Here is a 54692-nt window from a genome sequence, read left to right as displayed (position 1 = left end):
CGGCCGCCACTCCAAGGCCGAAATCGACGCGCGCGTGCGCGAATGCCTGGCCCTGGTGGGCCTGGCCGAGAAGATCGACACCTACCCGGCGCAGCTGTCCGGCGGCCAGAAGCAGCGCGTGGCCATCGCCCGCGCGCTGGCGCCGCGCCCGCAGGTGCTGCTGTGCGACGAGCCCACCTCGGCGCTCGACTCCGAGACCACGCGCTCGCTGCTGGAGACGCTGCGCGACATCAACCAGAAGATCGGCGTGACCATCGTCATCGTGACGCACGAGCTGTCGGTGGTCGAGGTGCTGTGCCGCAACGTGGCTATCCTCGAAAAGGGCCGCCTGATCGAGCAGTTCGCCGTCGAAGAGGCGCCGAACGAAGAGCGCAAGACCGCGCTGGGCCGCGAAATCGACGACCTGGTGCGCCGGCGCGAACGCGACGTGCGCGAACAGCAACAGGCGCAGCAGCAGCAACAAGACCGCGCCGCGACGGCCGTGGCCGCCAAGGAGCCCGCCTGTGTTTGAGAACATCGCCCCCATCCTCCCCGAGCTGTGGGTCGCCACCGGCCAGACTTTCATGATGCTGGCCATCGGCCTCACGGCGGCGGTGCTCATCGGCGGCCCGCTGGGCATCCTGCTGTTCCTGCTGGGCCCGGGCCAGTCGCTCGAGAACAAGCCTGCGTTCCTGGTGCTCAACTGGCTGGTGAACACGGTGCGCTCGTTCCCTTTCATCATCCTGCTGGTGGCGCTGGTGCCGTTCACGCGAGTGATCGCGGGCACGTCCATCGGCCCGCTGGCGGCGGCGGTGCCGCTGTCGTTCGCGGCCATTCCCTACCTGGCGCGGCTGGTCGACCAGTGCCTGCGCGAAGTGCCGCGCGGCGTGATCGAGGCGGCCCATGCCATGGGCGCGACCGAGCTGCAGATCGTCTGGCGCGTGCTGCTGGTGGAGGCTCGTTCGGGCCTGGTGCTGGCGCTGACCGTGCTGGCCGTGAGCTTCCTGTCTTACTCGGCGGTGGCCGGCGTGGTGGGCGGCGGCGGCATCGGCGACCTGGCCATCCGCTACGGCTACTACCGTTTCCAGACCGACGTGATGGTGCTCACCGTGGCGCTGCTCGTGGTGCTGGTACAGATCCTGCAGTTCGTGGGCAACACCACGGCAAGCAGGCTCGACAAGCGTTGAGTTGATTCTTTCTTTTCCCTAGCTAGCTTTCTCTATCTCATGAAGACCGTTTTCCTGCGCCGTTCCGTTCTCGCCCTGTCCCTGGCCGCGCTGTCGCTCGGCGGCCTCTCGCTGCAGGCTCATGCGCAAGACCCCGCCAAGAAGAACCTGGTGATCGGCGGCACCGCCGGCTCCAACGCCGACCAGCTGAAGGCCGGCATCGTGCCGATCCTCGAAAAGAAGGGCTACAAGGTCAAGCTGGTGGAGTTCAACGACTACGTGCAGCCCAACCTGGCGCTGGCCCAGGGTTCGCTCGACGCCAACTTCTTCCAGCATCAGGTCTACCTGAAGAAGTTCGCGGCCGACCAGAAGCTCGACATCACCGAGCTGGTGCAGGGCCCGATCGCCCCCATGGGCGTGTACTCGACCAAGCGCAAGACGCTGGCCGACGTGAAGGAAGGCGACCGCGTGACGCTGCCGAACGACCCGAGCAACCTGGCCCGTGCGCTGGTGCTGCTGGAGCAGAACAAGCTGATCACCATCAAGGCCGGCATCGACCCGCTGCGCGCGTCTGAAAAGGACGTGGCCGAGAACCCGAAGAAGCTGAAGTTCATTCCGCTCGAAGCCGCGCAGCTGCCGCGCTCGCTGGGCGACACCGAGTACGCGATCGTCAACGGCAACTTCGCGATTTCGTCGGGCCTGAAGCTGACCGAGGCCGTGGTGCTGGAGAAGACGCCCGACTACTACCTGAATGTGGTGGCTGTGAAGACCGCCGACAAGAACACGCAGTGGGCCAAGGACATCGCCGAAGCCTACCGCTCGAAGGAGTTCAAGGCGGTGGTCGACAGCAAGTTCCAGGGCTACGCCAAGCCCAGCTTCCTGCAGTAAGCCTTTCTTTCCTTTCATCCGACGAAGGACGCTCCCCATGCCCGTTCTGGCCGTATTCGATGCCCAAGGAAGCTGGCGCGACACGCACGTGTGCGACGGCTGGATCACCGAGCACCTGGCGGGGCAGGGCGTGAGTTGGGGGCGCGGCAAGAAGAAGGGGCAGCGGGTGCTGGACAGCGCGGGGCTGTTCTATGTGCCTACTGCTGACGGCTATCTCGGCTTGCTGCTGGAGGCCGGTGAATGGGCGGCCATGCCGGCCGGCAAGCCGCATTTCTTCGATGCGGGGGAGGCGGAGTCGCTCGACGGTCTGCCTGCTTCTTTGCCTTTGTTCGAGGCTTTCGTAGAAGAAGTCCTTTCGCTGACCGGGAACGACGCGGACGAGGAGTGAGTTCCTTGTTCTGGGCGCGTGCACAGGCCACCGGGTACTCCCCTCCGCGAATGTCCCCCGGCCTTCGGCCTCCTCCTTTATTTCGCTGCGGGGAGCACCCGGTGCCCTGTGCACAGGGCACGCTGCTGGTGTTCAGCCGAAGAATCACCGCTCTGTCCACGATCAGGCCGATGGGGTGCCTTGCGCAGCGAAATAAAGGAGGAGGGGCGCAGCCCCGGGGGACATTCGCGGAGCAAGGTACCCCGTCGGCCTGATCGCACCCCGAACAAGCGCCCGAAAGAAAAGCGCTAAGCAGCCAACCGCTGCACAGCCCGTCCACCAGGACGAGCCAACCCTAGGTGATCGCGCAATGTGCGCCCCTCGTAGTCCTTGCGGAAGATTCCGCGCTTCTGCAGGATCGGCACCACGCCGTCGACGAAGTCCTGCAACCCGTGCGGCAGCGCATCGGGCATCAGGTTGAAGCCGTCGGCCGCTCCGGCCCTGAACCAGCGTTCGATGTCGTCGGCAATCTGCTCCGGCGTGCCGACGATCACGCGGTGCCCGCCGCCGCCCGCCAGTTCGCGGATCAGCTGGCGCACCGTGTAGCCGTGCGTGCGGCCGGCCGCCACCACGGCGTTGAAAAAAGTGTGGTTGCCGTTGCCATTGGCCGGCAGCGGCAGGTCGTCGGGCAGGCGCTCGTCGAGCTTCAGGCGGTCGGGCGTGATGCCCAGCGTGCCGGCGATGCGTGTCAGGCTGTAGTCCCACGGAATCAGGTCGACCAGCTCGTCGCGGCGGCGCAGCGCTTCGGCCTCGGTGCTGCCGACGATGGTGGTCAGGCCCGCGAGCACCTTCACCGCGTCGGGGCCGCGGCCGAGTTCGGCGGAGCGCGTCTTCAATGCGCGCGCGTACGCCAGAGACTCCTCGAACGATTGCGACGCCGAGAACACCGCCTCCGCATGGCGCGACGCCAGCTCGCGGCCGTCGGCCGAGGCGCCGGCCTGCACCAGCACCGGGTGCCCCTGCGGCGGGCGCGGCAGGTTCAGCGGACCCTGCACCGCGAAATGCTCGCCGCGATGCGCGATGGCGTGTACCTTGGCCGTGTCGATGAAGCTGCCCGTGGCCTTGTTGCCGACGAAGGCGTCGTCTTCCCAGCTGTCCCACAGCGCCTTCACGATGTCGGTGAACTCCGCGGCGCGCGCATAGCGCTTCGCATGGTCGGGCACCGCGTCGAGGCCGAAGTTGCGCGCCGACGGCAGGTCGGCCGTCGTCACCACGTTCCAGCCCGCGCGGCCGCCGCTCACATGGTCGAGCGTGGCGAAGCGGCGGGCGATGTTGTAGGGCTCGTTGTAGCTGGTCGAGGCCGTGGCGATCAGGCCGATGTGCGTGGTGGCGGCGGCCACGCAGGCCAGCAGCACCGTGGGCTCCAGCGCGGTGATCGGGCGGAAGTGGATCTGGTCCACGATGGCCGCGTTGTCCGCGAGGAACACGGCGTCGAGCTTGGCCGCCTCTGCGATCTGCGCGGTGCGGATGTAGTGCTGGATGTCCGCAAAGGCCCACGGGTCGCTCTCCGGCAGGCGCCAGGCCGAAGGCACGAAGCCCGAGTGCAGGATGTTGACGTTCAGGTGCAGCTGGCGCGGCCGGGGGCCGGGGTTCGAAGCGCTCATTGGGCGAAGTAGTCGGGCAGGCGGTAGCCGGCCCAGGTCGGGTTGGCCTTGAAGAAGCGCTGGAACTCGGGCGACTGGTAGGCGGCCGCAATGTCTTTCGCGAACTTGGCGTTTTCGTTGCCGCGCTTGACGGCCACCACGTTCACGTAGGGCAGCGTCATGTCTTCGAGCTTGAGCGCCTCGGTGAGCTTCAGCCCCGAGGCCACCGCGAAGTTGCCCTGCACGGCGGCGATGTCGGCATCGGCCAGCGAGCGCGGGGCTTGCGCGGCTTCGAGCGGCACCAGCTTCAGGCGCTTGGGATTGCTCGCTATGTCGCGCTCCGACACCGCGATCGGGCTCACGCCCGGCTTGAGCGTGACCCAGCCGATGGCCGCAAGGATGTTGAGCGCGCGCGCCGCGTTCACCGGGTCCGAAGGCAGCGTGACGGTGGCACCGTCAGGCACCGCGTCGAGCGACTTGTGGCGCTGCGAATACAGGCCCATGGGCGGCGTCGGCACATGCACGACGGGCACCAGGTCAAAGCCCTGCTGCTTGTTGGTGGCGTTGAGATACAGCGTGTGCTGGAAGATGTTGGCGTCGATCTGCCCGCGCTCCACGGCGTCGTTGGGCTGCACGCCCTGGCTGAACTCGACGTACTTGACGGTGTAGCCCAGCTTCTTCAGCTGGGGCTCGATGCCGTTGGTGAAAGCGTCGCGATACGGGCCGGGCATGAAGCCCACACGCAGGTCGGCGGCCTGGGCCGACACGTGGATGAACAGGCCCAGCGCAAGGCTGCCGAGCAGCGAGGCGGACCAGCGTGCCAGCGAGGGCGCGCGCAACTGAAAACGCATGACGGGCAACTCCGGGAAGCAAACAAAGAGAGCTGGGCACTCTAGGTCGCGCCGCCGGCCGTGCGAACGAAGATTCGCGCGCTTGGTTATCCGCTGGCCAAATATCCGTCAGCCGGTCGAGCCTTCGCGCTTGAGGAAATCCACGAAGGCCCGCAGCGGCGCGGGCATGTGCGTGCGGCTCGGGTAGTACAGGAACGGTCCCGAGAAGCTCTGCCACCAGTCCTCGAGCACCGGCACCAGCGTGCCGCGGTCGATGGAGGGGCGCAGGTAGTCGTCGAAGGTGTAGATCAGGCCCAGCCCGGCTTCGGCGGCGTGCAGTTCGAGGCTGAGCATCGACGCGACCAGCGGGCCGGTCGGCGTGATCTTGACGGCCTTGCCTTTGCGCACGAAACCCCAGGCCGCGAGCACGCCGCTCTGGAAGCGGTGGGCGATGCAGGCGTGCTTCAGCAGGTCGGTCGGGTGCCTGGGCGTGCCGTGCTTCGCCAGGTAGCCGGGCGAAGCGGCGGCCACGAAGCGCTGCGTGCGCGGGCCCAGCGGCACGGCGATCATGTCGCGGGCAATGCTCTCGTCGTAGCGGATGCCGGCGTCGAAGCCTGCCGCGAGCACGTCGATGAAGGTGTCGTTGGTCGTCACTTCGAGCGTGATGCCCGGGTGCGCCGCCAGGAAGCTGCTGGCCAGTGGCGGCAGCACGCGCTGCGCCACGATGGTCGGCACGTTCAGCCGCAGCGTGCCGGTGGGGCTGTCGCGAAAACTGTTGAGCGTGTCGAGCGCGCCGGCAATGTCGTCGAGCGCGGGCGAGATGCGGTCGAGCAGGCGCTGGCCCGCTTCGGTCGGCGTGACGCTGCGCGTGGTGCGGTTCAGCAGCCGCACGCCGAGCTGCGCTTCGAGCCTGCGCATGGCCTCGCTGAGCGAGGAGGGCGACACGCCGCGCAAGGCCGCGGCACCGCGAAAGCCGCGCGCCCGCGTCACCGCCACGAAGGCGCCCAGGTCCGAAAGATCAGGTTCGTTCATGGCCTGATTGTGCTTTTTTCCGCACAACCCGTGCGGAGGCGGACGGATTATCGAACGGGGCGTTTCCTTCCAGACTACTTCCCATGCCGCTCGCAACCGCACGCGGCCCCTCTGAAAGGATCGTCACCATGAACACCCTCCAACTCGGTGCCACCGGCCCGCAAGTCTCCGCCTTCGGCCTCGGCTGCATGGGCATGTCGGGCATGTACGGCCCGTCCGACCGCGCGGAAAGCATCGCCACCATCCACGCCGCCATGGATGCGGGTATCACCCTGCTGGACACCGGCGACTTCTACGGCAGCGGCCACAACGAGATGCTGATCGGCGAAGCGCTGAAGGACCTGAAGGGCTCGCAGCGCGACGCGGCGCTGCTGAGCGTGAAGTTCGGCGCCATGCGCGACCCGGCCGGCGGCTGGATCGGCTACGACGCGCGGCCCGCGGCGGTGAAGAACTTCGCCACCTACTCGCTCCAGCGCCTGGGCGTGGACCACATCGACGTGTACCGCCCCGCGCGGCTCGATGCGAACGTGCCCATCGAAGACACCATCGGCGCCATCGCCGACCTGGTGAAGGCGGGCTACGTGCGCCACATCGGCCTCTCCGAAGTGGGCTCGCAGACGATTCGCAGGGCGGCGGCGGTGCACCCGATCTGCGACCTGCAGATCGAGTATTCGCTGATCTCGCGCGGCATCGAGGACGACATCCTCGCGACCTGCCGCGAGCTGGGCATTGCCATCACCGCCTACGGCGTGCTTTCGCGCGGGCTGATCAGCGGGCACTGGACGAAGGACAGCGCGGGCGCGAAGGATTTCCGCGCGCACAGCCCGCGCTTCCAGGGCGAGAACGCGGAACGCAACCTGGCGCTGGTCGATGCGCTGCGCAAGATCGCCGATGCCAGGGGCGTGACGGTGGCGCAGATCGCCATCGCGTGGGTGGCGGCGCAGGGCGATGACATCGTGCCGCTGATCGGCGCGCGGCAGCGCACGCGGCTCGACGAGGCGCTGGGCGCGTCGAGCGTGCGGCTCACGGCCGACGACTTGGCGGCCATCGAGCGCGCGGTGCCCAAGGGTGCTGCGGCCGGCGACCGCTATGCGGCGGCGCAGATGGCGACGCTGGACAGCGAGCCGCGCCGCGGCTGAGCAGCAGGCTCAGTCCGCCAGGAATTCCTCGATCATCCGCGCCACGCGCTGCGGCTGGTCGTGGTGCAGCATGTGGCCCGCGTCTTCCAGCCGCTCGATGCGCGCGGCGGGCACGGACTTCAGCCGCTCGTGGAATTCGTCGAGCGTGTAGCGGTTCTTCCACCAGCCGTGCAGGCTGTCGTCCGAGGCCTCGACCATCAGCAGCGGCGCGGTGATGCGGGCGTACAGCGCCAGCGTCTCGTCCACGCGGAAGATGTGCGCGTTGACGATCTTGTGCGCCGCGTCGCCCAGGATCTGCCAGCGCTCGCTGCCGTCGGGCTGCGCATGGCTCGCCGACCAGTGGCTGGCGAGCCAGTTGGCCTTGTCGGGCGTGAGCCGCGGGTTGGTCTTCATGAGGCGCCGGGCCACGCCGTCCACCGCCGAATAGCCGGCCAGCGCCATCTCGCCGCGGTGCAGGCGCTTGAGTTCGTCGATCCACTGGCCGTAGCGCGCGGGCGCTTCTTCCGGCTTGCGCGCGGGCATGCCGAAACCTTCGAGGTTGACCAGACGGCGGATGCGCTGCGGCCGCACGCCCGCGTAGTGCATGACGACGTTGCCGCCCATGCTGTGGCCGACGAGGTCGATCTGCCTGGCACTTTCTCCTTCGCCGGCGTAGTGGTCCAGCAGCCATTCGAGGTCCGCCAGGTAGTCGGCGAGCCAGTAGTTGTCGACGCCGCCGCCGTCGGTCAGGCCGAAGCCGCGCCAGTCGGGCGCGATGATGAAGCGATCTTCTTCCATCGCATCGACCACGAACTGCCAGGACGCCGCCACGTCCATCCAGCCGTGCACCAGCACCAGGGGAGGGCGCGCGTCGGAGGGCTGGCCCCAGAGGCGCACGTGGTAGCTGAGGTTGCGCACGGGCACGAATTCGCTGCGGGAGGGGCGGAGGGCTTGGTACATGGGCGTCGATGATAAAGAGGCCTTTGTGCTGACGCAGTCCGGCACAGGACAGCGCGCGGGTGCGCAACGCTCGGGTTTTGATGGGGCGGCCAGCAGGCCGTGGGTCGGGGCGGTAGCATCCCGCGCATGAAAAAGATCCAACTCGGTCAAAGCGACCTGCACGTCACCCCGATCTGCCTCGGCACGATGACTTTCGGCGAACAGGTCGACGAACCCACTTCGCATGCCATCCTGAGCCGCTCGCTCGAGCGCGGCGTCGACTTCATCGACACCGCCGAGATGTACTCGGTGCCCACGCGCAAGGAAACCTACACCATCACCGAAACCATCATCGGCAACTGGTTCGCCGCCAACCCCGGCGCGCGCGAGAAGCTGGTGGTTGCAACCAAGGTGGCGGGCCCCTCGCGCGGCATGCCCTGGGTGCGCGAAGGCAGCGGCATGACGGCGGCCGACATCGAGGCTTCGTGCAACGCCAGCCTGAAGCGCCTGAAGACCGACGTCATCGACCTGTACCAGATCCACTGGCCCGAGCGCCATGTGCCGCTGTTCGGCAACATCTACTACGACCCGGCCAAGGAAAGCTCGAAGACGCCGATCCTCGAGCAGCTCGAAGCGCTGGGCAAGCTGGTGAAGGCCGGCAAGGTTCGCGCCATCGGCCTGTCGAACGAAACGCCCTACGGCGTTCACGAATTCGTGCGGCTGGCAGAGCAGCACGGGCTGCCGCGCGTGGCGACGGTGCAGAACGTGTACAGCCTCATCAGCCGCGGCCACGAGAACGCGCTGGACGAGACCATGCACCGGCTGAACGTGTCGCTGCTGGCTTACTCGCCGCTGGCTTTCGGCTTGCTGACCGGCAAGTACGACCAGAGCGGCATCGAAGGGCCGGATGCGCCCAAGGGCGCGCGCATCTCGAGCTACGAGTCGGTGCGCAAGCAGCGCTGGGGCCGGCCCGATTCGCTGCGCGCGGCCAAGCGCTACAACCAGCTGGCTCGCGACAACGGCCTGACGCCGACGCAACTGGCGCTGGCCTTCTGCTACACCAAGTGGCAGGTCGCGAGCACGATCATCGGTGTGACGTCGGTGGCGCAGCTGGACGAGGACCTGGATGTGTACGGCACCACGCTGTCGCCCGAGATCCTGGCCGAGATCGACAAGATCCGCTGGGAGATTCGCGACCCCGCGGCTTGAAGCTGGCAGGGGTCAGCGGCCGCATTCGCCCTGGGCGGCAGCCAGTGCCAGGGCGGGCAGGCTCAACAGCCCCATGCCGCTGCCCTTGAACTGGCCCTTCATGCAGTCGCCGCGCGCCGAGCCGGCGACATCCGAGCTCAGCCGGGAATCGAAGGCGAAGCGTGGATTCCCGTTGAGCTCTTGCCCGGCGCGTTCGGCGAAGGAGCGCTCGCGGCCGATGTCGCGCAGGGCGCGGCGGGTGTTTTCCGAATGAAGGATCGGCGGCCTGGCTGGCGCGGGGCTCGCGGCTTGGGCAGGTTCATCGGACACGGCTGGCGCGGCAGGTGACGTGGTGGCGTTGCTTCGCGCGGGCGGGGGCGCGCGCCTTGTGGTTGTGCGAGCCATCTGGGCCGGGGCGCGCGGTGCGGCTTCCTTCTGCGGGGCCGGCGCTTCGGCCTTCGATACGGGTTGCACGACCTGCACTACTTCCATCACCACGCGCCGAGACGTATCGTCCATGCGCCTGTGCGGCTGCATTGCGCCCAGCAGCAGCCAGAGCACCGCTGCGTGCATCGCCACCACGGCCAGCACGAGCGTAATCAGGTTGGGGCGGAGCATCAGCGCCCGAGATGGAGCGAGGCCTTGGACACCGGGGCTGACGTATGCTGCATGGTTGGACCGGAATTCGATGTAATACGGCAAATTCTTGTCGTGGAACATCAAGTTTTCTGAAGCCATCCTGAACCCGCAACTGCCACCGAGATGGCCAAGAAAAGCACCCATACCTCCGAGACGCCCGCCACCCAGCTGCTGCGCGCGCACAAGATCGCCTTCAGCGAGCACCCTTACGAATACGTGGAGCACGGCGGCGCGCAGCGCGGCGCCGAGATGCTCGGGCTCGACCCGTTCACCGTCATCAAGACCCTGGTCATGCAGGACCAGGACGCCAAGCCGCTGATCGTGCTGATGCACGGCAACCGCACGGTGTCGACCAAGAACCTCGCGCGGCAGATCGGTGCCAAGTCGGTCGAGCCCTGCAAGCCCGAGGTGGCGCAGCGCCACAGCGGCTACCTGGTGGGCGGCACCTCGCCGTTCGGCACGCGGCGAGAGATGCCGGTGTATGTGGAGGCGGCCATCCTCGAGCTGCCGAGGATCGTGCTCAACGGCGGGCGGCGCGGCTACCTTATCGGCATCGATCCGCGGGTGTGCGTGGACCTGCTGGGCGCCAGACCCGTGCAATGTGCGCTGGCAGAATAGCCGGCGCCAGACAGAACAATAACCATCCCTCGCGGAGTGCCGTCTTGAGTTTCACCTTGCCTTCCATCATTGCCATCGTGGCGTCTTACCTGATCGGCTCGCTGTCCTTCGCGGTCATCGTGAGCAAGGCGCTCGGCATGGCCGATCCGCGCAGCTACGGCAGCAAGAACCCCGGCGCCACCAACGTGCTGCGCTCGGGCAACAAGGGCGCGGCACTGGCCACGCTGCTGCTGGACGCGCTCAAGGGCTGGGTGCCGGTGTTCCTCATTCACCAGTTCGGCGCGCAATGGGGGCTTGGGGCGGGCGTTGCCGCGCTGGCCGGCCTCGCTGCCTTCCTGGGCCATCTCTACCCGGTGTTCTTCGGCTTCCAGGGCGGCAAGGGCGTGGCCACCGCGGCCGGCGTGCTTGTGGGCATCGCGCCCTGGCTGGGGCTTGCCACCGGCGCCACCTGGCTGATCATCGCGATCTTCTTCCGCTATTCGTCGCTGTCTTCACTGGTGGCGGCATTCTTCGCGCCGGCCTACTATCTGATCGGCGGCGGCATTGCCTGGCCGCTCGACCGCACGGTGCTGGTCGCCCTCGTCGTCATGAGCCTGCTGCTGATCTGGCGGCACCGCGAAAACATCCGCCGGCTCGCGGCCGACACGGAGTCGAAGCTCGGCTCCAGGAAAAAGAAAGACTGAAAGAAAACCATGGCTTCCATCACCCGCTTCCACGTCGGCCCGCGCCTCTCCGAAACCGCCGTGCACAATGGCACCATCTACCTCGCGGGCCAGGTGCCCGACGACACCACGCAGGACATCCGCGGCCAGACCGGGCAGGTTCTGGCCATGGTCGACCGCCTGCTGGCGGAGGCCGGCAGCGACAAGTCGCGCATTCTCATGACGCAGATCTTCCTGGCCGACATCGGCGACATCACGGCCATGAACGAGGTGTGGGACGCCTGGATTCCGGCCGGCAACACGCCGCCGCGCGCGACCGTGCAGGCCAAGATGGCCAATGCGGCCTACAAGATCGAGATCGTGGTGACGGCCGCGCAGGCCTGACGCCGGGGCTTCAATAGCGTTTTTCGAGGACCATCTGGTCCGCGTCGCGCCGCATCGAAAAGCGGTTGATGAAGCTGTTGCCCAGCAGCACGAAGGGCATCGACTGCTGCGAGACCACGGCGTCGATGTCGTACACCTCGACGTCGCCCACGCGCACGGACTGCAGCCGCAGCTTGTAGCCCGAAGTCGTGCCGTTGGCGGTACCGATCTGCACCGGCTGGCCCTTGCTGTAGTCCAGCCCGATGCGTTGCGCATCGGCCGCCGACATGGCCACGCTGGTCGCGCCCGTGTCGAGCATGAAGGTCACGGCCCGCCCGTTGATGGCGCCCTGCGTCATGAAGTGCCCGCGGCTGTCGGCCGACAGCACGACGCGGCTGCCGCCGCCCGAGCCGCCTCCGCCGCCGCCGATGCTCACCGGCGTGTCCATGCGCAGGTTGACGCGCTTGCCGTCGAGCTCGACCACCGCCTGCTCGGACTGCAGCGACACGAGCTTCACGCCCTGGAAAGTTTCGCCGACCGCCACCGTCTTGGGCGGGGCGCCGTTCACGATCAGGATCGCGCGGCTGCCGATGGTGCCGGTCAGGGTGACCGAGCCGGCGGCGTGCGCCACGGCGGCCGCAGCCAGGAGCTGCGCCGCGACGACGAGCGCTTTCATGGAGCGGGGCTCAGTCGCGGAAATTATTGAACGTGAGCGGCATGTCGGGCACGTCCTTTTTGATGAGGGCCATGGCCGCCTGCAGGTCGTCGCGCTTGGCGCCGGTGATGCGCACCGCGTCGCCCTGGATCGCCGCCTGCACCTTGAGCTTGCTGTCCTTGACGATGCGGGTGATCTTCTTGGCCTGCTCGCTCTCGATGCCGCTCTTGACCTTGATGACCTGCTTGACCTTGTCGCCGCCCATCTTCTGCACGTCGCCCTTGTCGAGGAAGCGCACGTCGACGCTGCGCTTTGTGAGCTTGCTGCGAAGGATGTCTTCGACCTGCACGAGCTGGAACTCGGCGTCGCCGATCATGGTGATCTCCTTGTCCTTGAGCTCGACGGCAGCGGACGTGCCCTTGAAGTCGAAGCGCGTCGCGATCTCCTTGGCGGTGTTTTCGACCGCGTTCTTCACTTCGGGCAGATTGGGCTCGCAGACGGTATCGAAGGACGGCATTGACTCTCTCCTGAATTCACTGATGCTGGATGCGACAATTCTCCCATGATCGTGGAGTCCAACGTCCCGCTGCAGCCCTACAACAGCTTTGGCATCGTCGCACGCGCGCAGCATCTTGCGCGCATCACCGGCGAGGCCGACCTGGCCGCGCTGCGCGCCGATGCGCAGTGGCGCGACGCGCCGCGTTTCGTGCTGGGCGGCGGCAGCAACATCGTGCTCACGGGCGACGTCAAGCCGCTGGTGCTGAAGGTCGAGATCAAGGGCCTGCGGCTGGTGGAAGAAACCCCGCGCGCCTGGATCGTCGAGGCCGGTGCGGGTGAAATCTGGCACGACGCGGTCGAATGGATGGTGCGCAACGGCTACCCGGGGCTCGAGAACCTCGCGCTGATCCCGGGCACCGTGGGCGGCTCGCCGGTGCAGAACATCGGCGCCTACGGGGTCGAGCTGCAAGACCGCTTCGAGTCGCTCGATGCCTACGACCTGGAAACCGGCCGCAGTTTCACGCTCGACGCCGCCCAATGCGCCTTCGGCTACCGCGATTCCGTGTTCAAGCATGCGCGCAGCGGCCCCAACGACTTCGGGCTGGCGGGCAGGGCGGTGATCACCCGGGTGCGATTTCGGCTGCCCAAGCCGTGGAAGGCCGTGGTCGGCTACCTCGACCTGGAGCGCAAGATGGAGGAAACCGGCAACTTCACGCCGAGCGCGCTCGACATCTTCGAATGGATCTGCGCCATCCGGCGCGCCAAGCTGCCCGACTGGCGGGTGCTGGGCAACGCCGGCAGCTTCTTCAAGAACCCGACCGTCACGCCCGAGCAATGCGCTGACATCATCGCGCGCGACCCCAAGATCGTTCACTACCCGATGGACGACGGCAGCATCAAGCTGGCGGCTGGCTGGCTCATCGACGCCTGCGGCTGGAAGGGCAAGTCGGTCGGCAACGCCGGCGTGTACGAGAAACAGGCGCTGGTGCTGGTCAACCGCGGCGGCACCGAGAACCCGGTGACCGGCGGCGAGGTGATGACGCTCGCCAAGGCCATCCAGACCAGCGTGTACGAGCGTTTCGGCATCCGGCTGGAGCCGGAGCCGGTGGTGGTCTGAGCCCGCGGGCATGGATCTCGACTTTCTCCAGCTGAACTACCGGCGGCGCATTGCCGCCCTGGTATGGGCTCGCCGCGCGGTGCCGGTCGTTGCGCTGCTCGCGTTGTTCCTGGGCTCGCGCCGCTGGGGCTCGATGGTGGTGGTGATCTTGGTGGCGCTGCTGTTCGCGGCGGTGCTCAGGTTCCTCGAAACCAGCCTGCGGCGCCAGTTCATCCGCGAAGCTCGGCTGCCGGCTTTTCTCGTCGGCAAGCTGTGCCAGGCGCATCCGCAGCTCAGCCGGCGCGACGCCGAACTGGTGCTGCGCGGCCTGCGCCAGTTCTTCATGGCGCACCTTCGCAGCGACCGCAAGTTCGTGGCCATGCCCTCGAAGGTGGTCGATACGGCCTGGCACGAGTTCATCCTGCACACGCAGGGCTACCAGAACTGGTGCAAGGCGGCCTTCGGCGGCATGCTGCATCACAGCCCGGCCGAGGTGCTGGGCCGCGACCCCAAGCGCAACGACGGACTGCGCCGCACCTGGTACTGGGCCTGCAAGGAAGAGAGCATCGATCCGCGCAAGCCGGCGCGGCTGCCGCTGCTGTTTGCGCTGGACGTCAAGTTCGCGATCGACGGCGGTTTCCACTATGTGCCCGACTGCCGGGCGGTCGAGCGGCACATCGGCTCGGACGCCCATTGCGGCACGAGCTTCGGGGAGTCGTCCTCTTCGGATGGCGGCAGCTCGGGCGATGCCGGCGGCTTCGGCGGCTGCGAGTCGAGCAGCGGCGGCGGCGATGGTGGCTCCAGCGACGGCGGAGGATCGTCCGACGGCGGCGGGGGCTGTGGCGGCGGCTGCGGTGGAGGTGGCGGCGGGGATTGAACTCCGTGCCCCAACGAAAACGGGCCCCGAGGGGCCCGTCGTCGTTTCTGCCCCGCACCGAGGCAGGGACCGGCGATCAGCTCGCGTCGCCGTCGTTGGCCAGCTTCGGCAGCGATGCGCCTTCATTCGGCGACAGCAGGCCGACCTGCGTGTAGATGCCGAGCTTCTCGCGCGTGTCGGCGATGTCGAGGTTGCGCATCGTCAGCTGGCCGATGCGGTCCAGCGGCGTGAATGCGCCCTCGACCTTTTCCATGCTCAGGCGCTCGGGCTTGTACGTCAGGTTGGCCGACTCGGTGTTCATGATCGAGTAGTCGTTGCCGCGGCGCAGCTCGACGGTCACCTCGCCGGTGATGGCGCGAGCCACCCAGCGCTGCGCGGTCTCGCGCAGCATGATGGCCTGCGGGTCGAACCAGCGGCCCTGGTAGAGCAGCCGGCCGAGCTTGCGGCCGTTGTCGCGGTACTGCTCGATGGTGTCCTCGTTGTGGATGCCGGTGACGAGGCGCTCGTAGGCGATGAACAGCAGCGCGAGGCCGGGAGCCTCGTAGATGCCGCGGCTCTTGGCCTCGATGATGCGGTTCTCGATCTGGTCGCTCATGCCCAGGCCGTGGCGGCCGCCGATGCGGTTGGCTTCGAGGATCAGCTCGACCAGGCTCGAATAGCGCACGCCGTTCAGCGCAACGGGCACGCCTTCTTCGAAGCGCACCGAAACGGTCTCGCGCTTGACTTCGACTTCGTCCTTCCAGAAGGCCACGCCCATGATGGGCTGAACGATCTGGATGCCGCTGTTCAGGTGCTCGAGGTCCTTGGCCTCGTGCGTGGCGCCGAGCATGTTGGAGTCGGTCGAGTAGGCCTTCTCGGCCGACATCTTGTAGGCGAAGCCGGCCTTCTGCATGAACGCCGACATTTCGGCGCGGCCGCCCAGCTCGTCGATGAAGACCTGGTCGAGCCAGGGCTTGTAGATCTTGAGGTTGGGGTTGGTCAGCAGGCCGTAGCGGTAGAAGCGCTCGATGTCGTTGCCCTTGTAGGTGCTGCCGTCGCCCCAGATGTTGACGTCGTCTTCCTTCATGGCCGACACCAGCATCGTGCCCGTGACGGCGCGGCCCAGCGGCGTGGTGTTGAAGTAGGTCACGCCGGCCGTGGTCACGTGGAAGGCGCCGGCCTGCAGGGCGGCGATGCCTTCGTTGGCCAGCTGCACGCGGCAGTCGATCAGGCGCGCGTTCTCGGCGCCGTAGAGCATCGCCTTGCGCGGGATCTCGTCGTAGTCGGGCTCGTCGGGTTGGCCGAGGTTGGCGGTGTAGGCGTAGGGAATGGCGCCCTTGTTGCGCATCCAGTGCAGCGCCGCGCTGGTGTCCAGGCCGCCCGAGAAGGCGATGCCGACCTTCTGGCCGGCGGGTACGTTTTGGAGGATGGTCGACATGTCGGGTCCCGGTTCAGCCGAAGTGGCAGATGTAGCTGTAGGGCTCGCCAGTTACGCGGATCTGGAAGCTGGAGTTGCCGGGCACGCTGAACTTCTGGCCGGGGCCCGAGGCAATCCATTCGCTGGTGCCCGCGAGCTGGTATTCGCAGCTGCCGCCGGTGCCTTCCATGATTTCAGGCGCGCCGGTATTGAAGGTGAGGGTGGACGGCAGGATCACGCCGACCGACTTCTTGGTGCCGTCCGCCAGCGTGAGGTTGTGGCTCACGCATTTGCCGTCGAAGTACACATTGGCCTTGGTGGCCACTGCGGCGCTGTTGATTGTGTCGGTAGTCGTCGTCATTGGGTGGCGCCGGCGCGCAAGCGGTCGGCGAATCGAGGACGCACCGCACCAGCGGCGCACCCGTCAAGGGTTGGAAAAGTCCTCGATTTTAGGGGCTCGACGGGCCCCCGCCCGCTCAGCGGTGCCAGCCGCCGCGGAAACCGCCCCAGCCGCCGCGGTGGTAGCCGCCGCCCCAGCCGCGCGAATAGCCGAGGTTCAGCGAGATGCCGACCGGCGGATAGGCGTATGGATAGCCGTAGCCATAGAAGGGGTCCACATACACCGGTGCCGCGTAGACGGGCGCCGGCTGCACGTACACGGGCGCGGGAGCGCTGGCGCCGACCACCACGCCGGGCTCGGGCACGACGTTGTCCCAAGGGGAACCGCCGCTGCCGCTGGCTTCGACCGGATAGGTCTGGACCTGTCCCTGCGGGGCCACCGGCGAGGTCACGACGCCATACGAAGACGCCTGGACCGCGATGGTCGCGCCGGGCCGGGTGTTCGTGCGGGTGGTGTACTGCTGGCCGTTGTACTCGTAGGTAACGTTGTAGCTGACATCGCTACCAGTCGTTTCGCGGATCGGCGTGGCGGAAATCACCCGTGCCTGGACGACCTGGCCTTGCTGTTGCTGCGCGTGCACGAGGCCCGTGCCAGCCGCCAGCGCGCCGGCCATCGAGATGCCGGCAAGGGTGCGAAAAACGTGTCTGTTCATGTTGGTCTCTCCTGCGGATGCCGGTTGGACGCCCCGCCGCAAGGCGGGTTCCGGCATTTACACGGCCTTCACAGCGGCCCAGGCCTCGGCGTCGAAGCCCGTGGTGACCGGCTTTTTCGGGCCCCAGTCGACCACCGGCCGCTTGATCAGGCTGGGGTTGGCCAGCAGCACCGGGCGGGCGGAGGCGGCGTCGGTCACGCCTTCGCGCGTGGCGTCGTCCAGCTTGCGCCAGGTGGTGCCCTTGCGGTTGACCAGGGCCTCCCAGCCCGGTTTCTTCAGCCACTGGTCGAGTTCGGCTTCGGGCACGCCCTGTTTCTTGAAATCGTGGAAGGTGTAGGCCACGCCATGTTCGTCGAGCCAGGCGCGGGCGCGCTTGACGGTGTCGCAGTTCGGAATGCCGTATAGGGTTGTCATGGCCGCGATGATGCCCCGGCGCGCGGGTCGGCGACAATCCCGGCCTCCATGGAAACCCTTAACGACTGGCTCGCCCGCGCCGAGCAACTGCATCCCAAGAACATCGAGCTCGGGCTCGATCGCGCCAAAGAAATGGCGCAGCGCCTCGGCCTGCGCTTCGGCTGCCCCGTCATCACCGTGGCCGGCACCAACGGCAAGGGGTCGACCTGCGCGATGCTCGAGTCGATCCTCACGCACGCGGGCTACCGCACGGCGGTCTTCACGTCGCCGCACCTGGTGCGCTTCGAAGAGCGGCTGCGGCTCAAGGGCGAGGCCGTCGATGCTTCCAAACTGATAGCAAGCTTCGATGTGGTCGAAAAGGTGCGCGGTGACATGCCGCTGACCTACTTCGAGTTCACCACCCTCGGCATCCTGCATTGCATGATCGAGGAAAAGCCCGACGTGGCAATTCTCGAAGTCGGCCTGGGCGGGCGGCTCGATGCAGTGAACATCATCGACACAGATTGCGCGGTCATCACCAGCATCGACCTCGACCACATGGAATACCTCGGCCCCGACCGCGAAAGCATCGGCTTCGAGAAGGCCGGCATCATGCGTGCGGGCAAGCCCGTCATCGTGAGCGACCCGATGCCGCCGCAGAGCGTGATCGACCATGCCAATGCCATCGGTGCGGACCTCTGGCGCTTCGGCACCGACTTCAACGTGTCCGGCGACAAGCAGCAGTGGGGCTGGTCGGGCCGCGGCCGGCGCTACAGCGGGCTGGCCTACCCGGCGCTGCGCGGCGCCAACCAGCTCATCAATGCCGCGGGCGTGCTCGCGGCGCTGGAGGCTCTGCGGCCCCAGTTGCCGATCACGGCGCAGGCGGTGCGCAACGGGCTGGCCATGGTCGAGCTGCCGGGCCGTTTCCAGATCGTGCCGGGCGAGCCCGCGCTGGTGCTCGACGTGGCGCACAACGCCCACGCCGTGGCCGCGCTGGCCGAGAACCTCGACGCGATGGGCTTCTATCCCACCACGCACGGCGTGTTCGGCGTCATGGCCGACAAGGACCTGGCCCCCATCCTCGCGCGCATCGGCCCGCTGATCGACCGCTGGTACTTCACCGACCTGCCCACGCCGCGCGCCGCCAAGGCGGCCGATCTTCTCGCTGCCTGGCAGGCCCAGAACAGCCGTGCCGACGCCTCGGGCAGCGTGCACGCGGGCCCGATGGACGCGTTGCGCGCAGCCATCGAGCAGGCAGGGCCCGCTGATAGAATCGTCGTCTTCGGATCGTTCTTCACCGTGGGTGGCGTGCTCGAAAACGGCACCCCCCGGCTGCAAGCCAAACACCTGCTGCCAGGCGGCTGATCGCCGGGCTGTACACACACCCATCGGCACCACCGGGCATCACCTCGCTGCACTCCTCCAGGGATCGAACTTCATGGCGTTTTTCAAGTTCCGCACGCGCGGCCCGCAAGGCAACGAAGGACGCAGCGCCCCCGCCGCCGCGCCGGCGGAAAGTGTCGAAACCATGCGTCGGCGTGCGCGCCACCGGCTGCTCGGCGCGGCCGTGCTGGTGCTGCTGGGCGTCATCGGTTTCCCGCTGCTGTTCGACACGCAGCCACGGCCGGTGTCGGTAGACATCCCCATCGAGATTCCCGACCGCAACAAGGTCAAGCCGCTGCCCGTGCCCGCCACGCCGGCACCGGCCGTCAGCACGGCCCCGGCCGCGCCCGACAGCGGGTCGTCGCGTGTCGCTTCGGCTTCGTCGGCCGGCGGCATGATCACCGAGACCGCCGACGGCACCGAAATCGACCCCGGCAAGCCGGCCGCCAGCACGCCGCCGGCCGCAGCGGTTCCGGAGCGCAAGCCCGAACCCAAACCCGAACCCAAGCCGGAGCCCAAACCCGAACCCAAGCCGGCAGAGCACAAGCCGGAACCCAAGCCCGAGCCGAAGCCGAAGCCGGAACCCAAGCCCGAAGCCAAGCCCAAGCCGGCAGCCGCCGTCGACGACGGCGCCCGTGCCCGCGCGCTGCTCGAGGGCAAGCCGATCACGGCCGCCGCTGCCGCCACGTCCAAGCCCGCCGCCGCCGACGAGGCCGGTGGCCGCTTCGTGGTGCAGGTGGGTGCGTTCGCCGATGCCGACAAGGCGCGCGAAGTGCGCCAGAAGCTCGAGCGGGCCGGTCTCAAGACCTATGTGCACGTGGCGAAGACGGCCGACGGCGAACGCACGCGTGTGCGTGTCGGCCCCTTCGCCTCGCGTGCCGAGGCCGACCGCGCCGCCGAGAAGGTCAAGGGCTTGTCTTTGTCGGCCGCCATCCTCACGTTGTAAGAATCTTTTTCGCTTGCCGTGGCCCTGTTCGACTGGATCGCCGTTGCGCTCATCGGTGTGTCGATGCTGCTTGGCCTGATGCGCGGGCTGGTGTTCGAGGTGATATCGCTGATCGGCTGGGTGGCCGCCTTCATTGCCGCCCAGTGGCTGGCTTCAGGCGTGGCGGCATGGTTTCCGTTCGGAGACCCGCAGGGCGCCTGGCGCTATCCGCTGGCCTTCGTGCTGGTGTTCGTGGCGGTGGCGTTCGGCGTGGGCCTGGTGGCCTCGCTCACGCGCAAGCTGATCACGGTCGTGGGACTGCGGCCGGTGGATCGTATTTTGGGAGCGGCGTTCGGTGCGGCACGGGGGGCGGTGGCCCTGCTCGTGCTGGCGGTCGTTGTTCATTTGCTGGTGTTGAGCGACAGTGCCTGGTGGCACGAATCGCGCAGCGCCATTGTTCTCGATGCGGCATTGCAGGGCCTCAAGCCCTCGCTGCCTGAAAAGTTGGCAAGCTACCTGCCCTGAGAGGAATCGTTCATGTGTGGAATCGTCGGCGTTGTCAGCAACGCACCCGTCAACCAGCTGCTCTATGACGCACTGCTGCTCCTGCAGCATCGCGGCCAGGACGCGGCAGGCATCGTGACCTTGCTCGAGCGCAAGTTCTTCATGCACAAGGCCAAGGGCATGGTGCGCGACGTGTTCCGCACGCGCAACATGCGCGCATTGCCAGGCAACGTCGGCCTGGGCCAGGTGCGCTACCCGACCGCCGGCAACGCCTACAGCGAGGAAGAGGCGCAGCCCTTCTACGTGAACGCGCCGTTCGGCATCGTGCTGGTGCACAACGGCAACCTGACCAACGCGCATGCGCTGCGCGCGGAGCTGTTCTCCACCGACCACCGCCACACCAACACCGAGAGCGACTCCGAAGTGCTGCTCAACGTTCTCGCCCACGAGATCGAGCGTTCGTCGCGTGGCGTGCCGCTGCATCCGGCTGAAGTGTTCGCCGCGGTCAAGAACATGCACAAGCGCCTGCGCGGCTCGTACGCCGTGGTGTCGCTGATTGCCGGCCACGGCCTGCTCGCCTTCCGCGACCCGTACGGCATTCGCCCGCTGTGCATGGGCCGCAGTGCCGACGGCGCGGTGATGGTGGCCAGCGAATCGGTTGCGCTGGAAGGCTCGGGCCATGTGTTCGAGCGCGACATCGCCCCCGGCGAGGCCGTGTTCATCGACCTCGAAGGCAACGTGCATTCGATGCAGTGCGCCGAAGCGCCCACGCTCAACCCCTGCATCTTCGAATTCGTGTACCTCGCGCGACCCGACTCGGTGCTCGACGGCATCTCGGTATACCAGGCTCGCCTGAACCTCGGCGAGACGCTGGCCAAGCGCGTGGTCTCGACCGTGCCGCCGAACCAGATCGACGTGATCATCCCGATCCCCGAATCGAGCCGCCCGAGCGCCACGCAACTGGCGCACCTGCTGGGCGTGCCGTACCGCGAAGGCTTCGTGAAGAACCGCTACGTGGGCCGCACCTTCATCATGCCGGGGCAGGGCGTTCGCAAGAAGTCGGTGCGCCAGAAGCTCAACGTGATCGCCAGCGAGTTCAAGGGCCGCAACGTGCTGCTGGTCGACGACTCGATCGTGCGCGGCACCACCAGCCGCGAGATCGTGCAGATGGCCCGCGACGCCGGCGCCCGCAAGGTGTACCTTGCCAGCGCCGCGCCGCCGGTGCGCTACCCCAACGTGTACGGCATCGACATGCCGACCAAGGGCGAGCTGGTGGCGCACGACCGCACCGTCGAGGAGATCCGCGAACTCATCGGCTGCGACGCGCTGATCTACCAGGACGTCGATGCCATGAAGCGCGCCATCGGTTCGCTCAACGGCAAGCTCGACGGCTTCGACGCCTCCTGCTTCGACGGCGTGTACGTGACCGGCGACATCGACACCGAAGCCATTTCGCGCATGAACGGCAACCGGCCGCGCATCGAGGAGACCGAAGAAGATTCTTCGCGCCTCGCGCTCCCCAATCACAGCGAATAAGAGCCGACGAAGTGACCGACGAAAGACCCCTGCCGCCCGGCCTGCATCCCGACACGCTCGCGCTGCGCACCGGCCTCGCGCCGAGCCAGTACGGCGAGCATTCCGACGCGCTGTTCCTGACCAGCGGCTTCGTGCAGCCCGACGCCGAAACCTCGATGCGCCGCTTCGCGGGCACCGAGCCGGGCTTCACCTACTCGCGCACCTCCAACCCCACGGTGACCAGTTTCGAGCAGCGCATCGCGGCGCTCGAGGGCACCGAGGCGGCCATCGGCGCATCGACCGGCATGGGGGCGATCCTCATGATGTGCATGGGCCTGCTGAAGGCCGGCGACCACGTGATCTGCTCGCGCTCGGTGTTCGGCTCCACGCTGAACCTTTTCGGCAAGGAGTTCGCCAAGTTCGGCGTGGAGACCACCTTCGTCTCCCAGACCGACGTGGCCGAGTGGCGCGCGGCGGTCAAGCCCAGCACGAAGCTGCTGTTCGCCGAAACGCCGACCAATCCGCTGACCGAGGTCTGCGACATCCGCGCGCTGGCCGACGTGGCGCACGCGGCAGGCGCGCTGCTGGCGGTCGACAACTGCTTCTGCACGCCGATCCTGCAGCGCCCGGCGGCACTGGGCGCCGACCTCGTCATCCACTCGGGCACCAAGCACCTCGACGGCCAGGGCCGCGTGATGGCGGGCGCGATCTGCGGTCCTTCGAAGCTCATCGTCGACGTGTTCGGCCCGGTGGTGCGTACCGCCGGCATGGCGCTGGCGCCGTTCAATGCGTGGGTCGTGCTCAAGGGCATCGAAACGCTGGGCGTGCGCATGAAGGCGCACTGCGCCAACGCTCTGGACATCGCGCAGTGGCTCGAGAGGCAGCCGGGCATCGCTCGCGTCTATTACCCGGGCCTGCCTTCGCACGCGCAGCATGAACTGGCCATGCGGCAGCAGTCGGGGCAGGGTGGCGCGGTGGTGTCGTTCGACGTGGTCGGCGACACGCCCGAGACCGCGCGCGCCAATGCGTTCCATGTCATCAACAGCACGCGCGTGGTGAGCGTCGCCACCAACCTCGGCGACGTGAAGACCATCATCACACACCCCGGCACCACCTCGCACGGACGCCTCACCGAGGTCCAGCGCCAGGCTGCCGGCATCGGCCAGGGACTGATCCGCCTCGCGGTCGGCCTCGAGCATGCCGAAGACATCAAGGCCGACCTCGCGCGCGGCCTGAGCACACTGAATCAACCATAACGAAATGACCGGCAAAGTACGCACCCGCATCGCACCGTCCCCCACGGGTTTTCTTCACCTGGGCACGGCCCGCACGGCGCTCTATTCGTGGGCCTATGCACGCCATTACGGCGGCGAGTTCGTGCTGCGCATCGAAGACACCGACGTGGCCCGCTCCACGCAGGACTCGACCGACCAGATCCTCGCGTCCATGCACTGGCTCGGCCTCGAATACGATGAAGGCCCGATCTACCAGATGCAGCGCCTGGAGCGCTATCGCGAAGTGATCGCGCAGATGCTTGCCGCCGGCACGGCCTACCACTGCTATTGCACGCCCGCCGAACTCGACGAAATGCGCGAGGCGCAGCGCGCACGCGGCGAGAAGACGCTGTACGACCGCCGCTGGCGCCCCGAGCCGGGCAAGGTGCTGCCGCCCGTGCCCGAAGGCGTGCCGCCCGTGGTGCGCTTCTGCAACCCGCCCGAAGGCGACGTGACGTGGAATGACCTCGTCAAGGGCGAGATCACCATCAACAACCGCGAGATCGACGACCTCATCATCCTGCGGCCCGACGGTGTGCCCACCTACAACTTCGCGGTGGTGGTCGACGACTGGGACATGAACATCACGCACGTGTTCCGCGGTGACGAGCACATCAACAACACGCCGTGGCAGATCAACATCTTCCGTGCGCTCGGTGCGCCGTTGCCGCAGTTCGGTCACGTGCCGGTGATTCTTGGCGACGATGGGCAGAAGCTTTCCAAGCGCCGCGGCGCAGTGAGCGTCACTGCCTACGAAGACAACGGCTACCTGCCCGAGGCAATGCTCAACTACCTCGCGCGCCTCGGCTGGAGCCACGGCGACGACGAGCTTTTCACGCGCGAGCAGATGGTGAGCTGGTTCGATGGCTCGCACCTGTCGAAGAGCCCCGCGCAGTGGGATGCGGCCAAGCTCGCCTGGGTCAACGCTCAATACATCAAGGCGAAGACCGGCGAAGAGCTTGCACCGCTCGTCGAGGCACAACTGCAGAAGAAGGGCATCGTTGCGGACGAACGCCTGCCTGCGATCTGCGCGCTATTCAAAGATCGTTGCGACACCACGGTGGCACTCGCCAACTGGGCTGCGGCTTTCTACACGGACATTTCGGTAACCGAAGAGGACCGTGCGCAGCACATCACCGAGGCCGTTAAACCCGCGATTGCAGCACTCGCAGAAAAATTGATAACTGCGACCTGGGATAAGGCCTCAATCTCGGCTATGATCAAGGAAGTGCTCGCAGCGCACAGCATGAAAATGCCAGTGTTAGCGATGCCTGTACGTGTGCTTGTGATGGGAACGTCGCAAACACCGTCCCTCGATTCAGTCCTAGAGATTTTTTCCAGAGAAAAAGTTATCGAAAGATTGAGAAAGGCCTGAAAAACGGGCTATAATTCGAGGCTCGACACCCACACGGGGGTATAGCTCAGCTGGGAGAGCGCTTGCATGGCATGCAAGAGGTCATCGGTTCGATCCCGTTTACCTCCACCATTAAGTGTCGAGAGAGTTGAAGATAAGTGCTGATCGCAGCACGGTTCCTAAGGTTTTGACCCTATCGTCTAGAGGCCTAGGACACCACCCTTTCACGGTGGCTACCGGGGTTCGAATCCCCGTAGGGTCGCCAGTTTCACGCAAGTGAAGCAGGCACAAGTGGCAACACTTGGCTCGGTAAAACGAGTGAACGTTGTCTACCAGGAGTGGTAGTTCAGTTGGTTAGAATACCGGCCTGTCACGCCGGGGGTCGCGGGTTCGAGTCCCGTCCACTCCGCCAGTTCCGACGAGGGTTAGCAGATGAAAGTCTGCTAACCCTTTTGTCTTTTTCGGAACCTGCACTTCGTTGATCCATGCGATCGGCGACCGGTGCCTCCTTCCATTGCCCAGCAACCTGCCAGTGCTCAAGCACCTTGGCCGATCGCATCAGTGAGCGGCAGCCCATTGGCGTTCTTCCCAACTTTGACTCACACCTTAACTCGGCCACGAGCTCGATGGCCAAGTTGCGATGCCCATGATGCTCTGTCGAGGAGAAAGCTCCTCGTGTACGAGGGATCTTTTCGTCTGCGATGCGCCCCTCGACACCACTTTATGCGGCCGAGTTACATAGGCCCTCTCGCAGTCGAATAAACTCCGCCCCGCTTGCAGCTTGTATTCGTTGCTGCGCCGCCATAGGCAACATGGCGAAATTAACCTAATAGGAACTCACTTGAACCGCATCGAACTCGTCGAAAAAATCGCTACCGCCCACAACCTCAGCAAGGCGGAAGCCGCGCGCGTCCTCGAGACCATCACCAGCACGATCGTTGCTGCCGTGAAGAAGGATGACGCAGTGCAGATCGTCGGCTTCGGCACTTTCAAGCAAGTGGCGCGCGCCGCACGCTCGGGCTTCAACCCCAGCGCCGGCACCAAGATCAAGATCGCCGCACAGAAGGTGCCGAAGTTCGTGCCGGGCGCCGCCTTCAAGGCCGCCGTGGACCCGAAGGCTGCAAAGCGCAAGGCCGACAGCAAGGCCGTGGCCGCCAAGCCGGCAGCGAAGGCTGCCAAGCCTGCTGCGAAGCCCGCAGCAAAGAAGGCTGCCGCCCCCGCCAAGAAGGCCGTGGCCGCCAAGAAGAAGTAATTGACGCATTGCCGCGGCTTCGCGCCGCGGATGCCAGGCAAACGCCTGAACCGAAATGCCCCGCCCAGCGGGGCATTTTTCGTTGGGGCCAGAGCGAGCCGCGCGCCTGCATTTGCGGCGGTTGCCTCCTACATCGCGCCACACGTGGTGCGCTGTAGCTTGTTTTCTTCGAATTCAAGACAAGGGGATCAGAATGCAAAGCACCAAGAACCTCGGTAGCGTCCTCCATGGCCGGCAATCCTTCTATCAAGGCGGCTGCCATGGATGAGATGCTCGAATTTCCCCATGCGGGCTGGACCTTCCTTTGCAGCGCGGAGAAGCTTCCCTCCGGTTCCTTTCAGGCCGTGCTCCGCTACAGGGCGCCGCCGAACGACGATATCCGCATGCTCAAGATCGATCCGGCCGCGGGGCACAGCGTGCGCGAGGCGCTCGAGCGCGCGAAGGCCATGGCTGTGGAGTGGGCCGCGAAGCGAGCCGATGGCGGCAAAGGCGGCGGCTGAGGCGCCGCACGCACGCTGCCGCACGTTAGAGTCGGGCTGATGCCAACTCGCGGCCGCTCGATCGAGGCAGCCTAACAACGATGACGATCATCAAACCAGGCCGGCTTGCCATTCAGGCGCTATTGCTCACGACAGCGGGCGCATGCGCTGCGGGAACGATCACATGCGTTCCCGGGCCTGCCGCCGCATCGGCGCCTTCGCACTGGATCCGCAGGATCGCCATCGACGAGCACTCACGAACCGTCAACATGGACATCGTGCGTTCCAGGACAAAGGACACGGAGACGATGGGGAAGATGAGGGCCGAACTCCTCAGCATGGAGGAGACCCAGTCCGGCGAGCCGGTCTATGTGTTCAACGCCATCCCCAGTGCCGGTAGTGAGGTTACCCATCTCTTCAGGCTGTTCAAAGCCGGGGAGTGGCGTCTGATTGGCGCCGGTGTGACCTTCATGGGCAAGGTGCCTGCGCTGAGAGCGATCGAGCCGGGAATGGTGCTCGATTGCAAGCGCTCCGACCTGGGTTAGCGTTCGTTCCTTATCGCCAGCATGAGCTAGGCACAATCGCGCTATGCCAAACATTGCATCCATTCTCAAAGCCGAAATCTCGCGCGTGGCCCGCAAAGAGGTTCGAGCGGAAATCGAGACGCTGAAGAAGGCCTCCGTACACCACAGGGCGTTGATCGCCGCTCTGCGTCGCCAGGTGAATGCGTTGGAGAAGGAACTGCGCAACGTTGCCAGCAGTGCCGGCAAGCGTGCAGTGGCTAGCGATGTCGACGAGGCTGCCGAGGCGGGGCCCAAGCGGCGCTTCAGCCCGGCTCGACTGGCTTCGCACCGCAGCAAGCTGGGACTGTCTGCAGCCTCGTACGGCAAGCTCGTCGGTGTGTCGGGCCAGACGATCTACCACTGGGAGCAAGGCAAGGCGCGGCCGCGTGCTGCTCAGCTGGAGCGCCTGGCCTCGGTGCGCGAGTTCGGCAAGCAACAGGCGGCGGAGCGCCTTCAGGCCGACTGAGGCGCCGGTCCCAGGTCGGGGATTACCCGGTCCACTGTCGACGAAAGCTCAAACTATCTTCGGATTGACGAACAGCCAGCGTTAACGCAGGCTGCGGCGAGGGGAGTGTTCATGACGCGAGGGTATTGATCAATGCTGAACAGCACTCGTCAACTGCGCTTGTTGGCGCTTTCTCGCCAGTTCGATCTCGCGGCCCTGATGACCATGCTGGCCGCTATCGGAAGCTGGCTGATGTTCTGGTTCGGCGAATGAACCGGATGGCGCCGGCCTGATCGGCGAAGTCCGTCAGTTGCACTCGAACAAGACGCCTTGTTCCGCAGGTGCCTTGCCAAGCCATCGTGGCGACTGTCCCTTGACGTCGCAGTAGTTCGAGGCCTGCACATAAGTCACGGCACGCAGCACGCCGGGGCGCACTTGCGTGACCTCGTTGGGAGGGGTCGAGCAGCCGGCGAGGACCAGGGCAAGCGGAAGCAGTGTGCGCCAATTCATCGGGCCATTCTAAGACCGGCCGGCAACTGGGCTGGTGTGCGATCGATATAGCTGTATTCGGAATGGCCGCCCGAGTGGACTGTATGTATATACAGTAAACTACGGGCTTGCCGACCACTTTCTCCTTGACGGGTAAACCGTCCCCGCCGGTCAACCTGTGCGGGGCCTTGATGCATGCCAGCAGATAGGCTTTTTCACACCCAGCCCTCCGGCTGGGTTTTTTTTGCCTGGACCCGGGGCTATAGTCGTCGGCCGCTGCCACATCACAAGAATGCTCGTGTCGGACTCCCTGACTTCCACGCTGACCCGCTACTACGACGCGGTGCCTTATGACTCGCATCCGTTTCCCCAGTCGGCCATGGAGCATCTGGAAGCGCTGGCGTTCCTGTTCGGACTCGACACCCCGCCGCCCGCCGAAGCCCGCGTGCTGGAGCTCGGCTGCGCTGCCGGCGGCAACCTGATTCCCTTCGCCGCCCGCCATCCGGGCGCTCGCGCGGTCGGCGTGGACCTGTCCACCGTGCAGGTGGCGCAGGGCGCGGCGGTCATCGCCCGGGCGGGACTGTCGAACATCGAACTCAAGGCTTTCGACATCTCGGAGATCGACGCTTCGTTCGGCCAGTTCGACTACATCGTCTGCCACGGCGTCTACAGCTGGGTGCCGGGCCCGGTGCAGGACGCGATCCTGCGCATCTGCGCCGAGAACCTCGCGCCCAAGGGCGTAGCCTACGTCAGCTACAACGTGTACCCCGGCTGGAAGGCCCGCGAGATCGTGCGCGACGCGATGATCCTGCGCGGCGGCCCGCGCGACACGCCGGACGAAAAGCTCGCCTATGCGCGCGGCATGCTCGAGTTCCTCGAAGAGTCGGCCCGTGCCGACAGCGTGCTCAAGAAGACGCTCGAAGAGACGATGCCCATCGTGCGCAGCGCCAACAGCTCTTATCTGCTGCACGAGTTCCTGGAGCCCTGCAACGCGCCGTGCTACTTCGAGGAGTTCGTGGCCCGCGCCGAGGCCCGCGGGCTGGCCTACCTGTGCGATGCCGAGCCCTCGACCATGTTCGTGCAGAACTACGGCGACAAGGTGCGCGACCCGTTGCTGCGCGAATGCGGCGGCAGCCAGGTGTTGATGGAGCAGTACCTCGATTTCCTGGTCAACCGCACCTTCAGGCAGACCCTGCTGGTGCGGCAGGCGCGCGCTGGAGACATCCGCTACCGGATGGACCCTGCGCGCATTCGCGCCCTCGAAGTCGCCGGCCTGTTCGCCGCAGAAGGCGGCGCGGAGCTGGCGCTCGATGCCAGCGAACAGCCCTGCGACGCGATCCGTGGCCTGAAGGTCACGCTGAGGCTGCCCATTCACAAGGCCGTCGCGCGCCTGCTCGAGGCGGCGTACCCGGCTTCGATGCCCGTGGAGACGCTGATCGCCGACGCAGCCCGGCTCGTCGGGCAGCCCGCCGCAGCGGTCGACCAGGCGGCCATGTCGATGCTCGAGGAACTGCTGATCCTCGGCGCGCTGCGCTTTCGCCGCACGCCAGTGCCCGCCGCGGTCTCGGTGCCCGGCCTGCCGCGGGCGTTGGCCGCCGTGCGCAGCGCGCCCGGCCTGGCTCAGGCGGCTGGCGCTAACGCCAATGCCTGCAACCAGTGGCATGAGCCCGTGGCACTCACGCTGCTCGAACGCAGCCTGCTGCCGCTGCTCGACGGCACGAACTCGCACGACGCGCTGGCCGAGCATCTCGAAGCCGAAGTGCGCGGCGACCGCCTTCGCTTCGTCAAGGACGACAAGCCGTTGACCGACCCGCAGGCAGTCAAGGCGTTCGCGCGCCAGCAGGTCGAGCTGGCGCTCGATGCCTTGCGGCGCAAGGCTTTGCTCGTGGACTGACCGGCGCGTTACCGTTTTCTTTCTTCAACACAGGACCTACAGAGGAGACTCCTACATGCAAAAAATCCACTGGACCCCGAAGCTGCGCGCCGCCGTCACGGCGGTGCTCGCGCTGGCGGCGGCCGGCGCCTCGAATGCGGCATCGGTGGCGCCCGTCGCGGCCGAGAACGGCATGGTCGTGAGTGCGCAGCACCTGGCGAGCAAGGTCGGCGTCGACGTGCTCAAGCGCGGCGGCAATGCCGTCGACGCGGCGGTGGCCGTGGGCTATGCGCTGGCCGTGGTGTACCCGGCCGCGGGCAACCTCGGTGGCGGCGGGTTCATGACCATTCAGCTGGCCGACGGCCGCAAGACCTTCCTCGACTTCCGCGAGAAAGCGCCGCTGGCCGCCACGGCCAACATGTACCTCGACAAGGACGGCAACGTCATCAAGGGCCTGAGCACCAAGGGCCACCTCGCCGTGGGCGTGCCGGGCAGCGTGTCGGGCATGGAGTACGCGCGCGAGAAGTACGGCACCATGAAGCGCGGCGAGCTGCTCGCCCCGTCGATCCAGCTGGCCGACAAGGGCTTCGCGCTGGAGCAGGGCGACATCGACCTGCTCGGCACCGCCACGGCCGACTTCAAGGAAGACCCGGCCTCGGCCGCCATCTTCCTGAACAAGGGCGAGCCCTACAAGGTGGGCGACAAGCTGGTGCAGAAGGACCTGGCCAAGACGCTGCGCGAAATCAGCGCCAAGGGCACCGACGGCTTCTACAAGGGCTGGGTCGGCAATGCCATCGTGGCGTCCAGCCAGGGCGGCAAGGGCCTGATCACGCAGGCCGACCTCGACCAGTACAAGACGCGCGAACTCGCGCCGGTGGAGTGCGACTACCGCGGCTACCGCGTCGTGTCGGCACCCCCGCCCAGTTCCGGCGGCGTGATCATCTGCGAGATGCTCAACATCCTCGAGGGCTATCCGCTCAAGGACCTGGGCTACCACTCGGCGCAGGCCGTGCACTACCAGATCGAGGCCATGCGCCACGCCTACGTGGACCGCAACAGCTACCTGGGCGACCCCGACTTCGTGAAGAACCCGCTCGACCGCCTGCTCGACAAGGGCTACGCCGAGAAGATCCGCGCCGTCATCGATCCGAAGAAGGCAGGCGTCTCCAAGGACATCAAGCCCGGCGTCGCGCCGCATGAAGGCAGCAACACCACCCATTACTCGATCGCCGACAAATGGGGCAACGCGGTTTCTGTGACCTACACGCTGAACGACTGGTTCGGCGCCAAGATCACCGCCGCCAAGACCGGCGTGCTGCTGAACGACGAGATGGACGACTTCACCTCGAAGGTCGGCGTGCCCAACCTGTACGGGCTGGTGCAAGGCGAGGCCAACAAGATCGAGCCGGGCAAGCGCCCGCTCAGCTCGATGAGCCCGACCATCGTGTCCAAGGACGGCAAGCCCGTGATGGTGGTGGGCACGCCGGGCGGCAGCCGCATCATCACGGCAGTGATGCTGACCATGATCAACGCCATCGACTACGGCATGAACGTGCAGGAAGCAGTGGATGCCCCGCGCTTCCACCAGCAGTGGCTGCCCGACGTCACCAACGTCGAAGCCTATGCGCTGAGCCCCGACACCCGCAAGATCCTGACCGACATGGGCCACAACCTGGGCGTGCCGCAGCCGGCCAACCACCTCGCGGCCATCATCGTCGGCGCGCCGTCGCTGGGCGGCAAGCCGGTCGGCAACAACCGCTTCTACGGCGCCAACGACCCACGCCGCAACACCGGCCTGGCAGCGGGCTACTGAACCTGCGGCACACTCGAAGGCGGTCGTGCCCTTGTCGGCGCGGCCGCTTTTTTCATTTTTCATGCACCTGCAAGACATCCTCTACACCCAGGGCTTCGGCACGCGCCGCGTGTGCGCGGGGCTGGTCCAGCAAGGCCACGTGACCATCGGCGGCCAGGCGGTGACCGACCCGTTCGCCGATCTCGATCCCGAGGGGCTTCTCTACACGGTTCAGGGCACGGCCTGGGCCTATCACGAGAAGGCCTACCTGATGCTGCACAAGCCGGCCGGCACCGAGTGCTCGCAGAAGCCCTCGACCTACCCGAGCATCTACACGCTGCTGCCCTCGCCGCTGCGCCTGCGCCCCAACAAGGGAGCGGTGCAGGGCGTGCAGGCCATCGGCCGGCTCGACCAGGACACCACCGGCCTGCTGCTTTTGACCGACGACGGCCAGTTCATCCACAAGATGGGATCGCCCAAGCACCACGTGCCCAAGGTCTACGAGGTCACGGCCAAGCATCCGGTGGACGAGGCGCAGATCGCGAAGCTGCTGGCCGGCGTGGTGCTCGACGACGATCCGAAGCCCGTGCGAGCCGCCGCCTGCGAGTCCGACAGCCCGCTGCACCTGCGGCTCACCCTCACCGAGGGCAAGTACCACCAGGTCAAGCGCATGCTGGCCGCGGTCGGCAACCGGGTCGAGGGGCTGCACCGCTCGCGCATCGGCGACCTCGCGCTGCCGGAAGACCTGGCCCCGGGGCAGTGGCGCTGGCTCACCGCCGAGCAGGTCGCCGCGCTGCGCGCACCGGCCAAGCCCGCCAAAGCCGCCAAGCTTTCGGAGTAACAGGCGCTGACAGGGGGAGAAAGACGGGTTTCCAGGTCAGCCAGTTTTAATGCTCGACCGTTAAGATCGCCAGCTCTCTCTCGGAACCTTCCCTTGCGACTTCCTGCCTGCCCGAACGGCCGCATCGCGGCCTTCCTGTTTTCCTGCATGACGGCCCTGGCGGCACACACCGCCGCCGCCGCGCCGGCAGAGCCTCCCCCGATCTTCGTGCTCAACTCGCTGGACGCCAGCGTGAGCGTGATCAACCCGGTCGACTGGAGCGAAAAACAACGCATCACCACCGGCAAGGAGCCGCACCACATCTACATGACGCCCGACGAGAAGTCGGTCATCGTGGCCAATTCGGCGGGCGACTCGCTGACCTTCCTCAACCCCCGCACGGCCGAGGTGCAGCGGGTGGTCTACGGCATCATCGACCCCTACCAGCTGCAGTTCTCGCGCGACATGAAGTGGTTCGTCACGGCGGGCAACCGCCTGAACCACGTCGACGTGTACCGCTGGGACGGCAAGGACCTGAAGCTGGCCAAGCGCATCGCCACCGGCAAGACGCCCAGCCACATCTGGATCGACAACACCAGCACCATCGCCTACGTGACGATGCAGGACAGCGACGAGATGATCGCGGTCGACCTGCCTTCGCAGACCGTCAAGTGGCGCACCGCCACCGGCCCGATGCCGGCGGACATCTTCGGCACCCACAACGACAAGACGCTGCTCGTGGGCCTGACCGGCGGCGACGGCGTGCAGGTGTTCGACGTGGAGGGCGCGCAGCCCAAGCTGGTCGGCAAGATCCCCACCGGCAAGGGCGCCCACGCGTTCCGCTCGGCCGGCGACGGCAAGACCGTGTTCGTGAGCAACCGCGTGGCCAACACCATCAGCCGCATCGACCTGGCGACGCTCAAGGTCGTCGCCACCTATGCCGTGCCGGGCGGTCCCGACTGCATGGACGTGTCGGCCGACGGCAAGACGCTGTACGTGACCTCGCGCTGGGCCAAGAAGCTCACCGTGGTCGACCTCGTCGGCCAGAAGGTGGTGCGGCAGGTCAACGTGGGACGCTCACCGCACGGCGTCTGGACGCTGGACCATGGCAAGCGCACGTAGGCGCGCCGGCGCGGCCGTGCTGCTGGCGCTGGCGTGCGGCACGGTGGTGCCGGGCGCCTGGGCGCAGCAGCAGGCCGCCACCTGCGAAAAGCCTGTCTACCTGACCTTCGACACCGGCCACATGGGCATCGCCCCGCTGGTGGCCGACGTGCTCAAGCGGCAGAACGTGCGCGTCACCTTCTTCGCCGCCGCCGAGCGCACCCAGACCGACGGCGACAGCCTCGACGACCACTGGGCGCCCTGGTGGAAGGCGAGGGCGGCCGAAGGCAACGAGTTCGGCTCCCACACCTACGACCACGCCTACTGGCGCGCCGACGTCAAGGGCACGCCGCCGAGCTTCCGCATCAAGCCTTCGGCCGGCCCGCAGAACGGCAAGGAATCGACCTGGAGCGCGGCCGAGTACTGCGCCAACATTCGCAAGTCGTCCGACCGGCTGGCTGCCATCACCGGCAAGAAGCCGCTGCCGCTGTACCGCGCGCCGGGCGGCAAGACCTCGCCCGCGCTGCTGGCGGCAGCCGAGGGCTGCGGCTACAAGTACGTCGGCTGGGCGCCCGCCGGCTTCCTCGGCGACGAACTGCCGAGCGAGAAATTCAGCAACGCCAAGCTGCTCACGCAGGCGCTCGACACCATCCGCCCCGGCGACATCCTGCTCGCGCACCTGGGCATCTGGTCGCGCAAGGATCCGTGGGCGCCGGCCAACCTCGAGCCGCTGATCGTCGGCCTCAAGGCCAAGGGCTTCTGTTTCCAGACGCTGCGCCAGCACCCGGATTACCGCGCCTGGATCGCATCCCACTCCTGAGTTCGCGCCATGATCGATTGGCTGACTGACGCTTTTTCTGCCCTCCAGGGCTGGTTCTTCGAGGCTGTCGTGCAGCCGCTGGTGTTTGCCGTGGGCCTCGGCGGCTGGACCGAAGATGCATTCGACGCCACCGGCTGGCTGCTGGTCGGGGTCATCCAGATCCTGGTGCTGATCGCCATCATCGGGCCGCTGCAGCGCTGGCGCTCGGTGGAGCCCGTGGTCGACCGCCATGCCATCCGCATCGACGTGCTCTACACGCTGATCCACCGGCTCGGGCTGTTCCGGCTGGCCATCTTCTTCACGCTGCAGCCGTTCTTCGACGACGCCATGGGCGCGCTGCGCACGGCGGGGTGGGGCACCTTCCACCTCGACGAGGTCTGGCCCGGCGTGACCGATGTGCCGGTGATCGCCTTCGCGATCTATCTCGTGGTGCTCGACTTCGTGGGCTACTGGATCCACCGCGGCCAGCACCAGTTCAACTGGTGGTGGGGCCTGCACTCGCTGCACCACTCGCAGCGCCAGATGACGATGTGGAGCGACGACCGCAACCACCTGCTCGACGACATCGTCCACGACACGCTCATCGTCATCGTGGCGCAGCTCATCGGCGTGGCGCCGGGGCAGTTCATCGCGTTCGTGGCCTTCACCCAGCTCAGCGAGAGCCTGCAGCATGCCAACCTGCGGCTGAGCTTCGGCGCCATCGGCGAGCGGCTGTGGATCAGCCCGCGCTTTCACCGGCTGCACCACAGCATCGGGCTGGGCCATGAATCGAACGGCAGGAGCACGCTCGGCGGCCACAACTTCGGCGTGCTGCTGCCCTGGTGGGACATGATGTTCGGCACCGCCAACTTCGAGAACCGCTACGACCCCACCGGCATCCGCGACCAGGTGGAGCCCGGCACCGACGGGCGCGTGCGCGAGTACGGCCGGGGCTTCTGGGCCCAGCAGTGGCTCGGCCTGAAGCGAATGGTCGGACGCGCTTGAGGGTCACCGGCCCCTGACGGCGCCGCTCCAGGCGTTATCCTCGCTGCCTCATGCGCCTGCTCCTCGACTCCTTCTGGCGCGCGGTCGCCTATTGCATGCTGCCGCGCGTGATCGTGCTGTCGCTGCTGCCCCTGGGGTTGATGGTGGTGCTCGCCGCGGGCCTCGGCTATTTCTACTGGGAAGCCGCCGTGGCCTGGACGCGCGGCGCGCTCGATGCATGGCCGCTGCTGGCCAGCTTCTGGGCCTGGATCGGCCGGCTTTTCTCGAGCGACGTGACGGCCATGCTGGCGCCGCTGGTGGTGGTGTTTGCCGCCACGCCGCTGATCGTGGTGGTTTCGCTGCTCGTCGTGGCCGGCTTCATGGCTCCCGCGCTAACCCGGCTGGTGGGCGAACGCCGCTTTCCCTCGCTGGAGCAGAAGAAGGGCGCCTCCTTCTTCGGCAGCGTGGCCCGCTCGCTCGCCGTCACCATCCTCGCGCTGGTCGCCCTCGTGGTGTCGATGCCGCTGTGGCTCATTCCGCCGCTCGTGCTCATCCTGCCGCCGCTCATCTGGGGCTGGCTCACCTACCGCGTGATGAGCTTCGACGCACTGGCCGAGCACGCCAGCCCCGAGGAGCGCGCCACCCTGCTGCGCACGCACCGGCTGCCGCTGCTGTGCGTGGGCGTGCTGTGCGGCTACCTGGGCGCGGCGCCGAGCATCGTCTGGGCCTCGGGCCTGCTGTTCGCCGCCGCCTTCTTCGTGCTGGTGCCGATCGCCATCTGGATCTACACACTGGTCTTCGCCTTTTCGGCGCTCTGGTTCGCGCACTACTGCCTCGACGCGCTCGCGCAACTGCGTGCCCAGCGCGCGGTGGCCGCGGCGGCGCCGGGTGCCGAAGGCGCCCCGGCCCTCGAGGCCGCGGAAGCCAACAGGGCCGCTCTTTCTCAATGGGGTTCACCATGACACGCGCATTCGGTCTTATCGTCGTCGGCGACGAGATCCTCTCCGGCAAGCGGGCCGACAAGCACATGGCCAAGGTCATCGAGCTGCTCGCAGCACGCGGCCTGCAGCTCAGCTGGACCGAGTACGTGGGCGACGAGCCCGCGCGCATCACCGCCGCGCTGGAGCGGGCCTTTGCCTCCGGGGACATCGTCTTCTCGACCGGCGGCATCGGCGCCACGCCCGACGACCACACCCGCCAGTGCGCGGCCAAGGCCGTGGGCGTGCCGCTCGCGCTGCACCCCGAGGCCGAACTGCTGATCCGCGAGCGCATGCAGGACACCGCGCGCGAGCAGGGCGTGCCCTACGAGCCCGACCGCGCCGACAACGTGCACCGGCTCAACATGGGCGTGTTCCCGCAGGGCGCCACGCTCATCCTCAATCCGTACAACAAGATCCCCGGCTTCAGCGTCGGCGACGTGCATTTCGTGCCGGGCTTCCCGGTCATGGCCTGGCCGATGATCGAGTCCGTGCTCGACGCCCGCTACGCCGACCTGTTCACCCGCAACGCGGTCGCCGAGAAGTCGGTGATCGTTTTCGGTGCCATGGAAGCCACCCTGACACCGCTGATGCAGGCCATCGAAGACACGCACGCCGGCGTCAAGGTGTTCAGCCTGCCCAGCGTCGACCACCCCCAGTACGGGCGGCACATCGAGCTGGGCGTCAAGGGCGACCCTGCCCGGCTCGATGCCGCCTATGCCCAGCTGATCGAGGGCCTGCACACCTTTGATGCCAAGCTAGGCCCTGAATTGGTGCGCTAATTCTTATTGCACCAATGTGGTGATATTTCTTGGCCATTTGTGGTTCGCTTTGGTGAACAAGGCCTCATCCAGAGAGGTGACAATGGCACAGAAACTGCATCCCTCGTCCCTGTATTCCTAACCACCATCCAACTCCAGGAGAAACTGATGGCAAAGACCGTCGCCGATGTACTCAAGCTCGTCAAGGAAAACGAGGTCAAGTTCGTCGACTTCCGCTTCACCGACACCCGCGGCAAAGAGCAGCACGTGACCGTGCCGGTCTCGGCTTTCGATGAAGACAAATTCACCTCGGGCCACGCATTCGACGGCTCGTCCATCGCCGGCTGGAAGGGTATCGAAGCCTCGGACATGCAGCTCATGCCCGACCCCAACACCGCCAACATCGACCCCTTCTTCGAAGAAACGACGCTGATCCTGACCTGCGACGTGATCGACCCCGCCGACGGCAAGGCCTACGAGCGCGACCCGCGTTCGCTCGCCAAGCGCGCAGAGGCGTACATGAAGGCCTCGGGCCTGGGCGACACCGCCTTCTTCGGTCCGGAACCCGAATTCTTCGTGTTCGACGGCGTCCGCTGGAAGAACGACATGTCGGGCTGCTTCGTGAAGATCGAGTCCGAAGAAGCCTCGTGGAACACCGACAAGGAATACGAGCACGGCAACACCGGCCACCGTCCCGCGGTCAAGGGCGGCTACTTCCCGGTTCCCCCGGTCGACAGCTTCCAGGACATGCGCTCGGAAATGTGCCTGGTGCTCGAATCGCTCGGCATCCCGGTCGAAGTGCATCACCATGAAGTGGCCAACGCCGGCCAGATGGAACTCGGCACCAAGTTCAGCACGCTCGTGCAGCGCGCCGACTGGGTCCAGCTGCAGAAGTACGTGATCCACAACGTGGCCCACGCCTACGGCAAGACCGCCACCTTCATGCCCAAGCCCATCGTCGGCGACAACGGCTCCGGCATGCACGTGCACCAGTCGGTCTGGAAGGACGGCAAGAACCTGTTCGCAGGCGACGGCTACGCAGGCCTGTCGGACTTCGCGCTGCACTACATCGGCGGCATCATCAAGCACGCCCGTGCCCTGAACGCCATCACGAACCCCGGCACCAACAGCTACAAGCGCCTGGTGCCCGGCTTCGAAGCCCCGGTGAAGCTGGCCTACTCGGCCAAGAACCGCTCGGCCTCGATCCGCATCCCGTTCGTGGCCAACCCGAAGGGCCGCCGCGTCGAAGCGCGCTTCCCCGATCCGCTGATGAACCCGTACCTGGGCTTCGCCGCGCTGCTGATGGCCGGCCTGGACGGCGTGGAGAACAAGATCCACCCGGGCGAAGCAGCCAGCAAGGACCTGTACCACCTGCCGCCGGAAGAAGACGCGCTGATCCCGACCGTCTGCCACAGCCTCGACCAGGCCCTGGAATACCTGGACAAGGACCGTGCGTTCCTGACCAAGGGCGGCGTGTTCACCGACGCGTACATCGACGCGTACATCGAACTGAAGATGCAGGAAGTCACGCGCTTCCGCATGGCCACCCATCCGGTCGAGTTCGACATGTACTACTCGCTCTGATCGACGAGCAAACAGCCTTCACAGGCATGTAAGTCAAAAGGACGGCCTCGGCCGTCCTTTTTCCTTGGGGCGGAACATCGGGGCTCCGGGTGCGTCGAATTGCATGAAAATGCGCCTTTGTCGCGCCTCCATCGATACACATGAAGACAGCTTCTCTCTTTTTCCTGGCCGGTTCACTCCTGATCGCGTTGCCGGCGGTTGCGCAGGAACGCGTCTGGCGCTGCGGCAACGAATACACGAACAACGCGACCGTGGCCCAGCAAAAGGGCTGCAAGGTCCTCGAAGGCGGCAACGTCACGGTGGTGCAGGGCACCCGGGCTTCGGGTGGCGGATCGGCATCGTCGTCCTCGGGTACTGCTTCCACGGCGGCGCGCGCGCCGGCCGGCAGCCCGCGCGTCGAAGGCGTCGACCAGCGCGCCCGCGACGGCGAGGCCCGCTCCGTGCTCGAGTCCGAGCTCAAGAAGGCCGAGGCCCGCCAGGCCGAACTGCTGAAGGACTACAACAACGGCGAGCCCGAGAAGCAGGGCAGCGAAGGCCGCAACTACCAGAAGTACCTCGACCGCGTGGCCGAAATGAAGGCCGAGATCGCGCGCAACGAGAGCGACATCGCCGGCATCCGCCGCGAAATCAACCGGCTGCCGCCCCGGCAGCAATAACCAACAGCAAGCGCAAGCAAGAAACCTCTATGGCATTCGGGAAGAAGGCGACCGGCGCCAATCCGCGCTTCCAGTCCTTCGACCTGCTGTCCACCCTGATCGCGGTGGTCAACAGCAACGGCTCCGTGCTGTTTGCCAACGCAGGCCTCGAAGACGCACTCGGCACCTCGCGCCGCACGCTGGAAGGCTCGCAGTTCGGCGCGTGCTTCCATGAGCCGCAGGTGCTGCGCACCGCCATCGACGGCGCGAGCAGCAACGACTTTGCGACGCTGCGCTACGAGGCCTTCCTGCGCCGCGTCAACCACGAGCTCATGCCCGTGCAGGTCACGCTCGCGCAGGGCGAGAAGAAGGGCGAGCTCATCATCGAGATGTCGCCGCTCGAGCAGCAGGTGCGGCAGGACCGCGAAGAGCGGCTCATCGACCAGGCGCAGGCCAACAAGGAACTCATCCGCAACCTGGCGCACGAGATCAAGAATCCGCTGGGCGGCATCCGCGGCGCGGCGCAGCTGCTGCAGATGGAGGTCGAGTCGCGCGACCTCATCGAATACACGCAGGTCATCATCCACGAGGCCGACCGGCTGCAGACGCTGGTCGACCGCCTGCTGGCGCCGCACCGCCGTCCGCATGTGGTGGGCGACGTCAACATCCATGAAGTGTGCGAGCGCGTGCGCTCCGTGATCCTCGCGGAGTTTCCGCGCGACCTGCACATCGAGCGCGACTTCGACGTCTCCATTCCCGAGTTCCGCGGCGACCGCGAGCAGCTCATCCAGGCCACGCTCAACATCGTCCACAACGCCGCACAGGCGCTGGCCGAGCGCCGCGCGGCGGGCGATGCGCAGATCACTTTCAAGACCCGCGTGGCGCGTCAGGTGATTTTCAACAAGCAGTGGTATCGATTGGCACTGGAATTGCATGTAATCGACAATGGACCGGGTGTGCCGGACACGATCAAGGACCGCATCTTCTATCCGCTCGTATCGGGCAGGGAAGGCGGGACCGGGCTGGGATTGACGCTCGCGCAAACTTTTGTGCAACAGCATCACGGCGTGATCGAGTGCGACAGCGTCCCGGGCCGAACCGATTTCAAGATATTGATACCGCTGCCCTAGCGCAGCCACCGGCAACAGAGGAGATGCATGAAGCCGATCTGGATAGTTGATGACGACCAATCGATTCGCTTCGTGCTCGAGAAGGCTCTGCTGCGCGAAGACCTGCCCACGCGCAGTTTCACCAACACGCGCGAGGTGCTCGCCGCACTCGAGCAGGCCGCCGACGACGAACAGCAGGGCCCCCAGGTACTGGTGAGCGACATCCGCATGCCCGGCGGCTCCGGGCTCGACCTGCTCGACAAGATCAAGGCCAAGCACCCGGGCCTGCCCGTCATCATCATGACGGCGTTCTCCGACCTCGACAGCGCCGTCTCGGCCTTCCAGGGCGGCGCATTCGAATACCTGCCCAAGCCCTTCGACCTGCCGCGCGCGGTCGAACTCATCCGCCGTGCCGTCGACGAAAGCCAGCGCGAGGAAGTGGCCGAGGAGCGCATGGTCGCCGCGCCCGAAATGCTCGGCCAGGCCCCTGCGATGCAGGACGTGTTCCGCGCCATCGGACGGCTCTCACAGAGCAACGTCACGGTGCTCATCACCGGCGAATCGGGCTCGGGCAAGGAACTGGTGGCGCGCGCGCTGCACAAGCACTCGCCGCGCGCCAACGGCCCCTTCGTGGCCATCAACACCGCGGCCATTCCCAAGGACCTGCTCGAGAGCGAACTGTTCGGCCATGAGCGCGGCGCCTTCACCGGCGCGCAGACCATGCGCCGCGGCCGCTTCGAGCAGGCCGAAGGCGGCACGCTCTTCCTCGACGAAATCGGCGACATGCCCTTCGACCTGCAGACGCGCCTGCTGCGGGTGCTGAGCGATGGCCATTTCTACCGTGTGGGCGGCCACAACTCGGTGAAGGCCAACGTGCGCGTCATCGCGGCCACCCACCAGGACCTGGAGCAGCGCGTCAAGCTCGGCGGCTTCCGCGAAGACTTGTTCCACCGCCTCAACGTGATCCGCCTGCGCCTGCCGGCGCTGCGCGAACGCGGCGAAGACGTGCCCGCGCTCACGCGCCACTTCCTGCAGGTGAGCGCGCGCCAGCTCGGCGTGGAGCCCAAGCGCATTTCCGATGCCGCGCTGACCAAGCTCGCGGCGTTCAGCTTCCCGGGCAACGTGCGCCAGCTCGAGAACATCTGCCACTGGCTGACGGTGATGGCGCCGGCCCAGTTGATCGAGGCCAAGGACCTGCCGCCCGAAGTGATGGCGGTGGGTACCGCGGCCAGCGAGGCGCATGCAGCGCCGGAAGCTGCCCCGCAGGCCCCGGCCATCGCGAGCCCGTTGGTTGCGCCCCCGGCGGCCGTCGGCGACGCGCCCGCCGTCGCGCATGTTCACGCCGAGGCCGTCGAAAGCCCCGCGCTGGTGAGCAGCTGGGAGAGCGGCCTCGAGGTCGAGGCCCAGGCCCTGCTGGCCGCCGGCCGTACCGACGTGTGGGACGTGCTCTCGCGCCGCTTCGAGTCCAGGCTCATCCTCACCGCGCTGGCCAACACGCGCGGGCGGCGCATCGAGGCCGCGCAGAAGCTGGGCATCGGGCGCAACACCATCACCCGGAAAATCCAGGAACTCGGCATCGAATGAAAAAGGCCCCTCAGGGCCTTTTTCTTTGCCTCTGCCCGGTTGCCTGTTACCTGCTGCGCTGTCCCAGCGTCAGCGAGTCGATCTGGAACTTGCCGCTCTTGTCCCAGAGCCAGGTGTCGACATAGGTGTGGCCGCCGAGCTTGCCCGGGCTCGGCAGCGGCGACGTCGCCTTGATGAGCTCCGCGATCATCGGCGCCACTTCCGGCGCATGGCTCGGCGTGCGGCTGAAGGTCACGTTGACCACCTTGCCGTTTGCGTCGATGTCGGTTTCGACCACCACCACGGCATACACCAGCGGCGGGATCTTTCCCTTGTAGATGCGGTTGGCGTAGGCCTTGTAGATGTGCTGCGCGCCGATCTTGCGGTAGGCCCGCACGGCGGGCGTCTGCGCAGTGATGAGCCGCACCGTGGGTACGTCGCGCCCGCTGGGCGCGGCCTCGTCGGTGGGCGCCGTCGCGGTGCTGCCCTTGCCGCCTTCGTCGGCCTTGTCGGCCGGCTTGAACAGCGAGCACGACGCCAGCGTGAAGGCTGCCGCGGCGATCACCAGAAAGCGGCAGGCCCGGCCCGCCGCGCCTGCTTCGAATACCGCGCCTGTTTTCATCGGATCAGGCACCCTGGTCGAGGTCCAGCACCACGGGCGCGTGGTCGCTCGGCTTTTCCCATTTGCGCGGCACGCGGTCGACCACGCAGCCCTTCACGCGCGGCACCAGCGGCTCGCTCACCAGGATGTGGTCGATGCGCAGGCCGCGGTTCTTCTGGTAGCCCAGCATGCGGTAGTCCCACCACGAGAAGCTCTTCTCGGGCTGCTCGAACATGCGGAAGCTGTCGGTCAGGCCCAGGTCGAGCAGCGCCTTGAAGTGGTTGCGCTCCTCGGTCGTGTGGTGGATGGTTTCCTTCAGGCCCACCGGGTCGAAGCTGTCGCGGTCTTCCGGCGTGATGTTGAAGTCGCCCAGCAGCACGAGGTTCGGGTTGGCCACCATCTCCTGGCGCAGCCAGTCGCGCAGCGCGTCGAGCCACTTCATCTTGTACTCGAACTTGTCGCTGCCCGGCGCCTGGCCGTTCACGAAGTAGCCGTTGACCACGCGCAGCGGACCCGAGGGCGTCTCGACCGTGGCCGCGATCACGCGCGACTGGTCGTCGGTGAAGCCGCCGATGTTCTTCACCACGTCGCGCACCGGCGCGAGGCTGAGGATGGCGACGCCGTTGTAGGTTTTCTGGCCGAACACCGCCGCTTCATAGCCGGCCGACTTGAGCACCTCGAGCGGGAACTTGTCGTCGGTCATCTTCAGTTCCTGCAGGCACAGCACGTCGACCGGGTTGGCGATGAGCCAGTCGAGCACGTGCTGCAGGCGCGCGGTGAGGGAGTTGACGTTCCAGGTGGCTATCTTCATGGGGCTTGCAACTTGTTGCTTTCGAAACAAGTCCTTGGGTTTTTGCGGTGCATCCCTCACAGCATATCGCGCAAACCCGGCGCCCTTGCGTTCGCGGGGCCTATGCTGCCAGCGCCCGCATTTCGGCGATCAGGTCGGCCTTGCCCTCGAAGCCGATGCCCGGCAGCGGCGGCAGCGTGACGTAGCCGTTGTCGACCTTCACGCCATCGGGGAAGCCGCCGTAGGGCTGGAACAGGTCGGGGTAGCTCTCGTTGCCGCCCAGGCCCAGGCCCGCCGCGATGGCCAGCGACATCTGGTGGCCGCCGTGCGGAATGCAGCGCGATGCCGACCAGCCGTGCTCCTTCAGCATGTCTAGCGTGCGCAGGTACTCCACAAGGCCGTAGCTGAGCGCGCAGTCGAACTGCAGCCAGTCGCGGTCGGGCCGCATGCCGCCGTGGCGGATCAGGTTGCGCGCGTCCTGCATCGAGAACAGGTTCTCGCCCGTGGCCATCGGGCCGGCATACGCCTCGCCGAGCTTTGCCTGCAGCTCGTAGTCGAGCGGGTCGCCGGCTTCCTCGTACCAGAACAGCGGGTACTGCGACAGCGCGCGGCCGTAGTCGATGGCGGTCTGCAGGTCGAAGCGGCCGTTGGCGTCCACCGCCAGTTGCTGGCCGGGGCCGAGGATCTTCAGCACCGACTCGATGCGCTCGCAGTCTTCGGCCAGCGTGGCGCCGCCGATCTTCATCTTCACCACCGAGTAGCCGCGCTCCAGATAGCTGGTCATCTCGCGCTGCAGGCCTTCCACGCCCTTGCCGGGGTAGTAGTAGCCGCCCGCCGCGTAGACGAACACGCGCGGGTCCGGCTTGCCGGTGCCGTAGCGCTCGGCCAGCAGCTGGTAGAGCGGCTTGCCCGCGATCTTGGCGGTGGCGTCCCACACGGCCATGTCGATGGTGCCCACCGCCACCGAGCGCTCGCCGTGGCCGCCGGGCTTCTCGTTGATCATCATGCGGGCCCAGATCTTGTGCGGATCGAGGTTCTCGCCCGTCTCGTCGAGCAGCGATGCGGGCTCGGCTTCGAGCAGGCGCGGCAGGAAGCGCTCGCGGATCAGCCCGCCCTGGCCGTAGCGTCCGTTCGAATTGAAGCCGTAGCCGATGACCGGCTTGCCGTCGCGGATCACGTCGGTGACCACGGCCACCAGGCTCAGGGTCATCTTCGAGAAGTCGATGTAGGCGTTGCGGATGTCCGACTTGATGGGACGCGTGGACTCGAGGATGTTGACGATTTTCATGATCGGTCTGGGTGGATGGAAAAGGAAAGGAGATTCAGCGGTGCAGCGACGAACCGCCGCAGATGGCGACGTCCTGCCCCGTGATGGCCGCCGCCGGCGGCGAAAGAAGAAAGCCCACCAGGGCCGCGATTTCCTCCGGCTGGATCAGCCGGCCGATGGGCGGCATGCGCGGCGCGCTGCCGGCGCGTGCCGGGTCCTGCAGCATCGAGGTCTGCGTCGCGCCGGGCGACACCACGTTGACGGTCACGCCCTGCGCAGCGACCTCGGCCGCCCAGCTGCGCGCCAGCGCGATCAGCGCGGCCTTGGTCGCGGCGTACTGGCCGCGTCCGGGCAGGCCCTGCGCGACGCGGCTGCCGACGAACACGACGCGGCCCTTGCCGCGCGCGGCCATCGCGGGCACGAGCGCGTCGGCCAGCCGCGTGGCCGCATCGACGTGCAGCCGCCACATCAGCTCGCCGCCCGCGTGGTCGAGCGAGCCCAGCGGGCCGACACGCAGCACGCCGGCCGCATGCATCAGCGCATCGGCGTCCTGGAGCGCAGAGGCCGCACGCGCGATGGCATCGGCATCGCTCAGGTCGACGGCCACGTGCGCGAAGCGCCCGTGAGACAGCGTCGGCCCGGCGAGGTCGAGCCCGCTCACGCGCCAGCCCGTCTCCAGCAGATGCGACGCGATGGCCCGGCCGATGCCGCCGCTGCTGCCCGTCACCACTGCATGCGGCGCTGTCGCGGCTTCATTCGACATGGATGTTGCCTTCCACGATGATCTTCTTCGAGCGCGCCATGTCCTCGGCCTGGAACTTCGCGAACTCCTCGACGCTGCCCGGCGTCAGCAGCAGGCCCTGTGCACCCAGCGTCTCGCGCATGTCGGTGCCCAGTGCCTTGTTGACCTCGGCGTTCAGCCGCTGCGTGATGGCCGCGGGCAGCTTCGCCGGCCCCCACAGGCCGTACCAGCTGTAGAACTCGTAGCCCGGAATGCTCTCGCCCACCGTGGGCACGTTCGGCAGGCTGGAGGCGCGCGTGGCCGAGGTCACGGCAATCACCTTCACCATGCCGCTCTTGTGGTACTGCAGCGAGCCGAGGATGGGGTCGATGAAACCGTCGATCTGCCCGCCGATCAGGTCCTGGAACGCGGGCGCCGTGCCTTTGTACGGCACGATCAGGTAGTCGAGCCCGCCGCCCGCGCGCTTGAGCAGCTCGGTCGACAGGTGGCCGGCCGATCCGATGGAGCCCACCGCGAAGGTCATCTTGCCGGGGTGCGCCTTGGCGTACGCGATGAGCGACTTCACGTCCGTCACCGGCAGGTTCTTGTTGACGGCCACCGACAGCGGCGCCTTGGCCACCAGCGCCACCGGGGTGAAGTCGCGCGTCACCTCGTAGGGCACGGCCTTCATCGTCATCGGCGCGGTGGTGAAGGTCGATGCGTTGAACAGCAGCGTGTAGCCGTCGGCCGGAGCCTTCGACACCACGTCGGCGCCGATGATGCCGTTGCCGCCGGCGCGGTTCTCCACGATGAAGGTCTGGCCCGTCTGCTCGCCGAGCTTCTGCGCCAGCAGGCGGCCGATGGTGTCCAGCGTGCCGCCCGGCGGAAACGGAATCACCATGCGCACGGGGCGGCTCGGCCAGGTCTGGGCGAGGCCGGCGGTGGACGCCGCGGCCAGCGCGAGGGCGGCCAGCGTGGCCCGCAGGAAATGGTTGCGTTGCATGTCTCTTGTCTCCTTGTGGTTCTTCGTCGGGGCATCGCGGGTGTCGCGGCCCCGTGGGCTCAGCGCTTCGACAGCCCGGCCTGCTCGACGGCCGCGCGCAGCGCATCCATCTCGCGCGCGTTCGGCGCTTCGGTCGGCGGGCGCACGGTGGCGTTGTCGAGCACCCCCGCCAGGAACATGCCGCCCTTCATGCGCGCATGCGCCTCGCCGGTCGGTTCGCCGCCGCCGTACACCGCGTCTTTCAGCGGCGTGATGAGCGCCTGCACCGCCATCGCCTTCTTCAGGTCGCCGGCCTTCACCGCGTTCCACAGGTCGATGATCAATTGCGGAATGAAGGTCGCGAAGCCGACCAGCGCGCCGTCCACGCCCTGCACCATCGATGCGAGCAGGTATTCGTCGTGGCAGGTCAGGATGGCCTTCGACGCATCGGCTTCGCGGATCGCCTGGATGTCGCGGGCGTACTTGTTCATGTCGCGCTGGCCCACCTTGAAGGCCTGCAGGTAGGGCAGGCGGGCCAGTTCGGCCAGCAGCTGCGACGAATACGAGGCGCGCGTCCACGCCGGGTACACGTGGCAGACCAGGTCCAGCTCCGGCGCGGCGCGGTGGATGGCCTCGAAGTACTGCAGCGCATGCCCGGGCGTGAAGCCGAAGCGCAGCCAGTGGTGCGGCGGCATCACGTCCAGCGCCACCGCGCCGGCGGACTGCGCGGCGCGGGCGTGCTCGGCGGCCTCGGCCAGCCCCTCGCACACGATCGACGAGATCACCGGCATGCGGCCGCGCAGCTCGTCGGCCACGATGCGCGTCACCTCGGCGCGCTCCGAAGGCGTGAGCGAGAACACTTCGCCGGTGTGGCCGTTGGTCATGATCGCCACCACGCCGTCATGGCCGGCGAGCCACGAGGCCAGCTTGCGCAGCGCCGGTTCGTCGATGCGGTGGTCGGCCGTGAAGGGGCAGGAAATGGCGGGGATGATCCCGCGATAATTCGCGATGGAAGGCATGCTGTGTCTCCGTTGTGGTTCAAGGTGCAGGAATGGGTGCATCTTTTGCCGGCGGAGGGCGGGCCGTCCAATACTCGAATCGCATACAACTATTCAACCGCGCTGCGCATGGGCCCTGGCAACCGACCGCTCGACCTGGAATGGCTGGAAGATTTCCTGGCCCTGGCCGAGTCCGGCAATTTCTCGCGTGCCGCGCAGGCGCGCTCCATCGCGCAGCCGGCGTTCAGCCGCCACATCCGTTCACTGGAAGAGTGGGTGGGCGTCGACCTGTTCGACCGCAGCGCGCACCCCACGGCGCTCACGGCGGCGGGCAAGCGCTTCCAGCCGCTGCTGCGGGAGGTGCTGGCCGATCTGGAGGCCGCCCGCATCAAGGCCCGCGCCGCGCACGACCTGGACGCGGCCAGCCTGAGCTTTGCCGCCACGCATGTGCTGTCGCTCACCTTCTTTCCGCGCTGGCTCGCCGGCGTGGAGTCGCGCCTGAGCATGGGGCCCATCCAGACCATCTCCGACAGCTCGTACGCCTGCGAAGACCTGATGCTGCAGCGCCGCGTGCAGTTCGTGCTGTGCCACGGGCACGCGGGCGCGCCGGGGCGGCTCGACGACACCGGCTACCCGGTTCAACGACTGAGCGAAGACGTGCTGCTGCCCGTGAGCGCGCCCGGTGCGAACGGCGCGCCGCTGCATGCGCTGGGCGCAGGCCAGTCGCCTTCGGTGCTGGCCTACAGCGATGCTTCGGGGCTGGGCCGGATCATGCGGGCCATGCAGGACAGCGAGTTCGGCAAGGACTTCGCCGCGTCGCTGTCGATCGTCTTCACGGCCCACCATGCCGCGCTGCTGCGCACCATGGCGCTCGAAGGCCGCGGCCTTGCATGGCTGCCGATGAGCCTGGTGGCCGACGACCTGCGCAGCGGCACGCTGGCCGATGCCGGCGCGGGCGGCTGGCGCGTGCCGGTGGACATCCGGCTGTATCGCCAGCAAGCGCACATGGCGCCGGTGGCCGAGGCGCTATGGACGCTGGTCAGCGAAGGCGCATCAGGCGCCTGACCGCTTCAGTTGGCGCAGCGAGCTTCCAGCGCATCGAGGAAGGAGCGGTCCCAGCGGCCTTCCTTCATCGCCTGGATCGTGCGCGCTTCCGTCTCCAGGTGCGCGCGGGCCTTCTCGATCAGCAGTTCGGCCTCGTCGGGCGAGAAGGCGAGCAGGCCGTCCTGGTCGCCCACCACGATGTCGCCCGGGTTCACGACCATGCCGCCGACCGACACCGGCACGTTGATCTCGCCGGGGCCGTCCTTGTAGGGTCCGCGATGGTTCACGCCGCGCGCGTACACCGGGTAGTCGCGCTCGCGGATCTCGGCCACGTCGCGGATGGCGCCGTCGAGCACCAGGCCCGCGGTGCCGATGGTCGCGGTATAGAACGACAGGATGCCGCCGATGACTGCGTTGGTGATGTCGCCGCCCGCGTCGATCACCAGCACGTCGCCGGGCCGGCAGAACTCGAAGGCGCGCATGGGCGTGAGGTTGTCGCCGCCGCGCGTCTTCACGGTCACGGCCGTGCCCGCCATGGTCTTGTGGCCGGGGCGGTGGTACGGCTGCAGGCCGACGCTGCCGATGTTGCGGTGCAGGTTGTCGCTGAGCGCGGCCACTGGAATCTCTTGCAGCGCGGCCAGGATGGCCGGCGCCACTTGCGGGGCCGACGGGTTCTTGCGGATGGCTTTGTAGGGCATGACTGGTCCTCGTGAGTTCTTCGGCACGCTTCAGCGCAGCGCGGCCACGGCACGCGCGATGCGCTTGCAGCCTTCTTCCAGCGTCTCTATCGACGTGGCAATGGAAAGACGGAAGTAGGGCGACAGGCCGTACGCGGTGCCCGCGACCACGGCGACGCCTTCGCTTTCGAGCAGGTACATCACCACGTCGCCGTCTTCGTCCAGGCGCTTGCCTTCGGGCGTGGTCTTGCCGATGAGGCCGCCGCAGTTGATGTACAGGTAGAAGGCGCCGGGCGGCGTGGCGCAGCCGAGGCCGGGAATGTCGTTGACGAGCGCCAGCGTGCGGTCGCGCCGCTGCCTGTACACGGCCACGCTCTCGGCCACGAAGCCCTGGTCGCCGTTGAGCGCGGCGGCGGCCGCGGCCTGGCTTACCGAGCAGCAATTGCCGGTGGACTGCGACAGCAGCGTGTCCAGCGCCTTGATCAGGTCCACAGGCCCGGCCGCGTAGCCGATGCGCCAGCCGGTCATCGCATAGGTCTTGGAGACGCCGTTCACTATCAGCGTGCGATCGCGCAGGGCCGGCGCCACCGAAAGGATGTGCGGCAGCGGCTCGCTGCCGAAGCGGATGTGCTCGTAGATCTCGTCGGTCATCACCATCACGTGCGGATGGCGTTCCAGCACTTCGGCCAGCGCGCGGTATTCGGCGGCGGTGTAGCTCGCGCCGGTCGGGTTGCTCGGCGAATTGATCAGCAGCCAGCGCGTGCGCGGTGTGATGGCGGCCTCGAGCTGGGCCGGCGTCAGCTTGAAGCCGTTCGCCTCGGGGCATGCCACGGTGACGGGCGTGCCCTCGCAGGCCAGCACCATGTCGGGGTAGGACACCCAGTAGGGCGCGGGAATGATCACCTCGTCGCCCGGCTCCAGCGTGATCGCGAAGGCGTTGTAGATGGCGCTCTTGGCGCCGCTGGTGGCGATGATCTCGTTCATCGCGTAGCGCAGGCCGTTCTCGCGCTCCAGCTTGGCGACGATGGCTTCACGCAGCTCCACCGTGCCCGCCATCAGCGTGTAGCGCGTGGCGCCGCGCTCGATGGCCGCGGCCGCGGCCTGGCGGATGTGCGCCGGCGTGTCGAAGTCGGGCTCGCCCACCACGAGGTTGACGATCGACTTGCCCTGCCTGCGCAGTTCGTTGGCGCGGTCGGCGGCCGAGGTGCTGGGCGAGGGCTTGATGCGCCGCACGCGGGCGGCAATGCGGGAAGTAGTGGCTTGCATGGACCGAACGGTACGCACATCGCTCCCGCGAGGCCAAGACGAGATTGCACTGGTCGTATAGGCGCAGCTTATGACTCATGGTGAGCCCCGATATCCGCCGCGCGACCGCGATGCTAGGCTTGGCTTTTGCTTGGGGACAAGGCGTGAACCTGCGACGCCTCAAATATTTCGTGAAGATCGTGGACATCGGCAGCCTGACCCAGGCCGCCGAAGTCCTTTTCATCGCCCAGCCCGCGCTGAGCCAGCAACTGGCCACGCTCGAAGGCGAGGTGCGCCAGCAGTTGCTCGTGCGCACCAAGCGCGGGGTGACGCCCACCGAGGCCGGCAAGGTGCTGTACCGCCATGCTCAGATCATCCTGCGCCAGTGCGAGCAGGCCCGCGTCGACATGGAGGCCGCGGGCGAAGGGCTCTCCGGCCAGGTTTCCGTGGGGCTCGCGCCCGGCACCGCCGCTTCGGCGCTCTCGCTGCCGCTGTTGCGCACGGTGCGCGCGCGGCACCCGGGCATCCTGCTCTACCTGAACGAGAACTACGGCACCACGCTCAGCGAACTCATCATGAACGGCCGCATGGACCTGGCCGTGCTGTATGGCGACAAGGCCATCCACGGGCTTACCTTCCTGCCGCTGCTCAAGGAGCCGCTGTTCCTGGTCGGCCCGGCATCCATGCCCGCGCCCTCGCAGCCGGTGAAGCTGGCCGACCTGCGCGACATCGAGCTCTTCCTGCCGCGCCCCTACAACGTGGTGCGCAAGCTGGTGGATGCGGCCTTCGTGCGCGCGGGCATGGTGCCTCGCGTGGTGGCGGAGATCGAATCGGCCTTCACCCTCACGGCGGCCATTGCCGACGGGCTGGGCGCGACCATCCTGCCGGCGTCGATGGCGCGCGAGGTAGTCGCGAGCTGCGGCGCCTGGCAATTCCCCATCGTCGACCCTGTCATCGAGGCGCCGCTGGCGCTGTGCCAGTCCGACCACCTGCCGCTGTCGGAGCCCGCGCAGGCGGTGAAGGACATCCTGCTCGAACTCGTGGCCGACCTGGCCAACACCGTCGCGTCGACGCCCGAACCCGGGATCGCCGCGCTGTCCTGAGCCGGGCGTCATAAGGCGCCCTTATCCCGGCACAGCCATTCCGTCTTTGGCTTCAGGCGCGCGGACCGTTACCTTTCATGCATGCCGTCACGCGTTCGCGGAACGCGTCGGCCACCACAGCCATCGGCATGAAGCAGGAACAGATCAAGACGCTCATCGACGCTTTGGCCGCATCGGACCTGGCGGAACTGGAGTACAGCGAGAACGGCAGCACGCTGCGGCTGGTGAAGCTGGCCGCGCTGGGGGCTGCATCCGCCGCGCCCGCTGCACGAAGCCCCTCCGGCGTACGAAAGGCACCGCGCCAGGCGCCGCAAGAAACCACTGCTCCGGCTGTTGCCAGTGCCGAGTGCCTCGCGCCGCTGTTCGGCGTTGTGCACCTTCAGCCCGCGCCCGGCGAGCCGCCTTTCGTGCAGCCTTCCCAGGCCGTGGAAGCCGGCCAGCTTCTGTGCGTGATCGAGGCGATGAAGATGTTCAACGAGGTACGCTCCGACCGCACGGGCACCGTGCGGCAGGTGCTCGTGCAATCGGGCCAGGAAGTGGAAGCAGGACAGCCCCTGTTCCGCTTCGACTGAGGAGGCCCGCGCCATGTTCGACACCGTGCTCATTGCCAACCGGGGCGAGATCGCCCTGCGCATCCAGCGTGCCTGCCGCGGCCTGGGCCTGCGCACGGTGGCCGTGCATTCCGAGGCGGACCGCGACGCCATGTACGTCGCGCAGGCCGACCAGGCGCTGTGCATCGGGCCTGCCGCGCCGGGCCTGAGCTACCTGAACCAGTCCGCCATTTTGTTCGCCGCCGAGGTGAGCGGCGCGCAGGCGATCCATCCCGGCTACGGCTTTCTCTCGGAGAACGCGGGCTTCGCGGATCGTGTGGCGCAGGCCGGCCTCGTGTTCGTCGGGCCCAGCGCCGCGTGCATTCGCACCATGGGCGACAAGGTCTCGGCCAAGCGCGCGATGCGCAAGGCCGGCGTGCCCTGCGTGCCCGGCCCCGACGAGCCGCTGCCGGACGACCCGGCCGCCGTGCTGGCCCTGGCGCGCGACATCGGCTATCCGGTGATCGTGAAGGCGGCAGGCGGTGGCGGCGGGCGCGGCATGCGCGTGGTGCACGAAGAAGCCGCGCTGCTCGACGCCATGGCCCTCACGCGCGAGGAAGCGCGCCAGGCCTTCGGCAATCCCGAGGTCTACATCGAGAAATTCCTGCTGCATCCGCGCCATGTCGAGATCCAGGTGCTGGCCGACAGCCACGGCAACGCGGTGTGGCTGGGCAGCCGCGACTGCTCGCTGCAGCGGCGCCACCAGAAGGTGATCGAAGAGGCGCCCGCGCCCGGCATCGACGACGCGCTGATGGCCGAGGTGGGCGAGCGCTGCGCGGCCGCGTGCCGGCAGATCGGCTACTGCGGCGTGGGCACCTTCGAGTTCCTGTACGAAAAGGGCGCCTTCTATTTCATCGAGATGAACACCCGCCTGCAGGTGGAGCACCCGGTGACCGAGATGACCACCGGCATCGACATCGTGCAGCAGCAGTTGCGCATGGCGCTGGGCGAGCGCCTGTCGCTGGCGCAGGCCGACGTGCGCTGCCAGGGCCACGCCATCGAGTGCCGCATCAACGCCGAGAACCCCGACACCTTCGCGCCCGCGCCGGGCCGCATCACCGGCTGGCAGGTGCCCGGCGGCTTCGGTGTGCGCGTCGATTCGCACGCCGGCGCCGGCTACCGCGTGCCGCCGTACTACGACTCCATGATCGCCAAGCTCATCGTGCACGGACATACCCGCGCCGACGCGCTCGACCGCATGCGCCTGGCGCTGGCCGAGACGCGCGTGGAAGGCATCGCCACCAACGTGCCGTTGCACCGCGCGCTCGTGCAGGACGACGGCTTTGCCGCCGGCGGCGTGGACATCCATCACCTCGAACGCTGGCTGCAGCGAAGGAGCGCGGCGTGAGCCCACAGGCATCCCGTACCGAACCGTCCATCAGCCTCCTGGGCACCACGGCGCTGCTGTTCGAAGCGCCCGGCGACATGGACCTGCCTTCGCAGCAGCGCATCTGGGCGCTGGCGCACGAAGCCGAGAGCTGGCCCGAAGTGCGCGAGGCCGTGCCCGGCATGAACAACCTGATGCTCACCTTCACGCGCGCGCCGCGCCATCTCGATGCGCTGTGCGAGCGCCTGTGCGACGCCTGGCGCGCGGCCACCGCCGTGCCGCGCGAAGGCCGCGTGGTGGAACTCCCCGTGGTCTACGGCGGCGAGGGCGGCCCGCACATGGCCGACGTGGTGGCGCACACGGGCCTGAGCATCGAGGCCATCGTCGAGCTGCACAGCGCGCCGCTCTATCCGGTGTACGCGCTCGGCAGCCATCCCGGCTATTGCTACCTGGGCGGCATGGACCCGCGCATCGCCACGCCGCGACGCAAGGTGCCGGTGCTGAGCATTCCGGGCGGCGCAGTGTCGATCGGCGGCGCGCAGACGGGCGTGTCGGCATCGGCCGGCCCCAGCGGCTGGAACACCATCGGCAGCACGTCGATGGTGTTCTTCGACCCCGCGCAAGACCCGCCCGCCATGCTGCAGCCGGGCGACATGATCCGCTTCCGCGTGGAGGGCATCGTCCGATGATCGAAATCCTTTCCTCCGCCGCGCTCGCCACCGTGCAGGACCTGGGCCGCACCGGCAGCCTACGCTGGGGCGTGGGCACTTCCGGCGCCATGGACAACCTGGCGCTGGCCGCCGGCAACCTGCTGCTGGGCAATGCGCTGGGCGCGGCAGCCGTCGAGGTGCCGGTGTTTCCGTTCAAGGTGCGTTTCGGCGAGGACTGCGCCTTCGCGCTCACCGGCGCCGACTGCGCCGCCAGGCTCGACGACCAGCCCCTGTTGCCCTGGTGGGTGCACCAGGCACGCGCCGGCCAGGTGCTGACGCTCGGCCTGCCGCAAGGCGGCGCGCAACGCGGCAGCCGCGCCATGCTGTGCGTGGCCGGCGGCATCGACGTGCCGGAGGTGCTGGGTTCGCGCAGCACCCAGCTGCGCGGCGCATTCGGCGGCCATGAAGGGCGCGCATTGCAGCGCGGCGACATGCTCCGCGCCGCCGGAGCCGGTACTGCCAGCCGCACCGGCTTCGGCCTCGTGCCGCCCGCGCTCGCGCTGCCATTGGCGCGCGACGGCGTGGCCGCCGTGCGCGTGCTGCCCGCAGCCGAATACATGGCCTTCGAGCCCGCTTCGCGCGACGCCTTCTGGTCCGGCGAATGGAAGATCACGCCGCAGAGCGACCGCTACGGCTACAGGCTCGACGGCGAGCCGCTGCGCCCCATCGCCCCCATGGAGCTGCGCTCCCACGGCATCGTGCCCGGCGTCATCCAGGTGCCCCACAGCGGCCAGCCCATCATCCAGATGCGCGACGCCCAACCCTCCGGCGGCTACCCCAAGTTCGGCACCGTGATCGAGGCCGACATGTGGCGTCTCGGCCAGGCACCCATCGGCAGCCGCATGCGCTTCATCGAAACCACCTGGGACGAGGCGCTGGCCGCGCTCGACGAAGTGCGTGCGTGGCTCGACAAGGTGGCGCGTGTGGTGGCTCTTCATCGGGGGGCGGCTCGTGTCTGAGTCCTTTTCTTCGGGGCCCGATCACGCCGACGGGGTACCTTGCTCCGCGAATGTCCCCCGCCCTTCGGGCTCCTCCTTTATTTCGCTGCGCAAGGCAC

At 67.2% G+C, this 54692-nt stretch carries 59 protein-coding genes and 3 tRNA genes (1 of these 62 running past the window's edge); 42 read left to right on the top strand and 20 right to left on the bottom strand.

The features are described from left to right. The 4 genes in view from AC1RVW_RS21195 to AC1RVW_RS21180 are tightly spaced (at most 39 nt apart) and all read left to right on the top strand, a layout consistent with a single transcriptional unit that may run on beyond the window. A protein-coding gene (locus AC1RVW_RS21195) for a methionine ABC transporter ATP-binding protein (RefSeq protein WP_493202299.1) crosses the window boundary here: on the top strand, nt 1-511 show its 3' portion. Its footprint begins 377 nt before the window's first position; the window shows 511 of its 888 coding nt (coding positions 378-888); its start codon lies beyond the left edge, outside the window; it ends in the stop codon at nt 509-511. Further along, a complete protein-coding gene (locus AC1RVW_RS21190) occupies nt 504-1166 on the top strand; it encodes a methionine ABC transporter permease (protein ID WP_081271273.1) in 663 nt (220 codons plus the stop codon). Before AC1RVW_RS21195 ends, AC1RVW_RS21190 begins: the two co-directional genes overlap by 8 nt. A 39-nt stretch (nt 1167-1205) precedes the next feature. After that, nucleotides 1206-2033 (top strand): MetQ/NlpA family ABC transporter substrate-binding protein, encoded by an 828-nt coding sequence (locus tag AC1RVW_RS21185; protein ID WP_081271274.1) that lies wholly within the window; start codon nt 1206-1208, stop codon nt 2031-2033. 37 nt (nt 2034-2070) lie between these two features. Further along, nucleotides 2071-2421, top strand: a complete 351-nt coding sequence (locus tag AC1RVW_RS21180; protein ID WP_081271275.1) for a cupin domain-containing protein — start codon at nt 2071-2073, stop codon at nt 2419-2421. Between the two features lie 287 nt (nt 2422-2708). Here the strand turns inward: AC1RVW_RS21180 and AC1RVW_RS21175 are convergent, their stop codons facing one another. The 3 genes from AC1RVW_RS21175 to AC1RVW_RS21165 form a co-directional block, all read right to left on the bottom strand. Continuing rightward, entirely contained in the window at nt 2709-4064 is a 1356-nt protein-coding gene (locus AC1RVW_RS21175; protein WP_493202296.1) for an LLM class flavin-dependent oxidoreductase, read from the bottom strand. Beyond that, a complete protein-coding gene (locus tag AC1RVW_RS21170) occupies nt 4061-4894 on the bottom strand; it encodes a MetQ/NlpA family ABC transporter substrate-binding protein (RefSeq protein ID WP_493202294.1) in 834 nt (277 codons plus the stop codon). Before AC1RVW_RS21170 ends, AC1RVW_RS21175 begins: the two co-directional genes overlap by 4 nt. Before the next feature lie 108 nt (nt 4895-5002). Then, nucleotides 5003-5905, bottom strand: a complete 903-nt coding sequence (locus tag AC1RVW_RS21165; protein ID WP_493202292.1) for a LysR family transcriptional regulator — start codon at nt 5903-5905, stop codon at nt 5003-5005. Between the two features lie 128 nt (nt 5906-6033). Between AC1RVW_RS21165 and AC1RVW_RS21160 the strand changes: the two genes are divergently transcribed. Continuing rightward, a complete protein-coding gene (locus AC1RVW_RS21160; protein WP_493202290.1) occupies nt 6034-7044 on the top strand; it encodes an aldo/keto reductase in 1011 nt (336 codons plus the stop codon). Between the two features lie 9 nt (nt 7045-7053). Here the strand turns inward: AC1RVW_RS21160 and AC1RVW_RS21155 are convergent, their stop codons facing one another. Continuing rightward, nucleotides 7054-7983 (bottom strand): alpha/beta fold hydrolase, encoded by a 930-nt coding sequence (locus AC1RVW_RS21155; protein ID WP_493202288.1) that lies wholly within the window; start codon nt 7981-7983, stop codon nt 7054-7056. A 126-nt stretch (nt 7984-8109) separates the two neighbouring features. Here AC1RVW_RS21155 and AC1RVW_RS21150 point away from each other — a divergent pair, with 126 nt between their 5' ends. Next, on the top strand, nt 8110-9171 hold the full coding sequence (locus AC1RVW_RS21150; RefSeq protein ID WP_081271280.1) for an aldo/keto reductase: 1062 nt from the start codon (nt 8110-8112) through the stop codon (nt 9169-9171). Between the two features lie 12 nt (nt 9172-9183). Here AC1RVW_RS21150 and AC1RVW_RS21145 read toward each other — a convergent pair whose 3' ends face one another. Then, on the bottom strand, nt 9184-9870 hold the full coding sequence (locus AC1RVW_RS21145; RefSeq protein WP_493202285.1) for a hypothetical protein: 687 nt from the start codon (nt 9868-9870) through the stop codon (nt 9184-9186). 42 nt (nt 9871-9912) lie between these two features. On the opposite strand from AC1RVW_RS21145, the gene AC1RVW_RS21140 reads away from it, so the two are divergent. The 3 genes from AC1RVW_RS21140 to AC1RVW_RS21130 are packed head-to-tail and all read left to right on the top strand — an operon-like array spanning nt 9913 to nt 11453. Beyond that, a complete protein-coding gene (locus AC1RVW_RS21140; protein ID WP_081271282.1) occupies nt 9913-10407 on the top strand; it encodes an aminoacyl-tRNA deacylase in 495 nt (164 codons plus the stop codon). 44 nt (nt 10408-10451) lie between these two features. Continuing rightward, nucleotides 10452-11090: a glycerol-3-phosphate 1-O-acyltransferase PlsY gene (gene plsY / locus AC1RVW_RS21135; RefSeq protein ID WP_493202283.1), complete on the top strand. Its 639-nt coding sequence runs from the start codon at nt 10452-10454 to the stop codon at nt 11088-11090. Nucleotides 11091-11099: 9 nt separating this feature from the next. Continuing rightward, entirely contained in the window at nt 11100-11453 is a 354-nt protein-coding gene (locus tag AC1RVW_RS21130; RefSeq protein ID WP_493202281.1) for a RidA family protein, read from the top strand. Between the two features lie 10 nt (nt 11454-11463). Here the strand turns inward: AC1RVW_RS21130 and AC1RVW_RS21125 are convergent, their stop codons facing one another. Together AC1RVW_RS21125 and AC1RVW_RS21120 are read right to left on the bottom strand one after the other, a co-directional pair. Further along, a complete protein-coding gene (locus AC1RVW_RS21125) occupies nt 11464-12108 on the bottom strand; it encodes a retropepsin-like aspartic protease family protein (protein WP_081271285.1) in 645 nt (214 codons plus the stop codon). Between the two features lie 10 nt (nt 12109-12118). After that, a complete protein-coding gene (locus AC1RVW_RS21120) occupies nt 12119-12604 on the bottom strand; it encodes a YajQ family cyclic di-GMP-binding protein (protein ID WP_081271286.1) in 486 nt (161 codons plus the stop codon). A gap of 45 nt (nt 12605-12649) precedes the next feature. Between AC1RVW_RS21120 and murB the strand changes: the two genes are divergently transcribed. Continuing rightward, a complete protein-coding gene (murB, locus tag AC1RVW_RS21115; protein WP_081271287.1) occupies nt 12650-13702 on the top strand; it encodes a UDP-N-acetylmuramate dehydrogenase in 1053 nt (350 codons plus the stop codon). A 10-nt stretch (nt 13703-13712) separates the two neighbouring features. Further along, entirely contained in the window at nt 13713-14558 is an 846-nt protein-coding gene (locus AC1RVW_RS21110) for a glycine-rich domain-containing protein (RefSeq protein WP_159053726.1), read from the top strand. A 76-nt stretch (nt 14559-14634) separates the two neighbouring features. Here the strand turns inward: AC1RVW_RS21110 and argG are convergent, their stop codons facing one another. From argG to AC1RVW_RS21090, 4 genes are all read right to left on the bottom strand, one after another. Next, nucleotides 14635-15975, bottom strand: a complete 1341-nt coding sequence (gene argG, locus AC1RVW_RS21105) for an argininosuccinate synthase (protein ID WP_081271289.1) — start codon at nt 15973-15975, stop codon at nt 14635-14637. A 13-nt stretch (nt 15976-15988) separates the two neighbouring features. Beyond that, nucleotides 15989-16315, bottom strand: a complete 327-nt coding sequence (gene ppnP / locus AC1RVW_RS21100; protein ID WP_285414690.1) for a pyrimidine/purine nucleoside phosphorylase — start codon at nt 16313-16315, stop codon at nt 15989-15991. Between the two features lie 115 nt (nt 16316-16430). Continuing rightward, the gene (locus tag AC1RVW_RS21095) at nt 16431-17006 is read right to left on the bottom strand and encodes a hypothetical protein (protein ID WP_081271291.1); all 576 of its coding nucleotides are present in this window, start codon (nt 17004-17006) and stop codon (nt 16431-16433) included. A gap of 57 nt (nt 17007-17063) precedes the next feature. Beyond that, nucleotides 17064-17420, bottom strand: a complete 357-nt coding sequence (locus AC1RVW_RS21090) for an ArsC family reductase (protein ID WP_493202276.1) — start codon at nt 17418-17420, stop codon at nt 17064-17066. A gap of 36 nt (nt 17421-17456) precedes the next feature. Here AC1RVW_RS21090 and folC point away from each other — a divergent pair, with 36 nt between their 5' ends. The 13 genes from folC (at nt 17457) to AC1RVW_RS21025 (ending at nt 27114) form a co-directional block, all read left to right on the top strand. Next, complete coding sequence (gene folC, locus AC1RVW_RS21085) at nt 17457-18764, top strand: bifunctional tetrahydrofolate synthase/dihydrofolate synthase (RefSeq protein WP_081271293.1); 1308 nt, start codon at nt 17457-17459, stop codon at nt 18762-18764. 73 nt (nt 18765-18837) lie between these two features. Then, nucleotides 18838-19728, top strand: a complete 891-nt coding sequence (locus AC1RVW_RS21080) for an SPOR domain-containing protein (RefSeq protein WP_493202274.1) — start codon at nt 18838-18840, stop codon at nt 19726-19728. An 18-nt stretch (nt 19729-19746) separates the two neighbouring features. Next, entirely contained in the window at nt 19747-20232 is a 486-nt protein-coding gene (locus AC1RVW_RS21075) for a CvpA family protein (RefSeq protein ID WP_081271295.1), read from the top strand. A gap of 12 nt (nt 20233-20244) precedes the next feature. Further along, a complete protein-coding gene (gene purF, locus AC1RVW_RS21070) occupies nt 20245-21747 on the top strand; it encodes an amidophosphoribosyltransferase (RefSeq protein WP_081271296.1) in 1503 nt (500 codons plus the stop codon). A gap of 11 nt (nt 21748-21758) precedes the next feature. Next, nucleotides 21759-22982: an O-succinylhomoserine sulfhydrylase gene (locus AC1RVW_RS21065; protein WP_081271297.1), complete on the top strand. Its 1224-nt coding sequence runs from the start codon at nt 21759-21761 to the stop codon at nt 22980-22982. A 4-nt stretch (nt 22983-22986) separates the two neighbouring features. Then, entirely contained in the window at nt 22987-24375 is a 1389-nt protein-coding gene (gltX, locus tag AC1RVW_RS21060) for a glutamate--tRNA ligase (protein WP_081271298.1), read from the top strand. Nucleotides 24376-24410: 35 nt separating this feature from the next. Then, a tRNA-Ala gene (locus tag AC1RVW_RS21055) sits at nt 24411-24486 on the top strand. A gap of 57 nt (nt 24487-24543) precedes the next feature. Then, nucleotides 24544-24619: transfer RNA gene (locus AC1RVW_RS21050), tRNA-Glu, on the top strand. Nucleotides 24620-24689: 70 nt separating this feature from the next. Next, nucleotides 24690-24766: transfer RNA gene (locus tag AC1RVW_RS21045), tRNA-Asp, on the top strand. Nucleotides 24767-25195: 429 nt separating this feature from the next. After that, on the top strand, nt 25196-25606 hold the full coding sequence (locus AC1RVW_RS21040; RefSeq protein WP_081271299.1) for an HU family DNA-binding protein: 411 nt from the start codon (nt 25196-25198) through the stop codon (nt 25604-25606). Nucleotides 25607-25866: 260 nt separating this feature from the next. Further along, nucleotides 25867-26106: a hypothetical protein gene (locus AC1RVW_RS21035; RefSeq protein WP_155742681.1), complete on the top strand. Its 240-nt coding sequence runs from the start codon at nt 25867-25869 to the stop codon at nt 26104-26106. Nucleotides 26107-26186: 80 nt separating this feature from the next. Continuing rightward, on the top strand, nt 26187-26630 hold the full coding sequence (locus tag AC1RVW_RS21030) for a hypothetical protein (protein WP_493202270.1): 444 nt from the start codon (nt 26187-26189) through the stop codon (nt 26628-26630). A gap of 43 nt (nt 26631-26673) precedes the next feature. Further along, complete coding sequence (locus AC1RVW_RS21025; RefSeq protein WP_493202269.1) at nt 26674-27114, top strand: helix-turn-helix domain-containing protein; 441 nt, start codon at nt 26674-26676, stop codon at nt 27112-27114. Nucleotides 27115-27399: 285 nt separating this feature from the next. On the opposite strand, the gene AC1RVW_RS21020 is transcribed toward AC1RVW_RS21025, so the two are convergent. Beyond that, a complete protein-coding gene (locus AC1RVW_RS21020) occupies nt 27400-27603 on the bottom strand; it encodes a hypothetical protein (protein ID WP_081271303.1) in 204 nt (67 codons plus the stop codon). 277 nt (nt 27604-27880) lie between these two features. Between AC1RVW_RS21020 and AC1RVW_RS21015 the strand changes: the two genes are divergently transcribed. The 12 genes from AC1RVW_RS21015 (at nt 27881) to ntrC (ending at nt 41601) form a co-directional block, all read left to right on the top strand. Continuing rightward, complete coding sequence (locus AC1RVW_RS21015; RefSeq protein ID WP_493202267.1) at nt 27881-29476, top strand: methyltransferase regulatory domain-containing protein; 1596 nt, start codon at nt 27881-27883, stop codon at nt 29474-29476. Between the two features lie 55 nt (nt 29477-29531). Then, nucleotides 29532-31268: a gamma-glutamyltransferase gene (gene ggt / locus AC1RVW_RS21010; RefSeq protein WP_106937241.1), complete on the top strand. Its 1737-nt coding sequence runs from the start codon at nt 29532-29534 to the stop codon at nt 31266-31268. A gap of 61 nt (nt 31269-31329) precedes the next feature. After that, the gene (locus tag AC1RVW_RS21005) at nt 31330-32088 is read left to right on the top strand and encodes a pseudouridine synthase (RefSeq protein WP_493202264.1); all 759 of its coding nucleotides are present in this window, start codon (nt 31330-31332) and stop codon (nt 32086-32088) included. A 93-nt stretch (nt 32089-32181) separates the two neighbouring features. After that, nucleotides 32182-33189: a YncE family protein gene (locus tag AC1RVW_RS21000; protein ID WP_493202262.1), complete on the top strand. Its 1008-nt coding sequence runs from the start codon at nt 32182-32184 to the stop codon at nt 33187-33189. Further along, nucleotides 33173-33988: a polysaccharide deacetylase family protein gene (locus tag AC1RVW_RS20995; RefSeq protein WP_106937244.1), complete on the top strand. Its 816-nt coding sequence runs from the start codon at nt 33173-33175 to the stop codon at nt 33986-33988. Before AC1RVW_RS21000 ends, AC1RVW_RS20995 begins: the two co-directional genes overlap by 17 nt. Nucleotides 33989-33997: 9 nt before the next feature. Beyond that, nucleotides 33998-34972, top strand: a complete 975-nt coding sequence (locus tag AC1RVW_RS20990; RefSeq protein WP_081271309.1) for a sterol desaturase family protein — start codon at nt 33998-34000, stop codon at nt 34970-34972. A 50-nt stretch (nt 34973-35022) separates the two neighbouring features. Beyond that, nucleotides 35023-35913, top strand: coding sequence for an EI24 domain-containing protein (locus AC1RVW_RS20985; protein WP_081271310.1), 891 nt, complete (start codon nt 35023-35025; stop codon nt 35911-35913). After that, entirely contained in the window at nt 35910-36710 is an 801-nt protein-coding gene (locus AC1RVW_RS20980) for a competence/damage-inducible protein A (protein WP_493202259.1), read from the top strand. Before AC1RVW_RS20985 ends, AC1RVW_RS20980 begins: the two co-directional genes overlap by 4 nt. A 147-nt stretch (nt 36711-36857) precedes the next feature. Then, nucleotides 36858-38273, top strand: coding sequence for a type I glutamate--ammonia ligase (gene glnA, locus AC1RVW_RS20975; RefSeq protein ID WP_081271312.1), 1416 nt, complete (start codon nt 36858-36860; stop codon nt 38271-38273). A gap of 140 nt (nt 38274-38413) precedes the next feature. Continuing rightward, on the top strand, nt 38414-38929 hold the full coding sequence (locus tag AC1RVW_RS20970; protein WP_081271313.1) for a hypothetical protein: 516 nt from the start codon (nt 38414-38416) through the stop codon (nt 38927-38929). A 29-nt stretch (nt 38930-38958) separates the two neighbouring features. Continuing rightward, entirely contained in the window at nt 38959-40038 is a 1080-nt protein-coding gene (gene glnL / locus AC1RVW_RS20965) for a nitrogen regulation protein NR(II) (protein ID WP_081271314.1), read from the top strand. Nucleotides 40039-40065: 27 nt separating this feature from the next. Continuing rightward, entirely contained in the window at nt 40066-41601 is a 1536-nt protein-coding gene (ntrC, locus tag AC1RVW_RS20960; protein WP_081271315.1) for a nitrogen regulation protein NR(I), read from the top strand. 46 nt (nt 41602-41647) lie between these two features. On the opposite strand, the gene AC1RVW_RS20955 is transcribed toward ntrC, so the two are convergent. From AC1RVW_RS20955 to AC1RVW_RS20930, 6 genes are all read right to left on the bottom strand, one after another. Beyond that, on the bottom strand, nt 41648-42202 hold the full coding sequence (locus AC1RVW_RS20955; protein ID WP_493202256.1) for a hypothetical protein: 555 nt from the start codon (nt 42200-42202) through the stop codon (nt 41648-41650). A 4-nt stretch (nt 42203-42206) separates the two neighbouring features. Further along, nucleotides 42207-42992 carry an exodeoxyribonuclease III gene (xth, locus tag AC1RVW_RS20950; protein ID WP_493202254.1) on the bottom strand — a complete coding sequence of 262 codons (786 nt, stop codon included), beginning with the start codon at nt 42990-42992 and terminating at the stop codon, nt 42207-42209. Nucleotides 42993-43092: 100 nt separating this feature from the next. After that, nucleotides 43093-44259 carry a mandelate racemase/muconate lactonizing enzyme family protein gene (locus AC1RVW_RS20945; RefSeq protein ID WP_493202252.1) on the bottom strand — a complete coding sequence of 389 codons (1167 nt, stop codon included), beginning with the start codon at nt 44257-44259 and terminating at the stop codon, nt 43093-43095. Between the two features lie 34 nt (nt 44260-44293). Continuing rightward, a complete protein-coding gene (locus tag AC1RVW_RS20940; protein WP_493202250.1) occupies nt 44294-45001 on the bottom strand; it encodes an SDR family NAD(P)-dependent oxidoreductase in 708 nt (235 codons plus the stop codon). Next, nucleotides 44991-45962, bottom strand: a complete 972-nt coding sequence (locus AC1RVW_RS20935) for a Bug family tripartite tricarboxylate transporter substrate binding protein (RefSeq protein ID WP_493202248.1) — start codon at nt 45960-45962, stop codon at nt 44991-44993. The genes AC1RVW_RS20940 and AC1RVW_RS20935 overlap by 11 nt, the downstream gene beginning before the upstream one ends. Nucleotides 45963-46021: 59 nt before the next feature. Then, nucleotides 46022-46960 carry a dihydrodipicolinate synthase family protein gene (locus AC1RVW_RS20930; RefSeq protein ID WP_493202246.1) on the bottom strand — a complete coding sequence of 313 codons (939 nt, stop codon included), beginning with the start codon at nt 46958-46960 and terminating at the stop codon, nt 46022-46024. Between the two features lie 108 nt (nt 46961-47068). Here AC1RVW_RS20930 and AC1RVW_RS20925 point away from each other — a divergent pair, with 108 nt between their 5' ends. Then, on the top strand, nt 47069-48004 hold the full coding sequence (locus AC1RVW_RS20925; protein ID WP_285414704.1) for a LysR family transcriptional regulator: 936 nt from the start codon (nt 47069-47071) through the stop codon (nt 48002-48004). Between the two features lie 5 nt (nt 48005-48009). Here the strand turns inward: AC1RVW_RS20925 and AC1RVW_RS20920 are convergent, their stop codons facing one another. Both AC1RVW_RS20920 and AC1RVW_RS20915 read right to left on the bottom strand, forming a co-directional pair. Next, the gene (locus tag AC1RVW_RS20920; RefSeq protein WP_106937314.1) at nt 48010-48681 is read right to left on the bottom strand and encodes an RraA family protein; all 672 of its coding nucleotides are present in this window, start codon (nt 48679-48681) and stop codon (nt 48010-48012) included. 30 nt (nt 48682-48711) lie between these two features. Then, entirely contained in the window at nt 48712-49926 is a 1215-nt protein-coding gene (locus AC1RVW_RS20915; RefSeq protein ID WP_493202243.1) for an aspartate transaminase, read from the bottom strand. A 143-nt stretch (nt 49927-50069) separates the two neighbouring features. Between AC1RVW_RS20915 and nac the strand changes: the two genes are divergently transcribed. The 5 genes from nac to AC1RVW_RS20890 all read left to right on the top strand — a co-directional run bounded on the left by nac (nt 50070) and on the right by AC1RVW_RS20890 (nt 54594). Next, on the top strand, nt 50070-51008 hold the full coding sequence (gene nac, locus AC1RVW_RS20910) for a nitrogen assimilation transcriptional regulator NAC (RefSeq protein WP_234382427.1): 939 nt from the start codon (nt 50070-50072) through the stop codon (nt 51006-51008). Between the two features lie 128 nt (nt 51009-51136). Beyond that, nucleotides 51137-51580, top strand: a complete 444-nt coding sequence (locus AC1RVW_RS20905) for an acetyl-CoA carboxylase biotin carboxyl carrier protein (protein WP_106937731.1) — start codon at nt 51137-51139, stop codon at nt 51578-51580. A 13-nt stretch (nt 51581-51593) separates the two neighbouring features. Then, nucleotides 51594-52946, top strand: coding sequence for an acetyl-CoA carboxylase biotin carboxylase subunit (gene accC / locus AC1RVW_RS20900; RefSeq protein ID WP_493202240.1), 1353 nt, complete (start codon nt 51594-51596; stop codon nt 52944-52946). Continuing rightward, complete coding sequence (gene pxpB, locus AC1RVW_RS20895; RefSeq protein WP_285414708.1) at nt 52943-53614, top strand: 5-oxoprolinase subunit PxpB; 672 nt, start codon at nt 52943-52945, stop codon at nt 53612-53614. The genes accC and pxpB overlap by 4 nt, the downstream gene beginning before the upstream one ends. Continuing rightward, entirely contained in the window at nt 53611-54594 is a 984-nt protein-coding gene (locus tag AC1RVW_RS20890) for a 5-oxoprolinase subunit C family protein (protein WP_106937318.1), read from the top strand. Before pxpB ends, AC1RVW_RS20890 begins: the two co-directional genes overlap by 4 nt. Nucleotides 54595-54692: the final 98 nt, after the last annotated feature.

It is taken from the genome of Variovorax sp. MPBD4-3 (assembly GCF_058809745.1).
This window is presented reverse-complemented; position numbering and strand designations above follow the sequence as displayed.

Bases quoted from the DNA above. Each gene is read 5' to 3' on its own strand.
- AC1RVW_RS21080 (WP_493202274.1), top strand. From the start codon at position 18,838: ATGGCGTTTTTCAAGTTCCGCACGCGCGGCCCGCAAGGCAACGAAGGA.
- glnL (WP_081271314.1), top strand. From the start codon at position 38,959: ATGGCATTCGGGAAGAAGGCGACCGGCGCCAATCCGCGCTTCCAGTCC.
- murB (WP_081271287.1), top strand. From the start codon at position 12,650: ATGATCGTGGAGTCCAACGTCCCGCTGCAGCCCTACAACAGCTTTGGC.
- AC1RVW_RS20930 (WP_493202246.1), bottom strand. From the start codon at position 46,960: ATGCCTTCCATCGCGAATTATCGCGGGATCATCCCCGCCATTTCCTGC.
- AC1RVW_RS20995 (WP_106937244.1), top strand. From the start codon at position 33,173: ATGGCAAGCGCACGTAGGCGCGCCGGCGCGGCCGTGCTGCTGGCGCTG.
- AC1RVW_RS21180 (WP_081271275.1), top strand. From the start codon at position 2,071: ATGCCCGTTCTGGCCGTATTCGATGCCCAAGGAAGCTGGCGCGACACG.
- AC1RVW_RS21145 (WP_493202285.1), bottom strand. From the start codon at position 9,870: ATGTTCCACGACAAGAATTTGCCGTATTACATCGAATTCCGGTCCAAC.
- glnA (WP_081271312.1), top strand. From the start codon at position 36,858: ATGGCAAAGACCGTCGCCGATGTACTCAAGCTCGTCAAGGAAAACGAG.
- AC1RVW_RS20955 (WP_493202256.1), bottom strand. From the start codon at position 42,202: ATGAAAACAGGCGCGGTATTCGAAGCAGGCGCGGCGGGCCGGGCCTGC.
- AC1RVW_RS21185 (WP_081271274.1), top strand. From the start codon at position 1,206: ATGAAGACCGTTTTCCTGCGCCGTTCCGTTCTCGCCCTGTCCCTGGCC.
- AC1RVW_RS21130 (WP_493202281.1), top strand. From the start codon at position 11,100: ATGGCTTCCATCACCCGCTTCCACGTCGGCCCGCGCCTCTCCGAAACC.
- xth (WP_493202254.1), bottom strand. From the start codon at position 42,992: ATGAAGATAGCCACCTGGAACGTCAACTCCCTCACCGCGCGCCTGCAG.
- AC1RVW_RS21125 (WP_081271285.1), bottom strand. From the start codon at position 12,108: ATGAAAGCGCTCGTCGTCGCGGCGCAGCTCCTGGCTGCGGCCGCCGTG.
- AC1RVW_RS21160 (WP_493202290.1), top strand. From the start codon at position 6,034: ATGAACACCCTCCAACTCGGTGCCACCGGCCCGCAAGTCTCCGCCTTC.
- AC1RVW_RS21155 (WP_493202288.1), bottom strand. From the start codon at position 7,983: ATGTACCAAGCCCTCCGCCCCTCCCGCAGCGAATTCGTGCCCGTGCGC.
- AC1RVW_RS21170 (WP_493202294.1), bottom strand. From the start codon at position 4,894: ATGCGTTTTCAGTTGCGCGCGCCCTCGCTGGCACGCTGGTCCGCCTCG.
- AC1RVW_RS21150 (WP_081271280.1), top strand. From the start codon at position 8,110: ATGAAAAAGATCCAACTCGGTCAAAGCGACCTGCACGTCACCCCGATC.
- AC1RVW_RS20935 (WP_493202248.1), bottom strand. From the start codon at position 45,962: ATGCAACGCAACCATTTCCTGCGGGCCACGCTGGCCGCCCTCGCGCTG.
- AC1RVW_RS20985 (WP_081271310.1), top strand. From the start codon at position 35,023: ATGCGCCTGCTCCTCGACTCCTTCTGGCGCGCGGTCGCCTATTGCATG.
- AC1RVW_RS20925 (WP_285414704.1), top strand. From the start codon at position 47,069: ATGGGCCCTGGCAACCGACCGCTCGACCTGGAATGGCTGGAAGATTTC.
- ntrC (WP_081271315.1), top strand. From the start codon at position 40,066: ATGAAGCCGATCTGGATAGTTGATGACGACCAATCGATTCGCTTCGTG.
- ggt (WP_106937241.1), top strand. From the start codon at position 29,532: ATGCAAAAAATCCACTGGACCCCGAAGCTGCGCGCCGCCGTCACGGCG.
- argG (WP_081271289.1), bottom strand. From the start codon at position 15,975: ATGTCGACCATCCTCCAAAACGTACCCGCCGGCCAGAAGGTCGGCATC.
- AC1RVW_RS21025 (WP_493202269.1), top strand. From the start codon at position 26,674: ATGCCAAACATTGCATCCATTCTCAAAGCCGAAATCTCGCGCGTGGCC.
- AC1RVW_RS21140 (WP_081271282.1), top strand. From the start codon at position 9,913: ATGGCCAAGAAAAGCACCCATACCTCCGAGACGCCCGCCACCCAGCTG.
- accC (WP_493202240.1), top strand. From the start codon at position 51,594: ATGTTCGACACCGTGCTCATTGCCAACCGGGGCGAGATCGCCCTGCGC.
- AC1RVW_RS21095 (WP_081271291.1), bottom strand. From the start codon at position 17,006: ATGAACAGACACGTTTTTCGCACCCTTGCCGGCATCTCGATGGCCGGC.
- AC1RVW_RS20980 (WP_493202259.1), top strand. From the start codon at position 35,910: ATGACACGCGCATTCGGTCTTATCGTCGTCGGCGACGAGATCCTCTCC.
- AC1RVW_RS21020 (WP_081271303.1), bottom strand. From the start codon at position 27,603: ATGAATTGGCGCACACTGCTTCCGCTTGCCCTGGTCCTCGCCGGCTGC.
- AC1RVW_RS20990 (WP_081271309.1), top strand. From the start codon at position 33,998: ATGATCGATTGGCTGACTGACGCTTTTTCTGCCCTCCAGGGCTGGTTC.
- AC1RVW_RS20920 (WP_106937314.1), bottom strand. From the start codon at position 48,681: ATGCCCTACAAAGCCATCCGCAAGAACCCGTCGGCCCCGCAAGTGGCG.
- AC1RVW_RS21110 (WP_159053726.1), top strand. From the start codon at position 13,713: ATGGATCTCGACTTTCTCCAGCTGAACTACCGGCGGCGCATTGCCGCC.
- AC1RVW_RS20915 (WP_493202243.1), bottom strand. From the start codon at position 49,926: ATGCAAGCCACTACTTCCCGCATTGCCGCCCGCGTGCGGCGCATCAAG.
- AC1RVW_RS20890 (WP_106937318.1), top strand. From the start codon at position 53,611: ATGATCGAAATCCTTTCCTCCGCCGCGCTCGCCACCGTGCAGGACCTG.
- AC1RVW_RS20905 (WP_106937731.1), top strand. From the start codon at position 51,137: ATGAAGCAGGAACAGATCAAGACGCTCATCGACGCTTTGGCCGCATCG.
- AC1RVW_RS21030 (WP_493202270.1), top strand. From the start codon at position 26,187: ATGACGATCATCAAACCAGGCCGGCTTGCCATTCAGGCGCTATTGCTC.
- AC1RVW_RS20970 (WP_081271313.1), top strand. From the start codon at position 38,414: ATGAAGACAGCTTCTCTCTTTTTCCTGGCCGGTTCACTCCTGATCGCG.
- AC1RVW_RS21175 (WP_493202296.1), bottom strand. From the start codon at position 4,064: ATGAGCGCTTCGAACCCCGGCCCCCGGCCGCGCCAGCTGCACCTGAAC.
- AC1RVW_RS21035 (WP_155742681.1), top strand. From the start codon at position 25,867: ATGGATGAGATGCTCGAATTTCCCCATGCGGGCTGGACCTTCCTTTGC.
- AC1RVW_RS20945 (WP_493202252.1), bottom strand. From the start codon at position 44,259: ATGAAAATCGTCAACATCCTCGAGTCCACGCGTCCCATCAAGTCGGAC.
- AC1RVW_RS21005 (WP_493202264.1), top strand. From the start codon at position 31,330: ATGCACCTGCAAGACATCCTCTACACCCAGGGCTTCGGCACGCGCCGC.
- AC1RVW_RS21165 (WP_493202292.1), bottom strand. From the start codon at position 5,905: ATGAACGAACCTGATCTTTCGGACCTGGGCGCCTTCGTGGCGGTGACG.
- AC1RVW_RS21120 (WP_081271286.1), bottom strand. From the start codon at position 12,604: ATGCCGTCCTTCGATACCGTCTGCGAGCCCAATCTGCCCGAAGTGAAG.
- ppnP (WP_285414690.1), bottom strand. From the start codon at position 16,315: ATGACGACGACTACCGACACAATCAACAGCGCCGCAGTGGCCACCAAG.
- gltX (WP_081271298.1), top strand. From the start codon at position 22,987: ATGACCGGCAAAGTACGCACCCGCATCGCACCGTCCCCCACGGGTTTT.
- AC1RVW_RS21090 (WP_493202276.1), bottom strand. From the start codon at position 17,420: ATGACAACCCTATACGGCATTCCGAACTGCGACACCGTCAAGCGCGCC.
- purF (WP_081271296.1), top strand. From the start codon at position 20,245: ATGTGTGGAATCGTCGGCGTTGTCAGCAACGCACCCGTCAACCAGCTG.
- AC1RVW_RS20940 (WP_493202250.1), bottom strand. From the start codon at position 45,001: ATGTCGAATGAAGCCGCGACAGCGCCGCATGCAGTGGTGACGGGCAGC.